At 34.9% G+C, this 57,671-nt stretch carries 43 protein-coding genes, 1 tRNA gene and 10 pseudogenes (2 of these 54 cut by a window edge); 24 read left to right on the top strand and 30 right to left on the bottom strand.

Features of this window, described 5'->3' with window-relative positions:
- Together NBW39_RS07460 and NBW39_RS07455 are read left to right on the top strand one after the other, a co-directional pair.
- Positions 1–54, top strand: partial view of a thioredoxin family protein gene (locus NBW39_RS07460; RefSeq protein WP_250295072.1) — the 3' portion only. 519 nt of this gene lie to the left of the window's left edge; 54 of the gene's 573 nt are visible here — the last part of the coding sequence; the start codon falls outside the window, past its left edge; it ends in the stop codon at positions 52–54.
- Between the two features lie 5 nt (positions 55–59).
- The gene (locus tag NBW39_RS07455; RefSeq protein ID WP_250295071.1) at positions 60–1,778 is read left to right on the top strand and encodes a monovalent cation:proton antiporter-2 (CPA2) family protein; all 1,719 of its coding nucleotides are present in this window, start codon (positions 60–62) and stop codon (positions 1,776–1,778) included.
- Between the two features lie 79 nt (positions 1,779–1,857).
- On the opposite strand, the pseudogene NBW39_RS07450 reads toward NBW39_RS07455, so the two are convergent.
- Both NBW39_RS07450 and pdhA read right to left on the bottom strand, forming a co-directional pair.
- Positions 1,858–2,909 (bottom strand): annotated as a pseudogene (locus NBW39_RS07450) (IS481 family transposase).
- Between the two features lie 52 nt (positions 2,910–2,961).
- On the bottom strand, positions 2,962–3,942 hold the full coding sequence (gene pdhA / locus NBW39_RS07445; RefSeq protein ID WP_250295070.1) for a pyruvate dehydrogenase (acetyl-transferring) E1 component subunit alpha: 981 nt from the start codon (positions 3,940–3,942) through the stop codon (positions 2,962–2,964).
- Positions 3,943–3,997: 55 nt separating this feature from the next.
- Between pdhA and hemJ the strand changes: the two genes are divergently transcribed.
- Positions 3,998–4,426: a protoporphyrinogen oxidase HemJ gene (gene hemJ, locus NBW39_RS07440; protein WP_250295793.1), complete on the top strand. Its 429-nt coding sequence runs from the start codon at positions 3,998–4,000 to the stop codon at positions 4,424–4,426.
- Positions 4,427–4,549: 123 nt separating this feature from the next.
- On the opposite strand, the pseudogene NBW39_RS07435 reads toward hemJ, so the two are convergent.
- Positions 4,550–4,944 (bottom strand): annotated as a pseudogene (locus NBW39_RS07435) (IS66 family transposase); the annotation flags it as partial.
- Positions 4,945–5,028: 84 nt separating this feature from the next.
- On the opposite strand from NBW39_RS07435, the pseudogene NBW39_RS07430 reads away from it, so the two are divergent.
- A pseudogene (locus NBW39_RS07430) lies at positions 5,029–5,822 on the top strand (IS5 family transposase).
- 16 nt (positions 5,823–5,838) lie between these two features.
- On the opposite strand, the pseudogene NBW39_RS07425 reads toward NBW39_RS07430, so the two are convergent.
- A pseudogene (locus tag NBW39_RS07425) lies at positions 5,839–6,216 on the bottom strand (DUF6444 domain-containing protein); the annotation flags it as partial.
- A 73-nt stretch (positions 6,217–6,289) separates the two neighbouring features.
- Between NBW39_RS07425 and NBW39_RS07420 the strand changes: the two are divergent.
- Positions 6,290–6,585, top strand: a pseudogene (locus NBW39_RS07420) (IS66 family transposase); the annotation flags it as partial.
- Between the two features lie 23 nt (positions 6,586–6,608).
- Here NBW39_RS07420 and NBW39_RS07415 read toward each other — a convergent pair.
- The 4 genes and pseudogenes from NBW39_RS07415 to NBW39_RS07400 form a co-directional block, all read right to left on the bottom strand.
- Positions 6,609–6,989 carry a hypothetical protein gene (locus NBW39_RS07415; protein ID WP_250295069.1) on the bottom strand — a complete coding sequence of 127 codons (381 nt, stop codon included), beginning with the start codon at positions 6,987–6,989 and terminating at the stop codon, positions 6,609–6,611.
- 678 nt (positions 6,990–7,667) lie between these two features.
- Positions 7,668–7,844 (bottom strand): annotated as a pseudogene (locus NBW39_RS07410) (IS66 family transposase); the annotation flags it as partial.
- A gap of 102 nt (positions 7,845–7,946) precedes the next feature.
- Entirely contained in the window at positions 7,947–8,699 is a 753-nt protein-coding gene (gene surE, locus NBW39_RS07405) for a 5'/3'-nucleotidase SurE (protein ID WP_250295792.1), read from the bottom strand.
- 500 nt (positions 8,700–9,199) lie between these two features.
- Positions 9,200–9,992 (bottom strand): IS5 family transposase gene (locus tag NBW39_RS07400; RefSeq protein WP_250294670.1). Its coding sequence is split into 2 segments (ribosomal slippage): positions 9,200–9,727 and positions 9,729–9,992, totalling 792 coding nucleotides; the frame shifts between segments, so codons are not numbered across the junction.
- Between the two features lie 445 nt (positions 9,993–10,437).
- Here NBW39_RS07400 and NBW39_RS07395 point away from each other — a divergent pair.
- From NBW39_RS07395 to NBW39_RS07385, 3 genes and pseudogenes are all read left to right on the top strand, one after another.
- Positions 10,438–11,660, top strand: a pseudogene (locus NBW39_RS07395) (IS4 family transposase).
- 74 nt (positions 11,661–11,734) lie between these two features.
- Positions 11,735–12,527, top strand: a protein-coding gene (locus tag NBW39_RS07390; RefSeq protein WP_250294670.1) for an IS5 family transposase whose coding sequence is annotated in 2 segments (ribosomal slippage) — positions 11,735–11,998 and positions 12,000–12,527 — 792 coding nt in all. Because the reading frame shifts where the segments join, the coding sequence is not laid out codon by codon here.
- A 74-nt stretch (positions 12,528–12,601) separates the two neighbouring features.
- Positions 12,602–13,391, top strand: a protein-coding gene (locus NBW39_RS07385; protein WP_250294658.1) for an IS5 family transposase whose coding sequence is annotated in 2 segments (ribosomal slippage) — positions 12,602–12,862 and positions 12,864–13,391 — 789 coding nt in all. Because the reading frame shifts where the segments join, the coding sequence is not laid out codon by codon here.
- Positions 13,392–13,523: 132 nt separating this feature from the next.
- Here the strand turns inward: NBW39_RS07385 and NBW39_RS07380 are convergent.
- Positions 13,524–13,949 (bottom strand): annotated as a pseudogene (locus NBW39_RS07380) (transposase); the annotation flags it as partial.
- A 102-nt stretch (positions 13,950–14,051) separates the two neighbouring features.
- Between NBW39_RS07380 and NBW39_RS07375 the strand changes: the two are divergent.
- On the top strand, positions 14,052–14,924 hold the full coding sequence (locus tag NBW39_RS07375; protein ID WP_250294632.1) for an IS982 family transposase: 873 nt from the start codon (positions 14,052–14,054) through the stop codon (positions 14,922–14,924).
- 33 nt (positions 14,925–14,957) lie between these two features.
- On the opposite strand, the pseudogene NBW39_RS07370 reads toward NBW39_RS07375, so the two are convergent.
- The 7 genes and pseudogenes from NBW39_RS07370 to NBW39_RS07340 all read right to left on the bottom strand — a co-directional run.
- Positions 14,958–15,388 (bottom strand): annotated as a pseudogene (locus NBW39_RS07370) (transposase); the annotation flags it as partial.
- A 202-nt stretch (positions 15,389–15,590) separates the two neighbouring features.
- Positions 15,591–16,463 carry an IS982 family transposase gene (locus NBW39_RS07365; protein ID WP_250294632.1) on the bottom strand — a complete coding sequence of 291 codons (873 nt, stop codon included), beginning with the start codon at positions 16,461–16,463 and terminating at the stop codon, positions 15,591–15,593.
- Between the two features lie 616 nt (positions 16,464–17,079).
- Positions 17,080–17,937 (bottom strand): 4-hydroxybenzoate octaprenyltransferase, encoded by an 858-nt coding sequence (gene ubiA, locus NBW39_RS07360; RefSeq protein WP_250295067.1) that lies wholly within the window; start codon positions 17,935–17,937, stop codon positions 17,080–17,082.
- A 3-nt stretch (positions 17,938–17,940) separates the two neighbouring features.
- Positions 17,941–18,339, bottom strand: a complete 399-nt coding sequence (locus NBW39_RS07355) for a ribosome-binding factor A (protein ID WP_250295066.1) — start codon at positions 18,337–18,339, stop codon at positions 17,941–17,943.
- Positions 18,340–18,348: 9 nt separating this feature from the next.
- Positions 18,349–20,673 (bottom strand): translation initiation factor IF-2, encoded by a 2,325-nt coding sequence (infB, locus tag NBW39_RS07350; protein WP_250295065.1) that lies wholly within the window; start codon positions 20,671–20,673, stop codon positions 18,349–18,351.
- A gap of 9 nt (positions 20,674–20,682) precedes the next feature.
- The gene (gene nusA / locus NBW39_RS07345) at positions 20,683–22,245 is read right to left on the bottom strand and encodes a transcription termination factor NusA (RefSeq protein ID WP_250295791.1); all 1,563 of its coding nucleotides are present in this window, start codon (positions 22,243–22,245) and stop codon (positions 20,683–20,685) included.
- Between the two features lie 86 nt (positions 22,246–22,331).
- Positions 22,332–25,406 (bottom strand): efflux RND transporter permease subunit, encoded by a 3,075-nt coding sequence (locus tag NBW39_RS07340; RefSeq protein WP_250295064.1) that lies wholly within the window; start codon positions 25,404–25,406, stop codon positions 22,332–22,334.
- Between the two features lie 175 nt (positions 25,407–25,581).
- On the opposite strand from NBW39_RS07340, the gene NBW39_RS07335 reads away from it, so the two are divergent.
- A complete protein-coding gene (locus NBW39_RS07335; RefSeq protein WP_250295063.1) occupies positions 25,582–26,160 on the top strand; it encodes a hypothetical protein in 579 nt (192 codons plus the stop codon).
- 3 nt (positions 26,161–26,163) lie between these two features.
- On the opposite strand, the gene NBW39_RS07330 is transcribed toward NBW39_RS07335, so the two are convergent.
- Entirely contained in the window at positions 26,164–26,901 is a 738-nt protein-coding gene (locus NBW39_RS07330; protein WP_250295062.1) for a type I glutamate--ammonia ligase, read from the bottom strand.
- Positions 26,902–27,227: 326 nt separating this feature from the next.
- Between NBW39_RS07330 and dnaA the strand changes: the two genes are divergently transcribed.
- A complete protein-coding gene (gene dnaA / locus NBW39_RS07325) occupies positions 27,228–28,610 on the top strand; it encodes a chromosomal replication initiator protein DnaA (protein WP_250295790.1) in 1,383 nt (460 codons plus the stop codon).
- Between the two features lie 28 nt (positions 28,611–28,638).
- Here dnaA and NBW39_RS07320 read toward each other — a convergent pair whose 3' ends face one another.
- Positions 28,639–29,895: a metallophosphoesterase family protein gene (locus NBW39_RS07320; RefSeq protein ID WP_250295061.1), complete on the bottom strand. Its 1,257-nt coding sequence runs from the start codon at positions 29,893–29,895 to the stop codon at positions 28,639–28,641.
- Positions 29,896–30,085: 190 nt separating this feature from the next.
- Between NBW39_RS07320 and NBW39_RS07315 the strand changes: the two genes are divergently transcribed.
- The 8 genes from NBW39_RS07315 to NBW39_RS07280 all read left to right on the top strand — a co-directional run bounded on the left by NBW39_RS07315 (position 30,086) and on the right by NBW39_RS07280 (position 38,362).
- Positions 30,086–30,173 (top strand) — tRNA-Leu (locus tag NBW39_RS07315).
- A 29-nt stretch (positions 30,174–30,202) separates the two neighbouring features.
- Positions 30,203–31,285 carry a GTP cyclohydrolase II gene (locus NBW39_RS07310; protein ID WP_250295060.1) on the top strand — a complete coding sequence of 361 codons (1,083 nt, stop codon included), beginning with the start codon at positions 30,203–30,205 and terminating at the stop codon, positions 31,283–31,285.
- 72 nt (positions 31,286–31,357) lie between these two features.
- On the top strand, positions 31,358–32,038 hold the full coding sequence (locus NBW39_RS07305; protein ID WP_250295059.1) for a VirB8 family type IV secretion system protein: 681 nt from the start codon (positions 31,358–31,360) through the stop codon (positions 32,036–32,038).
- The gene (virB9, locus tag NBW39_RS07300) at positions 32,025–32,825 is read left to right on the top strand and encodes a P-type conjugative transfer protein VirB9 (protein ID WP_250295789.1); all 801 of its coding nucleotides are present in this window, start codon (positions 32,025–32,027) and stop codon (positions 32,823–32,825) included. The genes NBW39_RS07305 and virB9 overlap by 14 nt, the downstream gene beginning before the upstream one ends.
- Positions 32,826–32,841: 16 nt before the next feature.
- Complete coding sequence (locus NBW39_RS07295) at positions 32,842–34,299, top strand: TraB/TrbI/VirB10 family type IV secretion system protein (protein ID WP_250295058.1); 1,458 nt, start codon at positions 32,842–32,844, stop codon at positions 34,297–34,299.
- 1 nt (position 34,300) lies between these two features.
- Positions 34,301–35,293, top strand: coding sequence for a P-type DNA transfer ATPase VirB11 (gene virB11, locus NBW39_RS07290; protein ID WP_250295057.1), 993 nt, complete (start codon positions 34,301–34,303; stop codon positions 35,291–35,293).
- Between the two features lie 30 nt (positions 35,294–35,323).
- A complete protein-coding gene (locus NBW39_RS07285) occupies positions 35,324–37,357 on the top strand; it encodes a type IV secretory system conjugative DNA transfer family protein (RefSeq protein ID WP_250295056.1) in 2,034 nt (677 codons plus the stop codon).
- Positions 37,358–37,480: 123 nt separating this feature from the next.
- Positions 37,481–38,362, top strand: a complete 882-nt coding sequence (locus NBW39_RS07280) for a P44/Msp2 family outer membrane protein (protein WP_250295055.1) — start codon at positions 37,481–37,483, stop codon at positions 38,360–38,362.
- A gap of 84 nt (positions 38,363–38,446) precedes the next feature.
- Here NBW39_RS07280 and prmC read toward each other — a convergent pair whose 3' ends face one another.
- From prmC to NBW39_RS07250, 6 genes are all read right to left on the bottom strand, one after another.
- On the bottom strand, positions 38,447–39,286 hold the full coding sequence (gene prmC, locus NBW39_RS07275; protein WP_250295054.1) for a peptide chain release factor N(5)-glutamine methyltransferase: 840 nt from the start codon (positions 39,284–39,286) through the stop codon (positions 38,447–38,449).
- 152 nt (positions 39,287–39,438) lie between these two features.
- A complete protein-coding gene (locus NBW39_RS07270) occupies positions 39,439–39,924 on the bottom strand; it encodes a hypothetical protein (protein ID WP_250295053.1) in 486 nt (161 codons plus the stop codon).
- A 134-nt stretch (positions 39,925–40,058) separates the two neighbouring features.
- Positions 40,059–40,463 (bottom strand): hypothetical protein, encoded by a 405-nt coding sequence (locus NBW39_RS07265; protein ID WP_250295052.1) that lies wholly within the window; start codon positions 40,461–40,463, stop codon positions 40,059–40,061.
- Positions 40,447–41,004, bottom strand: a complete 558-nt coding sequence (locus tag NBW39_RS07260; RefSeq protein ID WP_250295051.1) for a recombinase family protein — start codon at positions 41,002–41,004, stop codon at positions 40,447–40,449. Before NBW39_RS07260 ends, NBW39_RS07265 begins: the two co-directional genes overlap by 17 nt.
- On the bottom strand, positions 40,979–41,470 hold the full coding sequence (locus tag NBW39_RS07255) for a recombinase family protein (protein ID WP_250295050.1): 492 nt from the start codon (positions 41,468–41,470) through the stop codon (positions 40,979–40,981). Before NBW39_RS07255 ends, NBW39_RS07260 begins: the two co-directional genes overlap by 26 nt.
- A 172-nt stretch (positions 41,471–41,642) precedes the next feature.
- Positions 41,643–42,502, bottom strand: a protein-coding gene (locus tag NBW39_RS07250) for an IS630 family transposase (protein WP_250294642.1) whose coding sequence is annotated in 2 segments (ribosomal slippage) — positions 41,643–42,178 and positions 42,178–42,502 — 861 coding nt in all. Because the reading frame shifts where the segments join, the coding sequence is not laid out codon by codon here.
- 38 nt (positions 42,503–42,540) lie between these two features.
- Here NBW39_RS07250 and NBW39_RS07245 point away from each other — a divergent pair.
- The gene (locus NBW39_RS07245) at positions 42,541–43,038 is read left to right on the top strand and encodes a hypothetical protein (protein WP_250295049.1); all 498 of its coding nucleotides are present in this window, start codon (positions 42,541–42,543) and stop codon (positions 43,036–43,038) included.
- 197 nt (positions 43,039–43,235) lie between these two features.
- Here the strand turns inward: NBW39_RS07245 and NBW39_RS07240 are convergent, their stop codons facing one another.
- The 3 genes from NBW39_RS07240 to NBW39_RS07230 form a co-directional block, all read right to left on the bottom strand.
- Positions 43,236–46,664: a hypothetical protein gene (locus NBW39_RS07240; RefSeq protein ID WP_250295048.1), complete on the bottom strand. Its 3,429-nt coding sequence runs from the start codon at positions 46,662–46,664 to the stop codon at positions 43,236–43,238.
- A 33-nt stretch (positions 46,665–46,697) separates the two neighbouring features.
- The gene (locus NBW39_RS07235) at positions 46,698–46,892 is read right to left on the bottom strand and encodes a hypothetical protein (protein WP_250295047.1); all 195 of its coding nucleotides are present in this window, start codon (positions 46,890–46,892) and stop codon (positions 46,698–46,700) included.
- Positions 46,893–47,180: 288 nt separating this feature from the next.
- Positions 47,181–48,716, bottom strand: coding sequence for a hypothetical protein (locus tag NBW39_RS07230; protein WP_250295046.1), 1,536 nt, complete (start codon positions 48,714–48,716; stop codon positions 47,181–47,183).
- Positions 48,717–49,422: 706 nt separating this feature from the next.
- Here NBW39_RS07230 and NBW39_RS07225 point away from each other — a divergent pair.
- Together NBW39_RS07225 and NBW39_RS07220 are read left to right on the top strand one after the other, a co-directional pair.
- Positions 49,423–52,407, top strand: a complete 2,985-nt coding sequence (locus tag NBW39_RS07225; protein ID WP_250295045.1) for a hypothetical protein — start codon at positions 49,423–49,425, stop codon at positions 52,405–52,407.
- 242 nt (positions 52,408–52,649) lie between these two features.
- Positions 52,650–53,888 carry an IS256 family transposase gene (locus tag NBW39_RS07220; RefSeq protein ID WP_250295731.1) on the top strand — a complete coding sequence of 413 codons (1,239 nt, stop codon included), beginning with the start codon at positions 52,650–52,652 and terminating at the stop codon, positions 53,886–53,888.
- A 170-nt stretch (positions 53,889–54,058) separates the two neighbouring features.
- On the opposite strand, the gene NBW39_RS07215 is transcribed toward NBW39_RS07220, so the two are convergent.
- From NBW39_RS07215 to NBW39_RS07205, 3 genes are all read right to left on the bottom strand, one after another.
- The gene (locus tag NBW39_RS07215; RefSeq protein WP_250295044.1) at positions 54,059–54,571 is read right to left on the bottom strand and encodes a pyrimidine dimer DNA glycosylase/endonuclease V; all 513 of its coding nucleotides are present in this window, start codon (positions 54,569–54,571) and stop codon (positions 54,059–54,061) included.
- Between the two features lie 20 nt (positions 54,572–54,591).
- Positions 54,592–55,488 (bottom strand): Rpn family recombination-promoting nuclease/putative transposase, encoded by an 897-nt coding sequence (locus tag NBW39_RS07210; protein WP_250295043.1) that lies wholly within the window; start codon positions 55,486–55,488, stop codon positions 54,592–54,594.
- Between the two features lie 314 nt (positions 55,489–55,802).
- Positions 55,803–56,591 (bottom strand): BRCT domain-containing protein, encoded by a 789-nt coding sequence (locus NBW39_RS07205; RefSeq protein ID WP_250295042.1) that lies wholly within the window; start codon positions 56,589–56,591, stop codon positions 55,803–55,805.
- Positions 56,592–56,670: 79 nt separating this feature from the next.
- Between NBW39_RS07205 and NBW39_RS07200 the strand changes: the two genes are divergently transcribed.
- Both NBW39_RS07200 and NBW39_RS07195 read left to right on the top strand, forming a co-directional pair.
- Positions 56,671–57,463 (top strand): IS5 family transposase gene (locus NBW39_RS07200; RefSeq protein WP_250294670.1). Its coding sequence is split into 2 segments (ribosomal slippage): positions 56,671–56,934 and positions 56,936–57,463, totalling 792 coding nucleotides; the frame shifts between segments, so codons are not numbered across the junction.
- 4 nt (positions 57,464–57,467) lie between these two features.
- A pseudogene (locus NBW39_RS07195) lies at positions 57,468–57,671 on the top strand (phage portal protein); its annotated part runs 700 nt beyond the window's last position; the annotation flags it as partial.

Genomic DNA, 57,671 nt, shown 5'->3' with positions numbered 1-57,671 from the left:
GACCAAAAATCAAGTATTGGCTGCTCAATTAAATGGTCTAATTCTACAGGTTAAATATCATGCACAGTGGCTCTCAGCATTTGTTTGATATTATAATTTTACTTTCTGCTGCTGTGTTTATAGTCATAGCGTTCTGGAAAATGAATATTAGTCCAGTGCTCGGTTACTTCGTTGCAGGTGCAGTTATTGGTTCTCATGGATTTAATCTGATACACTCAGCTGAAGCAATGGATAATCTTGCAGAATTTGGTGTAGTTTTCCTATTATTCATTATAGGCCTTGAATTGACATTTGAACGCCTGATCGCTATGCGTATTCATGTATTTGGGTTCGGTTCTCTTCAAGTTATAGTTACCATGGTAGCAATATGGTGCATCGCTCTTGCTTTCGGAGTGAATACGAATATAGCAACAGTTATTGGTGGTGGGCTTGCGCTATCCTCAACAGCAATAGTGTTGCAGGTTCTGCAAGAAAAAGGTTCTCAAGCAACTCAGGTTGGTAGGTTGTCAATAGCAGTACTATTAATGCAAGATTTTGCAGTGGTACCATTAATAGTATTGGTACCTTTACTTGCTGGTAATTCTGAGCACAGCCTGATAAGCTCATTGGCAGGTTCATTGGTGCAAGCAGCTATTGCATTAGTGCTGATATTTATAACTGGTAGATTATTGCTTAGACCTTTATTTTCGGTTATTGCTAAAATGGAAAGTAATGAGATCTTTATATCAACAACGCTTTTAATAGTATTAGGAGCAGCATTTATTACTGAGCAATTTCATTTATCGTTGGCGTTAGGTGCATTTGTTGCTGGATTGTTAGTTGCAGAAACAGAATATAGACACTCAGTAGAACACGCAGTATTGCCATTTAAAGATTTGTTTCTTGGCTTATTTTTCATGACTGTTGGTATGTCTATCAATACCGAACTTTTACTCAATAAGTTACCACTAATTACTTTATTATCGATTATCCTTATCGTTTTAAAAACATCTATCATATATATATTGTGTAGATTTTTTGGGTTTAAGAGTGCACCTGCTATACAAGCTGGGTTACTGCTTTCACAAGGCGGTGAATTTGCGTTTATTTTATTTCGCTTAGCAGATGAGCTAAATGTGCTACCAAGTGAAATCGCTCAAGTGCTTATGATGGTAACTACAGTAACCATGGCTTTCACTCCTCTTTTATCAGGGCTTGGAGATTGGATAGCAAACTCATTTAGCACTGAGAAAACAATATTAGATGATGAAGCTGTTGAAACAGATACACAAGATCTTTATAACCATGTAATAGTTGCTGGATTTGGTAGAGTGGGATATATGGTAACAAAAATGCTTACTGCAGAGCATTTAAGTTACGTTGTTGTAGATATTCAATCAAAAATAGTCAAAGAAGGAAAAAGTGATAGTTTTCCTATATATCTTGGAGATGTTACAAGATGTGAAATTTTAAAATCGGTAGGAATAGAAAGAGCTCAAGCTCTCGTTATTTCAATAAAGAATGAAGTTACTATAAAAAAAATTGTTTCTTTAGTTGCCGCAAATTTTCCGCATGTAAATATTGTAATACGCTTACCAGATCTGAGTAATGTGGAGGTTTATAGAGATCTAGGAGCTAGTAAAATTATTCCTGAAACATCTGAGATAGGATTGCAGTTAGGTGGAGCTGCACTGAGCCTCAGTGGTATTAGCGAAAGTGGAATTACGTCTTTAAAAAGTAGATTTAGAAAAGGCAATTATAGTATGTTAAAAGACCTTGGTAGTGATAAAGATGAATGACGTATCTGTTCAGGCAATGGCGTCAACTTAAGAGCATACATTAGATGTAATAGTTTAGACTTGATCTGACAGGCGTGAATTAACTGACAGAAGAATTGACAAAGTCAAAACCAAAATCAGCATCCTGTTTAATGCTATCAATATTTTTCTGATAAGCAATATGCATACTATCAAAAAAGGTTTGCATAGGATAGCAATATTTACCTGAATGCGGTCTAGATCTATTGTAAGAATGCACCCAATGGTCTACATCTAACTGAAGTTCTGCCAAAGAGGTGTAAATTTTCTTTCTAAAGATAATATTGATCTTGCATAGTTCTGTGGAACCTTTCACATATGCCATTAGTCTGTGGAGAACGAGCTTTGGTTCGAGAATGATCAATATTTTCTACCCCCAAATACAGCTGGTAAGCGTGATTTTCCGGTCTGCCACAATACTCTGTACCACGATCCGTCAAAACGCGTAGTAATGATACTTTCTGTTCATCAAAAAACGGTATTACCCTATCATTAAGAAGATCTGCACCTGTGATAGCAGTCCTTTCTGTGTAAAGCTTAGCAAAAGCAACTCTAGAATAGGTATCAACAAAGGTTTGCTGGTAAATTCTTCCAATACCTTTGATATTACCCACATAATAACTGTCTTGGCTACCCAAGTATCCTGGATGCTCTGTTTCAATTTCTCCATGGGCCTCTTTTTCTTCCTTAGCCTTCTCTAGAGCTGTTATCTGCTCTTCTGTTAAAATGCTGAGCTACTTTTGCTTCTAATGCCTTTAACCTCTTTTTGAAATTTTCAAGATTGTTTCTTTGCCACACTGATCTTATTCCACTTGCAGAGATGAGAATTCCTCTCTTCGTTTGCTGCTCTTTCTTGTCCATATGCTGGAAATTCTATTGCTATTTCAATTACTGCTTTTTCTATATCCTCCGATACTCTATTTGCATATAATGGCTTGCTTTTCGCTCTTCTCCTCCTGTTTCATACAGTTCTTTGAAGCGGTAAAATGTATCCCTTGAATATCCCATTACCTTACACGCCTGTGATACATTTCCTAATTGCTTTGCAAGTTCTAGCAATCCCAACTTTGGTTTTAGTATTTTTTCTTGTGTTGCCTGACACTCCTTTAAAATTTGTTCATATTTTTATCTTACTTTGTTTGCCTGTCAGATCAAGTCTAAACTATTACAGCACAAATTTATAAACATCAGTATACAGCTCATCAATGCTTGGTTCTTTACTATTTTTGGCAAAATCCTCTGATTTTTTCACTAAGTCACGTATTTCCTTATCAATTACTTTGCATTCTTCTTCTGAAGCAATTTTGTTATCTATCATGTATTTCTTTAAAGTGCTTATAGGGTCATGATTTTGCTTCATATCTTCAACTTCTTCTTTTAAGCGATAAGTAGCAGGATCTGACATCGAATGGCCGCGATATCGATATGTCTTCATTTCAAGCAGGATAGGCCCTTTTCCGCTGCGTGTGTGTTCCGCTGCTTCGCCTGTAGCCGCATAAACAGAGAAAAAATCCATTCCATCAACTTGTTTTCCAGAAATACCAAAACTTTCTCCTCTTTTGTATAACTCTGTTACTAAAGTTGATCTTTGCACGGAGGTTCCCATTGCATATTCGTTATTTTCTATGATGTAAACCACAGGTAATTTCCATAAAGATGCCATATTAAATGATTCATATACTTGTCCTTGATTTGCAGCACCGTCACCAAAATACGTGAATACCACGTTATCTCTTTTCTTATATTTATTAGCAAATGCTATTCCTGTGCCAATTGGAACTTGCGCTCCTACTATTCCATGTCCGCCGAAGAATTTTTTTTCAACGTCAAATACATGCATAGAACCACCTTTGCCTTTCGAGCATCCAGTTTCTTTGCCGGTAAGCTCTGCCATTACAACATTTGGATCAGAATCACATGCGAGCATTAAGCCATGGTCTCTATAACTTGTGATAAAAGCGTCACCTAATTTTGATGCAGCTTGAGTTCCAACTGCAACTGCTTCTTGCCCTATTGATAGGTGACAGAATCCGCCTATTAATCCCATTCCATATAATTGTCCTGCTTTTTCTTCAAATCTGCGTATGAGTAGCATTTTCCTGTAGAATCCAATTATCTGTTCTTTAGTGAAATTTTCTGCTTTCATATCGATTTCTTTTTCATTAAACTAACACAATACCAGGAATTTTAAATTTTTGCTAATGAACTATTACCACTGGCTTGAGGCTTTTCACGTTATCTCTGTTATCATGTGGATGGCAGGTATGCTTTATTTACCCAGGCTTTATGTCTACCACGCAACTGTAAAACCGGGATCGGAAAATGATAGCTTGCTTCAAACAATGGAAAAGAGGCTACTTAGATATATCATAAACCCTGCAATGCTTTTCTCACTTGGTCTTGGAATCACATTAATGGTTATTAGGGAAGCATATCGTGAAGGATGGTTCCATGTAAAAGCACTAGCATTACTCTTTATGTTTGCTATTCATGGGCTACTTGCAATGCATAGGAAAAATTTTGTAATGGGTTCGAATAAGAAGTCACATATTTATTTTCGCGTTTTAAATGAGGCAGTTACAGTATTGATAATAATCATAGTTATTATGGCTGTTGTGAAACCGTTTTAAACTTTGTAAACTCAAACTAAAATGAAGTTTTCAATTTCGTCAACCGTAAGACCTGTAGTTTGAGAGATGATATAAATTGATACACCTGCTTTAAGTAGGTTTGTATCCGTTCAGCAGAGTGGTTTAAGAAACAATAGATAGGAGATTTTGGAAAGCCCCTTTGTTTCCATGTTAAGTATAATGAAATTATCCGTTCGAGGAATGTGTTTCCTCGCTGTGATTGTGTAAAATATGAGTTTTTACGGTAAATGACATAGTGTCGTATCTGTTGTTCAGCGTGTCAATGGAATGTTTTCTGAATCATTCAAAAAATTCCACATCATTCTTTCAGATTTCAAAATATTTTTGGCAACTCGAGAAGCTCCTATTGCTTCAGGTAGGTAAAATATCTCCTTCAAGTAATACCTTGTACGTTTTCGCAATTTTCTGGCACATCTGGCAAATCTAAAAACATCTATCTCATTTTTTAACAGAGCTTTTTTCAGTGCAAACAACTCAGCAGCAACATTTCTTAACCAGAACTTTAACTTCAATAGACCTCTTTCGAAACTAGCATAAAGCCAAAGAAGATATACAATGGTAATTTAGTGTGAAGGAGATAGATGAAATACAAAACAGCAAAAGAGTTAGAAGATGAGAAATTTCGCAGATTAACAGGGCTAAAAAGAGCAACGTTTGATAAGATAGTGGAAATTCTAAGGAAAGCAAATAAAAAGAAGAAAGCTAGAGGAGGAAGAGCTAAGTGAGGAAAACATGCTCCTAATGGTATTAGAGTATCTCCGCGAATATCGGACATATTTTCATATCGGACAAAGTTATGGCATGAGTGAAAGTAACTGTTTTAAAATAATAAGATGGGTAGAAGGCACATTAATCAGATTTTGCATTACCAGGAAAAAAAGAGCTATTAAATGGTAATGTAGAATATGAAATTTTGGTAATAGATGGACCAGTAGAAAGGCCAAAAAAAAGCAGAAAAGATTTTATTCAGGAAAGAAAAAGAAGCATACGGTAAAGACACAAGTCGTTATAGCAAAAAAAAGCAAAAAAGTTATATGTACTTCCTTTGCTAACGGTAAACAACACGACTTTAGAGTTTTTAAAGAGTCAAAAGTTCGCATGTTATCGACCACTAAAGTTTTAGCAGATGCTAGTTATAGGGGTATGCACAAATTTCATAAAAATGTTCAACTTCCCCATAGAAGATCAAAAAAGTTTCCTTTACCAAAAGACAAAAAATCGGAGAATAGGACTCTTTCTAGCCAAAGGGTGATAGTTGAAAACGTAATTGAAGAGGTTTAAAATCATCTCGGATAGGTATCGAAACAGACGAAAACGTTTTGCTTTAAGATTTAATTTAATTGCTGCTATTCATAACTTTGAGCTCCTTATATGAATTTTGAAAGAAGTCTAATGTAAGGTTTTCCACATATTGCAATCTCTCCTCCGCACTCGCAAGTAGATGACAACTTTACTTTTATCACCTCATCTGCATCCATTTTGGCGCGAAAACTTCCTTCATGCCCAATCTGTGCCCCTATTTTCCTGTCACTTTTTTTCTTTTTCTTCTTTAGCTTGTATAACTCTTTTGAGCTCGGTATCGATGAATTTTGTGAATTCAGACCTAGTCTTTCTTTCAATTCAGCATTTTCAATTCTTAGCGCCTTATTCTCAGATCTAAAATTTTCGTTTTCTATCTCTAACCTCTTTATCTCTGCTTTTAGTTGCTCTATCTCTATTTTAAAGCTTTCACAGAGCTTGAGAAGACTAGCTAGTAGATCAGACCACACATACTACTTGCGATATTATGTTTTTAGCACTCCTTGTCTACTTTTTATTTTACCGCTCCGCTGAACGGATACGCGAAAACGTACAAGGTATTACTTGAAGGAGATATTTTACCTACCTGAAGCAATAGGAGCTTCTCGAGTTGCAAAAAATATTTTGAAATCTGAAAGAATGATGTGGAATTTTTTGAATGATTCAGAAAACATTCCATTGACATGCTGAACAACAGATACGACACTATGTCGTTTACCGTAAAAACTCATATTTTACACAATCACAGCAAGGAAACACATTCCTTGAGCGGATAATTTCATTATACTTAACATGGAAACAAAGTGGCTTTCCAAAATCTCCTATCTATTGTTTCTTAAACCACTCTGCTGAACGGATACCTCTAGTAGAAACTAAAGTGCGAAGTGCATGGCGCATATTTATTCTTAAAAGCAACCAATATATCATGATTATTACCTTTTAGTTTCTTCAATTCCTTTAAATGGTTATTGTTAATAATACCATCTATTAGAATACTCAATAAATGGAAATCCATGCTGTTAAGGTTTGCTATTATTTCTTCATCACTAAAGAACGATTTAAATTCGTTGTGATTTGATATAATACTTCTGTCTAGTAAAAATTCTAGTAAAGTAAGATTAATACTGTTAAACAGGTGTATTTTTTCTTGAGTGTCAAATAAATCAAAATAGATTGTATTATTTTGCTTTAGTTTTTTTGTTGGTAAAAACTTATAACTTAGAACCGACGATCCTCCAATCATTGTATTTTCATCAATTAGGATTTTGTAATCGATTAACAAACGAAGTAAATCTTGGTTAATGCTGTTCAATCTATTAACTTGTTCTTGATTAGTAAATATTCTGTCAACCTCGTTAATATCTACACCTGCAATCACTAAGTTTTGTAGTAAAGCTTTATTAGTAGTGTTATAATATGACCGGGGTAGTAAATGTACAATATCCCAGTAAAAATTAAGAGTAACAACAAGAATCTTTACTAAATCCAGTAATCAAATTACTGTAAAGATAGTCCCTATCCTTAAACATATAATCACGCAATTCACTATCATAATTGTCCCAGATCCGCTTCAAGGTAAAAGGATTAAATAAAGATAACATTTTAATTTGCCTCATTTTAAATTACTAACTTAGTATATCATGTTCAATCAACAAAAATCAAGTACCATATTTTATACGTTAGCAGTCAAAATTAGAGACTTATTTTGTAATGGGTAAGGTCAATCACGCCAATCATATAAATTTGTTGATGGTATTTTATATTCACTACATATCTCTGCTGTGCTCTTTTGATTTTTTATTGCTTCCAAAGCTATCTTTGCTTTTAACTCTGCTTTTTTGTTCTCATACTACACTCCATTCTTTTCCCTTTTTACTCGGATTAACCAATTTTTTTTGGTCTAATTTATGGGGTGCATTATAATTGATGAGTTTTTTGAATTTAAACCAAGCCTTTCCTTTAATTCAGCGTTCTCTATCTTTAAAGCCTTATTCTCTGCTTTTAAACTTTCATTCTCTTTTTCCAATCTTTCTATTTTTGCTTCTAACTTTTCTATTTTTTGCTGTAAATTTTTGCAAAGTTCTAAAAGGTTTACCATATTATCTCACTTTTGCTCTATGATTATCTTTTTAGATCACCTTGTCTACCTTATTCTGTCACTCCGCTGAACGGATACACGGATACCATGCAAATGTCTTTTTCAGTCAGCTATAGAAGAAAATTCGTCTGCGCAAGAATTTTTCATAGCATTAAATGTATCATAATCTGTAAAATCTAATTTTACTGGTGTGATAGTAATAAATCCTTCTTTTATTTTATTTACACTACCACTGCCTGAGTGCTCTCGAGACCAATTTAAGCTAAAAGAGCCATTCGAATTTTCAGTAAAAGTTAAATCCCCATCAATGTTATATTCACCTTGTTCAGCAAATTCTACTCCTTTTACTTTTTCCGTAGCAGGAAAATTTACACTCATCACTATGTTTTTAGGCCAACCAACCTTAACTAGCTTGGCAATAACCTTTGGTGCAAAAACCTTTGTATTGTGCCAGTTTATTTTGTCATGATAAACTTGGCTTAGCGCAATAGAAGGTATAGACCTTGCAGCACCTTCCATTGCAGCACCTATTGTTCCTGAATAACAAATATCGTCCCCGACATTTGATCCAATATTTACTCCGGACAATATTAAGTCTGGTTTTTTATTCATAACTTTATTTAGCGCAATAATGACACAATCTGCAGGAGTACCAGACACACTAAATTCCCTTTCACTATGTTGTTTTATTCCAATAGATTGTTTCACTGGATAATCAAGAGATCTTGCAGCCCCGCTCCTATCAGTATCTGGTGCCACTACCCATATTTCCGATGCAAAATTTCGTGCAACCTCTTTGAGCAATTTTATTCCTTCACTTCCAAAACCATCATCATTTGTTATCAATATTATCATATACAATAATTTTTTACTTAGCTGTATAGTTCCAAAGTATGACAAATAATTCTGGTCACTAGTTGCAAATAAATTCATATAGCTTTATTAATAAGCTATAACAAAGAACCCGCTGTAAATCAATAAGAAAAAATTAGGAGTACAGTCAGGTTCTCTAATTGCATGAAAGTCAATAATAATTTTTTGTATCATGAAAAATATTTTTTGATGTAAAATTCAGCTCTAATACAATCTTTTATTTACTATCGTATTATCTTATTCAATCAAAAGGGGTTTTATTGGCAATTAAAACACTAGCACTAAATTTCTATTTAATCCCTTTTAAATTAATGTAGCCAATGAATATGTGAATAAGTACGCTACACACACTTAAAGTACTTATTCACATATTCATTAGGCTTATAAAAACTAAAGTGTCATATTTTCCCCATCACCCTAATGATTTTACATAAGTTAAAGTAGTATGCTTCCATGGTTCTCTCCGCGGTCTAAGAACCTGTTCATAATCTTTTAAGGAGTAAAGAAGTGAAAGCAAGAACGACCATTTGTAAGCTAGTGTTGAGTTTCCGCTCGCAATTTTTCCACAAACGCCTACATTTTTCCAACCAAGCAAAAGAGCGCTCAACAACCCATCTCTTTGGCAGTACAACAAAGGTGTGTAATTCACTTCGCTTTATTACTTCGACCGTCGAACCAATAGTTGCTTTTATTTGTGTTGCAAAATTTTCTCCAGTGTAGCCTGCATCAACAAGTATATTTTTAACTTCAGAGAGTTTTTCTTTAGCATTTTCGACCATTTTCATGGCACTGCTGCGGTCGGTTGCTTCTGCCGTTGTTACATAAATCGCGTGTGGTAAACCTTGTGTATCTACTGCAATATGGCGCTTTATTCCTGAAATTTTTTTACCTGCATCGTAGCCCTTATTTTCAGCAGTATCTGCATTTTTTACGCTCTGAGCATCAATTATACAAAAACTAGTTCTTTCTTTCCGACCATTGCTGATACGTGTCTCTCCAACTAATTTTTTTTAATACACGCTCCAAAGTACTTTCTGTATCTTCGCTTGGTTTTTCACTCCATTTTTTAAAATATTCGTAACAACTTCGCCATTTTGGAAAATCTTTTGGCAGCATTCTCCACTGACAGGCACTTTTTAGGACGTACAGCACTGCACAAAATACATCATACAAATCAAGTTTTCTTGGTTTTGTTTTCTTCCTACTACTCTCCAGAATTGATCTGATTTTTTCAAATTGTTCTCGACTTATGTCACTTGGGTATAAATTTCTCATATATCCTTATTCATATACATCATCTCATAGTTTATCACTTTTTTGAGATTATGAACAGGTTCTAACATGGCTAAAATTTTAATTTGCCAAGCCGCACTATACTTGTTAGGCGGAAGTGGACGGCAACATGTCTTTCACGAAGTCTAAGCTTCAACTTGATCTCTTGCTTATCCCTTCCATCGGCATTACTATCTTTACTTTTAATAAAATTAATTGTTCTATACTCCTTTAGTGTTTATTGATAACAAAATTCTGTTTTGTTAACCAACATCCTAGTATCTGTTCAGACAATGGCGTCAACTTAAGGAAAAATATCGGTGATAGTGTATAAAAATTCTCTCTAAAATTTTTACCATTAAATTACCCAAAAGCTGCAATAAATAGCACTTTTGTTGCTGTTTTATTTCAACAAAGAAGTCTAAAATGTGTCCTTTTTAGGTAAAACATGCAAAAAGGAAAAAATTTTATTCTACAAATTAAAAATATAATATACTCGAAAGCTTTTCAGAGAATCCATTGTGTTGGAAAGAACAGTTTCACGCGAACAAGAAAACTCCCTTTTACGACAGTATTTTCTATGATTTTAAAGTTAGTTAAAAAAAGTTTGGGAATAGAATGTGAACTTATGGAGCCATTGACATGTACCCTCAAAGCAAGCTTTTTCTAAAGCAAGGTATAAATACAGGTTTTAAAGAGTTATTGGAGCTAAGCATCCAAACAGCTTATCAAGATGAATCTGAGCTGGAGAGGCTATAGACTTATTGCAGCAGATGGTTCTGGTATGAGATTACCCAGCTCTGAGGAAATTGTATCCGAGTTTGGCCGCTTTAAACCAAATGGAACAACAGGCACAATGCCACCATTGGCAAGAGTTTCTTTGTTTGTTGATTTATGTACTTCACTGATTTGCAGTGCTCGCCTTGCGGCTTGGGAACAAACGTTGGCGGAAGAGCAATTACCCGAAGTTATCACTCAAATGCGTTCATTAAATCAAAAGAAATTATTATTTATCTATGATCGTGGTTATCCTTCAGTAAAATTCATTCAGCAGCATGATGATTTGGAAGTAGATTTTATTTTTCGCTTGCAAAAAAGAAATTATAGCAAGCTATGGGAACGAATTGCATCTGGCGAATCAGATTTTGATTTTATATTAGAAAATGAAAAGCTAAAAAATAAAATGAAAGGACAGAAAGTAAGAGCTGACATTAGCTAACGGAGAAACAGAGGTATTAGTTACTTCACTTTTTGATCGAGAAAAATTTACTTTGGAAGATATCAGTAAAGCTTATGTATTAAGGTGGCACATAGAAGAGTGCTACAAACGACTCAAAGTAGGAGCAGAGTTAGAGAATTTTTCTGGGGTAAATTTAGAGGCTGTATTACAAGAATTTTGGGCAAACTTGGTCATGTGCAATATATTATCGCTTCATATGTGTGATGCACAAGGGCCTTGGAACCCAGATCAAATTGCCGAGTACCGTTTAAATTTTTCAGTTTTATTTGGTGTGATGAGACAGAAACTTTATCAAGTGCTCGTTGCGCCAAAAGATTTTCAAGCCCTTTTTAAGTATACGCGCCAAAGTTAAGATCCGACCGGGAAGATTGTATAGCCGCAATAAAGTAGATAAGCCCAAACGCCATCATGTCTTTAGGAGAGTTTGCTAATGTATGCTCTTAGAACCTGTTCATAATCTCAAAAAAGTGATAAACTATGAGATGATGTATATGAATAAGGATATATGAGAAATTTATACCCAAGTGACATAAGTCGAGAACAATTTGAAAAAATCAGATCAATTCTGGAGAGTAGTAGGAAGAAAACAAAACCAAGAAAACTTGATTTGTATGATGTATTTTGTGCAGTGCTGTACGTCCTAAAAAGTGCCTGTCAGTGGAGAATGCTGCCAAAAGATTTTCCAAAATGGCGAAGTTGTTACGAATATTTTAAAAAATGGAGTGAAAAACCAAGCGAAGATACAGAAAGTACTTTGGAGCGTGTATTAAAAAAAATTAGTTGGAGAGACACGTATCAGCAATGGTCGGAAAGAAAGAACTAGTTTTTGTATAATTGATGCTCAGAGCGTAAAAAATGCAGATACTGCTGAAAATAAGGGCTACGATGCAGGTAAAAAAATTTCAGGAATAAAGCGCCATATTGCAGTAGATACACAAGGTTTACCACACGCGATTTATGTAACAACGGCAGAAGCAACCGACCGCAGCAGTGCCATGAAAATGGTCGAAAATGCTAAAGAAAAACTCTCTGAAGTTAAAAATATACTTGTTGATGCAGGCTACACTGGAGAAAATTTTGCAACACAAATAAAAGCAACTATTGGTTCGACGGTCGAAGTAATAAAGCGAAGTGAATTACACACCTTTGTTGTACTGCCAAAGAGATGGGTTGTTGAGCGCTCTTTTGCTTGGTTGGAAAAATGTAGGCGTTTGTGGAAAAATTGCGAGCGGAAACTCAACACTAGCTTACAAATGGTCGTTCTTGCTTTCACTTCTTTACTCCTTAAAAGATTATGAACAGGTTCTTAGAACCTGTTAAGGATCTCGAAAATATGAGGTAAAGTAGGCATAGTTAAGAAAGAGGTATATCTATGCAAAAAAGCTATCCAAGCGATATAAGTCAAGAACAATTTGAAAAAATCAGACCAATACTGGAGAGTAGCAGAAAGAAAACAAAACCAAGGAAACTTGATTTGTATGATGTATTTTGTGCAGTGCTATATATCCTAAAAAGCGCCTGCCAGTGGAGAATGCTGCCAAAAGATTTTCCAAGGTGGGAGAACGTGTATTACTATTTTCAAATGTGGAATAAAAAGAATGGAGCAGAACCAAGCTTGCTGGAAGTAGTCTTAAAAAAAATTAGTTGGAGAGGTTCGTATCAGCAATGGTCGGAAAGAGAAAACCAGTTTCTGTATAATTGATGCACAAAGTGTTAAAAACACAGATACTGCTGAAAAAAAGGGCTATGATGCAGGTAAAAAGATTTCAGGCATAAAGCGTCATATTGCAGTTGATACGCAAGGCTTGCCACATGCAATTCATATAACAACGGCAGAAGTAACTGATCGTAGCAGTGCTGTGGAAATGGTGGAAAAGGCTGAAGAAAACCTCTCTGAAGTTAAAAATATACTGGTTGATGCTGGCTATACAGGAGAAAATTTTGCAACTCAAATAAAAGCTACTATTGGTGCAACTGTTGAGGTAATAAAGCGAAGTGAATTACACTCTTTCGTTGTATTGCCAAAGAGATGGGTTGTTGAGCGTTCTTTTGCTTGGTTGGAAAAATGTAGGCGTTTGTGGAAAAATTGCGAGCGGAAACTCAACACTAGCTTACAGATGGTTGTTCTCTCCTTCATTTCTCTCTTATTACGAAGATTTTAAACAGGTTCTTAAGTTGACGCCATTGTCTGTTCAGATGCATGGCTAATGCTGAAACAAAAATTCCAGTGCTCCCTTTCTTGTCATCCCAGTCTGGCATGGCTTTGTTGCATCGCACCTTATACTGGTAGTAATTTACGATAAATTCATGTAGCCATTTCGCATACCAATGTCAGTGAATTTATTGAGCAAATAACACTTGAGTCGCAGTTCCTTCTCACGATTAACCTCAGATTTGTTCCGAAAACTAAACCAGAATGTTTGTTTCAGTCGCGAGAAAAAACCTTCTACATAAGATCTTTTCCCATAATTTACTTTCTTTTTCCATTCTTTCACGCCATCTTCACCGTATAATTTTATTAATCTAATAGCAGCATTTCTGTCAGACATATAATCTATTTCTGGATGTTCTGCCGCATTGTTTATTGGTGGAATTTTTGCCTTTATATCATATTCGTTACACAATTTATAAAACTTGTGCCTATCATATGCCCTATCTGCATATAGTGCTTTTATGGCATGAACTTCTTTAAGCAAATCACAAGCTCCATAGTGATCAGACCGTTACTACCTCAGTTATGGATTAGAAAATAGATAAAAGTATAACTAAGAAGAGGGAAACAGGGTAAACTCGAGTATTTTAGTAATAATAAGAGGTTACCCATGAAGAAAGATATTACAGAACTGTACTGTTGCGTCGAGGATTTTTGTCGTGCGGTAGATGATAATTTTGCAAATAGGTTCTTATCAAACGGCAAAAAACCAACCAGAGTACCAGAAATAGCGCACTCAGAAATTCTAACCATAATCCTATTATACCATAAATCACCATGTAAAAACTTCAAGGCTTTTTATCTTTGTTATCTTCAGTTATTCTATAGATCAGAGTTTTCAAAGCTGCCTTCATATCACAGATTTATTGCCTTAAAGCCGCGAGTTTTGTGGTATTTAGCATTACTTTTGCAATGGTTTTGTGAACAAGCAAAAATGACCGGGATTTCCTACATAGATTCTACTTCAATAGCAGTATGCCATCGAAAAAGAATCTCAAGAAATAAGGTTTTCAAAGGATTAGCAGAGTTAGGAAAGAATACTTACGGCTGGTTTTTTGGTTTTAAATTACATGTAGTAATCAATGAAATAGGTGAAATTCAAGGTGTTACGCTAACCAGAGGTAACGTCGATGACAGAAAACCTGTACCAACTCTAACCAAAAAACTAACTGGACTTTTGTTTGGAGATAAGGGCTATATAAAGAAAGAGCTCTTTGAGAAACTATTCGATAGAGGTCTAAAACTCGTCACTAAAGTGAAAAAAGGTATGAAAAATGCACTGATTTCGCTGAAAGAGAAGATTTTACTAGGGAAAAGATCGATTGTTGAAACGGTTTTTGGCTGCCTAAAAAACAAATTTGAACTTGAGCACACTCGGCATAGATCCACAGTAAATTTCTTGGTACATATTTTTTCTACCCTCATTTCTTATTCAATGCAATCGAAAAAGCCCTGTATTTCTCAGCTTTACTTCGTTGGTTAATCCATAACTGGGGTTTACTGTATTTTACAGCTATATATTCAACATTACATGCAATTTTCTATAGCTGCGATACTTTCTATCTTTGCTATTTTCCTTCAGGAGTGTTGTTGTATATCTGTACTGTCTATAGCAATTTCGATATCTTCCATGTTATTTTCTGCAATCATTTATCTTAATATTAAGTTTCTTTTGATGCTTGTGAATAGCTGCAAATCTCTTCCTATTTGTTGCAAATATCCTTTTATAAACCCTACCGTTTGTCTTAAACCAATTCTAAAAAGATTGACGATTATATGCACCAAAATTACAACTTTATCACTATAAATATAGTTGCCGCCTTGCATTTTTGGACTATTTTCATACCAATTTTCGATAGCTTCATCGATGTAACGAAAAATATTTCCTCTTTCCTGGAGAAATTTGTTATATTCGTTTTGGTTACTGACTCTCATTTTTTGTGGCATATTTTTTCTTCAAAGGTTAAATGGCTATTTTATAATGAATTTTGTCAGTAACTGCCAGATTTTTTCGGTTGCTATGCAACAAAGCCCACTGGGATCCAGGAAAGTTTGCTTGTAAACTAGCACAGAAAAACGTTTTCAATGAGATTATATGGAAAACTGGATTCCAGCGTCACGCGCTGACCTCTCTTACCCCAGTTATGGATTAACCAACGAAGTAAAGCTGAGAAATACAGGGCTTTTTCGATTGCATTGAATAAGAAATGAGGGTAGAAAAAATATGTACCAAGAAATTTACTGTGGATCTATGCCGAGTGTGCTCAAGTTCAAATTTGTTTTTTAGGCAGCCAAAAACCGTTTCAACAATCGATCTTTTCCCTAGTAAAATCTTCTCTTTCAGCGAAATCAGTGCATTTTTCATACCTTTTTTCACTTTAGTGACGAGTTTTAGACCTCTATCGAATAGTTTCTCAAAGAGCTCTTTCTTTATATAGCCCTTATCTCCAAACAAAAGTCCAGTTAGTTTTTTGGTTAGAGTTGGTACAGGTTTTCTGTCATCGACGTTACCTCTGGTTAGCGTAACACCTTGAATTTCACCTATTTCATTGATTACTACATGTAATTTAAAACCAAAAAACCAGCCGTAAGTATTCTTTCCTAACTCTGCTAATCCTTTGAAAACCTTATTTCTTGAGATTCTTTTTCGATGGCATACTGCTATTGAAGTAGAATCTATGTAGGAAATCCCGGTCATTTTTGCTTGTTCACAAAACCATTGCAAAAGTAATGCTAAATACCACAAAACTCGCGGCTTTAAGGCAATAAATCTGTGATATGAAGGCAGCTTTGAAAACTCTGATCTATAGAATAACTGAAGATAACAAAGATAAAAAGCCTTGAAGTTTTTACATGGTGATTTATGGTATAATAGGATTATGGTTAGAATTTCTGAGTGCGCTATTTCTGGTACTCTGGTTGGTTTTTTGCCGTTTGATAAGAACCTATTTGCAAAATTATCATCTACCGCACGACAAAAATCCTCGACGCAACAGTACAGTTCTGTAATATCTTTCTTCATGGGTAACCTCTTATTATTACTAAAATACTCGAGTTTACCCTGTTTCCCTCTTCTTAGTTATACTTTTATCTATTTTCTAATCCATAACTGAGGTCTCTTGGGCTCTTTTAGTCATAAATATTAAGAAATTTACCAAACGAAAAAAAAGGCAAAAGAAGCCCCGTGGTTAACTAGTTATTTATATGTACTTCAAAATATTGGCGTTTTTTATTCTAAACGCTACGATTCAGCCGCTTTTAAATACAACTAACCTAAATTATAAACGTTAAGAAATTTACTAAGCAGAAAAAAAGGCAAAGAAAACCTAGGGTAGCTAGTATTCAAATTCTCCCTTGTTCTATTTGACGTCTTTTGATGTCTTAAACGCTTTATAAGCGCGTTTCGGCTTGTATAGGTAGAAACCCAGAAGTTTTATAAAGACATGAGGTGCACATAGTGCAAAAAATTAAGCATGATTTACGCCAAATACAAAGTTCCCTTTGTCGTTTTAATCTGCAGATTGCGAAGGTAAATAAATAGCTTCAGTTTCATGATAAGGGGACTGGCGGAGTTTGTCAAGGAAGTTTTTTTGTTTCTGCGGGCTACCTGAGTTTATTAGAGCCAAAACTCTTGAGACCTAGGTGATAATTCTATCTAAAAGGATGCCAAAAAAGAGAAGCAGCCCTACGTAGGAATTATTTTTAAATATGGACATGCATTGACTTGGATCGTCAGGATTGAAATTTTTGTATTGGCGGTGAAATATGAACCCTACAGCAAGTAGAGCAATATAAAAAATGTTATTTAATGATGATAAGATACCAGCATATAGCCACGCCATAAGAGATATTAAATAAAATCTTTTCAACCAAGATTTTGTTGTATCACCAAAATATAATGCGGTAGATTTCATTCCGAGTTTTTCATCATCTTTTTTATCTTGATGAGCATATATGGTGTCATAGCTAAGTGTCCAAAAGACGCATCCTATATAAAACAGCAAGGATTCTATACTGATCTGGTTTATTATTGCTGCTGAGCCCATGAGCGATCCCATATTGAAGGTAAACCCTAAGAACAATTGTGGCCACCAAACATACCGCTTTAATAAAGGGTAAGTAGCTATCATACACATTGAGATTATTCCAAGTATAAGTGTAGTTTTATTAGTTAATAATAAGATTATCAGGGCAATAGACAGTAACAGTGAAAGTAAAGCCAAAGCCTGCTTTATGTTCAATGCACCACTTGCAAGTGGCCTATATTTTGTTCGTTCAACGTGCGCATCTATTTCTCTATCGAAAATATCATTGATTATGCACCCTGCAGGTCTCATTAAAAATGCGCCTATAGTAAACAAAACAAGGAGAAAAAGAGCCTGATACGATAGAGAAGTTGAGGCTAAAAGAATACCGCTCAAACTAGGAAATAGCACAAGCCACAAACCTGTTAAACTATGCAATCTCATTAATGAAAAGTAATGGTTGAAATACATTAATTAAGTGTGATTATGTAATATTTTGCTTACATTAACAAAATTATCAAACGCTAAATCAGGCTTGAAAACTAACTCAGGTATAAACCGCAAATCAACATAACACAATATAGATTTACGTATTGACCATGCAGACTGGTTCATTTCATTAACAACAGTGTTAATATCACAGTTATTCTCAGAAGGATCTCCAGTGTGTCTTTTTTCTGAATCTGAGTAGTCAGCTACTTGAATATTCAATGAAGATAACACAATATATACATCTGCTTTTTTCAAATCTTTACTTAATTTTACGTCAGATACCGCTACATTTTTATTGAACACCTTACCTTCCATTAGGACTCTTGATATTGCTCTATGCAATACCGATGCTATTTTTAGGTTTCTAATTTCCTTTTTCATATCCAGCTACTATAACACCCTTTCTTCTTGCACTAATTGATAAGCTTCCAAAATATCTCCAACTTTAATATCGATATTACCCTCTAGTGATACTCCGCATTCAAAGTTTACACCTACTTCTTTAACATCATCTTTAAATCTACGTAGTGCTTTTAACTTTCCTTCATGCACCAATTTGCCACCACGCACTACCTTAATTAAAGAATCTTTTCTTATGACTCCATCACTTACGTAACATCCAATGATATTACCAGCTTTAGATACATTAAATATTTGTCTCACAGATGCAAAGCCAACACGAACCTCTCGTGTAACAGGCTTTAACATTTTAGTTAAATACATTCTCATGTCGTCAATGAGCTCGTATATTATGTTATAAGTATGTATTTCTACACCTTTTTGTTTTGCCAAGTCCCTTATTTTTGAGTCCACTTTTACATTAAAAGCTAAAATTACTGCACTTGATGCTTCTGCAAGCAGCACATCTGAATCTGTTATCCCTCCTACTGCTTTGTGTAGGATATTTAGTTTCACTTGGTCTTTACCGAGTTTATCAATTGAACTTGATATTGCTTCAATAGAACCAGTTACATCGCACTTTAAAACTACAGATAGTTCTTCTGTTTCACTGTTATTACGACTGAATATATCTAAATTATTGTCATCTGAATCTTCTTTCTTTTTCTTGATCAACTCTAGCCTGTATTCAACAATTTCACGCGCCTGCTTTTCGGAATTTACAACAACAAATTTATCTCCAGCATTTGGCACACCATTTAAACCAGTAATTTCAATTGGAGCGGAGGGTAGTGCTGCTTTTTCTCTTTGACCAAGGTGATTAACCATACTACGTACTTTGCTGTATGTTGTACCAACTACCAATATATCACCAACCTTTAACGTTCCTTCCTCAACTATCAATGTAGCTGATATTCCTTTCGCTTTATCTATTTTGGATTCTATTACCCATCCAAGTGCTCGACAATCTTCTATTGCTTCTAGCTTCATTAATTCAGCGATTAACAAAATCGCCTCTTCTAGTTTATCTAAATTAGTTTTCTTTTTTGCTGATACTGGCACAATCATAACATCACCACCAAGCTTTTCAGGAATGAGATCATATTGAGGCAAACTATTAATTATTTTTTCTACATCACCAGGCTCAGATTTATCAATTTTATTAATAGCAACTATAATAGAAACATTTGCTGCTTTTGCATGATTTATTGCTTCAACTGTTTGTTTCATGATTCCATCATCAGCTGCAACTACTATTACAACTATATTAGTAATATTGGCACCACGTGCACGCATCGCAGTGAACGCTTCATGTCCTGGTGTATCAATAAAAGTAATTTTTTGCTTATCTTTTGTCGTTATTTGATAAGCACCTATGTGTTGAGTTATCCCACCTGACTCTCTTTCTGCAACATTAGATTCACGAAATGCATCGAGCAATGAGGTTTTACCATGATCGACGTGTCCCATAAAAGTGACGACTGGTGGTTTAGGTTTTTTAGGCAGGCTTTCTCTGTCTTCTATAAAAAATAAATCCTTTTCTTTGTCGTCATCACTCACTCGCTTAGCCGTATGATTAAATTTTTCCACTATTTCACATGCTATATCTGGATCCACCAGATCATCTACTCTATAACTCTCACCAACTTCTTCTTTGAACATTTTTAGCACACTCTTGCTGTCTTCTGCCATACGAATAGATAACTCCCTGATAGTTATTTTGTCTGGTATAATAACTTCTCTTGATATATTTTTACCCTTGGTAAACTTTGACTTTCTACTTCTTATACCAAATCTTTGCTTAAATACAGGGGGTTGTTCAGTTTTTTCATCTATTGCCTGTGCAATTACCAGTTTAGAATGCTTAGAATATATATCTTTGTTGACTTTAGAAGACTTTTTATCGTCGCCCTCATAGTCAATACTATCTTCTTTTGGTTCAACTAAGTGGGTATTACTTAAAACTTGCTTATTTATTTCCTTAGATAAAGTGTCCGCTTCATTTTTCTCGTCAATCTGTTTATTGCTGTCTTCTTTTGCTGTTTTCTCTTTTTCTTCTCTCTGATTTCTTTCTTTCAGCAAAGCAGCATTCTGCACAGCATTAATGCGGAAAATTTGTTCTTTCTCTGTTAAAGAACCTAATTTACTCCCGTCAAATAAATTATGTTCCTCTGCATCATGAGATTTTTTTCTTCTTTTTTTTACTATTGTAGCTCCAGTACTTGGGCTAGCTGAAGAATTTAAATTGAGGTCTAATTTAAGCTTGCTTAAGCCTTGGAGCGTTAATTTTTTATTACTGATATCTTCATTATTCATATTATTTTATTATATTAACCCAAGCTTTTTACGTGCTTCTATGATTATTGAGTCTACTGTATCTTTTAGATTTTCTTTACTATCAGCTGAGGAAGAGAGTATGCTGCAAAACTCATAACTTGATAAATCTGCTATGTCCTCTAAAGTCTTAATATCATGTTTACTAAGAGCAATTTTATTGTCTATTGATAAAGTTAAATTGATTACATCATCTTCCATACCTAGACTTTTTAGCTCTTCTATTTTTCTATCATTTTCTGCTTTCAGGTACTTATTTGCTCTATTATGAAGTTCGTTTGCAATATCCTCATTAAAGCCCTCTATTGAAGCAAGCTCTTTAATTGAAGCGCTGGATATATCTTCTACGCTTGAAAAACCTTCTGTTACCAATAGCTGACCCATAATCTCTTCTAAGTTTAAAGCTTCAGCAAATAAAGCTGAACATTGACTCAGTTCTTTACTTCGCCTTTCTGATTCTTGCTGAGTGCTTAATATCTCAATTTTCCATCCAACAAGCTCTGAAGCTAATCTTACATTCTGGCCCTTTTTTCCTATGGCTAAACTCAATTGATCTTCAGCAACTATTAATTCTATGCAATTTTCATTTTCATCAATAATAACCTTCGATACTTCTGCAGGAGTAATGGCTTTAATAACAAATTGACCCAAATCTGAGGAGTAATTTATAACGTCAATTTTTTCACCATTTAATTCGTGTATAATAGTTTTTATTCTATCTCCCTTAACTCCAACACAAGCACCTACTGGATCAATGTTCTTGTCAGGAGAGAAAACAGCAACCTTAGACCTTGAGCCGGCGTCTCTAGCTATACCTTTAATTGTTACTAACCCATCAGCAATTTCTGGTATTTCTTGATTTAATAATGCCTCTAAAAAGCCTTCATGAGTCCTAGAAAGAATAATTTGACGTCCATCATCAGAGCGCTTAACAGTCTGTATGTAAGCTTTAACCTTATCGCCTTCACGAAATGATTCACCACCGGTCAAATTTCGCAAAGGAAGGTATGCCCTAGTGCCATTTATGTCTATAATAAGATCTGAATATTCTACTTGTTTAACAATACCATACCTTATTTCTCCCGCCTTATCTTTAAATTCCTCATATTGCTTTTTTGACTCTTCATCTTTAATTATTTGAGCAATCTTTTGCTGGGCAATTCTTGCTGAAGCAAGATCAGTGTTAAGAGAGAGCAATTCACTAACAATATCTCCAACTTTTGCATCTCCTTTTATTAATTTAGCTTGTGTCAGCGTAATTGATTCACACTCAGTATTCTCTTTTTCATTTGATTCATCATCAATAACTTTTAGTTTTCTATATGAAGTAACTTTGCCTGTGTTTCTATCTATATTAACTACAATTTTACTTTTGCTACCATATTTTTGATAAGCCACTGCTTCTATAGCACTTTCCAGTGCCTTTATTACAACATTAAAATCTAAACCTTTTTGAAGTGAAAGCTCTCCTGCTGTTTTTATTACATCAAGGCTTCCAACTATGTTATTCTTGTTACTTTTCTGCTTAACACTGCTTTTACGATTAGCAATCATAATAAATAAATCCAATGTAATTAGTTATAATTATAGCTTCAACGGGCAAAGCGCTATCTTAAATGTTAAATGATTGCTAATTTAAGTCAAGTTTTTTCATGTCTTTGTATGACAAGCAACGCCGGAGTAAAGAATAAAGTTAAAACCGTTGCAGCCAATATTCCACTTGCTATGGTTGTTGAAATGTCAACCCACCACTGACTTGATGGAGCATCATATGTGATTTGTAGCGTAAAAAAATTGATATTTAACCTGGTAATCATCGGTATTAAACCAAGAACTGTGGTTGCAACGGTAAGCAATATTGGCCTAACGCGAGAAATTGCAGCGTTTATTACACATCGCTTGATGTCATTTTTGTGTACCTTAATTTGGTGATGAAAGGCATCAAGCAATAGTATGTTATTATTCACTATAATTCCTGCCAAAGCAATTATCCCCACTCCACACATAACAACTACGAAAACTTGTTGGATAAGAAAAAAAACAAAAAACACACATGTTGTGGATAAAAACACTGCTGTCATTACGATAAATGTATAGTATACATTATTAAATTGTGTCACTAATACCAATATCATTAGTGTAATTGCTAATATAAAAGCCTTTAACAAAAATGCTCCTGATTTTTGTTGATCTTCTTTGTCGCCTTTAAAATCAATTTTTACTCCCTTGTCCCAATCCTGGGCAATAGAATTCTGAATGAACTTTACTCTTTCATTAACAAGATAGCCTGTATCCACATCAGCGGAAATTATCACTGTACGTAATCCATCAATCCTATTTAGTTTGTTTACCTTTTTTTCGGGAGCATATTTTACTATGTTGCTCATAGGATGCGGGCCATTAACTGTATTGATAAAAAGATTGTCTATAGTCTTCATGTTGCGGTCCCTTCTGGGGAAACGGAGTACAATATCGATTTCTTCATCCGTGTTATTTGGTCTATATTTTCCAATCAACACTCCATTTGTAACCATCTTTATAAAATCGCCAATGGTTGCAACACTTACTTCAGAACTTGTAGCCTTACTCTTATCAACACTCATATTCCACTCTATTTCAGGTGCTGATCTGCTATCTTGAATATTTATAAACCCGGATGAAGGTTGGTCCATAATTTTTAGAATTTTCTCTGCTGCTAGATTCAGATTGGATGCACTTCCGCTGAGGTTAATTTGTATTGGCTTGTCAACCGACGGTCCTGACTTTTCTTCTTGAACATCAATTATTACTCCCTTCATGTCTTGCACACTGCTCCTTATATCACTTAGTATGTGCTTAGCTTTTCGCCTGAAGCGCCAATCCATAAGTTCTAATTGAATTTTGGCAATGACATTATCTGAAAATACTCCTGATCTAGCATAAGAAACATGAATTTCTTTTTCAATGCTCAAAATACGCTCTTCTACTTCTTTTAGTATCAAATCTCGTTCTTTGGCTGATAAGCTTTCTTTTGCTTTAACACTGATTAAAATATTATCTGAATCCACTTTCGGAAAAAACTTTACTCCAGGACCAAAAGTAAAGTACAGCACACTAAATGAAAACAAAACGAATACAGTAGCACATACGAATTTTTTAGGATGATCCAAAACCTTCTCTAGCATGCGTATGTAAGCTCTTATTATAGGCCCAGCATTTTTTATCTCACCACTTTCTATAGCACTCATTTTTTTTATTTCTTTTTTTGAAGTTATCGAAGGCTTACCAAATATTGCACCAAGTGTTGGTATAAAAACCAAAGCCATAATGAGTGATCCAGTCAAAGTTAGAATTATTGTAATTGGTATGTACTGCATGAATTTACCAACAGTATCAGGCCACAGTAGCAGAGGAAAAAACACTGCCAATTTAGTTAACGTTGATGATAAGACCGGATAAAACATATCACGAACTGAAGTGTGAAAGGCTTCTACTTTGTCCATTCCGCAGATCATCTTTCTATCGGCATATTCGCTGATCACAATTGCATCATCAACCAGCATGCCAACAGCCATGATTAAACTGAAGAGCACAACGATATTTAAAGTTATGCCCATAAAGTAAAGAGCTATTATCCCAATGAGAAAGGAACCTGGTATCGAGAGTGCCACAAGAATAGCAATCCTTGTTCCCATAGAAAGCATCATTATGATCAATATTAACAACACAGCGAATATTATGCCGTTTTCCAAGTCATCAAGCACATCGCGGACGTTTTTTGACTGGTCATTTAAGTACACCACTTTTAAATTTTCAGGTAATTGATCTTTTGCCTTATCCATTAAGTATTTTACTTGATTTACTGTGTCTATTATGTTTTTTCCGTTACGTTTTGAAATTTCTAGCACGACACTAGGTAATCCATTAATGCGAGCAAACCCTTGGTGATCCTCAAACCTAGGGTATACTTTTGCTATATCTTTGATTCTCAAAACTGCATCGCCTTGAGATCTAATAGGAATATTCATAATATCTTCTATATCTTTTAATAACCCTGATATTTTAATCGAATATTTACCGGTATCATTTTCCAGTGACCCAGCTCCCACTAGTCTGTTATTGCTTGATATAGCTTGGAATATTTCGTTTGATTGAATGTTATATTTTGTTAGAACTGTGGGCTCAATTATAACTTCCACTGTTTCTTTACGCATACCCGCTACTTCAACTTTGAGAACATTTGGCAGAGATTCTATTTCTTTCTTTAGCTTGCGTGCTATTTCAGTTAAGGCTCTTTCTGGCAAATTACCAATTAAGCCGACATTTAATATGGGAAATAGACTCAAATTTATTTCATTTATTATTGGAGATTCCGCTTCAATAGGTAACTTCGCTTTTATGTTTGAAAGCTTTGAACGGACATTATCGAGCACTTCTTTATTATCATACTCTGTTCCAAATTCGAGTATCATGTGAGCACCATCATTAGTTGCAAAAGCTCTCAATTCTCTTACACCTTCGATGGATCTTAGTTCGTTTTCTATAGGAAGCACTAATAGCTTTTCACTATCTTGAGCAGAAATCCCAGGAAGTCCAACAAACACGCTGATTATAGGAATCTGTATATCAGGGTTACTTTCCCTTGGCATTTTTACATAAACGTATGAACCGAAGATAAAAATTACTATAAGTAATAATACCACCGCCCTGTTTCGCTCTATGAGTAAGCTCTGCATGTTGAATGTTAACTGAATATGTGCGTTTGTACAATATTATATTCGAGATACATTGCATATTAATTAATCCTTGTATAGCTTTAAAACTTTACGCAAATAATTAAAATTTTCGCAAAGTTGCAAGTATAAGAAAATTTCTGTATAATAATTCTAGAACAGTATTTGAGAGGTTATTATGGTGGCAATTCTAAATGTAACAAAGGGCAAAAATAAAGTTATTGTGTCTGGATTAGCTGGAGCTTTATCAGCTTTAATATTTTTAACAGCAATCCACATTGCCGCAAAGATAGCCATTATCGTTTCTGCCGCTGCAGTTACTTACTTATTACTTTCGCTGATTCATAAAATAAGAACTAAAAAAGAACAGCCTGCTGAAATTACTGGTGTTTCAGAAGATGAAGGGTATAGCAGTGTTGATGAAGGTGAAGAAAAAGATACCGTAGAAGAATCAGAAAAAACTGAAGCTGAGTTAGAAGAAGAAATAATAAGGAAAAGAGCAGAAGAAAAAATGAAAAATGGACTACCTGAACATATGGACCTTGACGGTAACTCACTTGCTGGGGCTGATGATACAAGTCAGACTAGATACGCAACGAACTATATGGATTTAATGCGATCCCCTCCTATGCATATGAATGGATATTACCAGGAAATCACAAAAGTTGCCAGTGCTCCAAAAACTTTTGTCACTAGTGATTCAATGAGAATGCCAGAGCGGCTAACTATGGAAGATATTGTTAACCAACGTGGTTAGAGTTTATATCAAACTCTCCATCTCATATTGAAAATCAGATGCAATGCCATACACTCTATTTGGCGGAGCAATTTTGTTCTCTATACCAAAAACTATACCTTCAATTATTGCTGTGAGTACTTTTTCAAGGTCACAATCTGCTCCGGGAACGCGGTGCTCCAGGCGGCATCTTTTGGAATCGTTGCCAAAATAGGGAATTCTTATCGCAGCAGTTCTGTTATTTACCCCCCAACTAATCGTAGTTGGAGTATGAATATCCGGGTACTGAAATCTTAAATATGAATCATCATTTGGAGCAAAAAATAACATATGTTTTTTCATCATTGCGCATAATCCACCAATACTATGAATCAAATAATCATTATACTTTTGCTCATTGATATAAAATAAGTTATCGTTATTTGAATTCACAAGATTAACATGCACATTTAATGCACTGCCTGCTCTATCCAAATAGGGCTTTGCTTTAAAAGAAACATTCCCGCCTAGTTTTTGTGCTACTTCAGTAAGTAATTGTTTTGCTAACTCAAAATGCTTGATTAAATTGTCGGAGTTCGTATAACAACCACTTTTTATCTCATATTGATGTGTAGAATTCTCTTTCTCGCAAGAAAATTCAAGAGATGCTATTTTATTTTTGATGCTACTTAGAAATAAATATTCTTTTTCTATTCCTTCAATGTAAAACTCTAGTTCAATACCGAATACAGCATAACAACTCAAATTACTTAATATAATCATAAACTTGCTTCAGTAAATCTATATTAGGTTAGCTATATTTATATGAATACTTTACTTATTTGCCAGTAAATTTAACATCTTATTTATACATAATGTATTACTATTTTTAATAGCATGCTTCTAATCCTCGATACAAGCGACATTTACAAATTTTTCATTTTTTTGAAATAAAAATGATCAATTTTAGTGTTTTTATACCCTTTACAACTCATCAAAAAATCACCATAATTTTTAGTATGTATTAAGTAGTATTAGCTTTTCATTTTGCAGTAAGCTATTGATTATCTTATATTTTTCTAATTGTTGCTTTTTTCTTGGTATGGTATATGAACTTAACTAGCCCTAAGGTTTCTACTATGTTTTTTGATCAGATTATTACAGTAACGGATCACAATGTTACTTGGGAAAAAATCCAAAATTGTCTTTATAATCTTTATGGAGAAGCAACATATAACAGCTGGCTGAGTTCGCTAAAATTTGTCAGTAGCAGAAATGGGGAAGTTCTTTTATCCGTGTCAACAAGGTTTATAAAAGAGTGGATTACAGTTCATTACATGAAAAAAATACTATCATTGTGGCAAAGCGAAGATAAAAGCATACGTTCTATTGATATTCAAGTAATTGAGGAAAGGAATTCAAATTTTAATGTTATACTAAAAAACAGAGAGGAAAGTAATCATAATCTTGGTTCGCCGCTGGATCCAAGGTTCACCTTTGATAATTTTGTAGTGGGGAAGCCAAATGAATTAGCATTTACGGCGGCAAAGCGTGTGGCAGAATCTATAGATCCAATATCAGGCAGCAATCCTTTGTTTCTATATGGTGGAGTGGGACTTGGTAAAACACATCTAATGCATGCTATAGCTTGGCACATAGTCAATTCCCCATCAGCAAAAAGAAAAGTGGTATATCTATCAGCAGAGAAATTCATGTACCAATATATTACAGCGCTGCGAAGCAAAGATATTATGTTATTTAAAGAGCAATTTAGATCAGTAGATGTATTGATGGTAGATGATGTGCAATTTATCAGTGGTAAAGATAGTACACAAGAAGAATTTTTTCACACTTTCAATGCATTGATAGACCAAAATAAGCAATTGGTTATATCAGCTGATAGGTCTCCTAGTGATCTTGATGGAGTGGAAGAAAGAATAAAATCACGACTTGGTTGGGGATTGGTAGCAGATATTAATGAAACAACTTTTGAATTAAGGCTTGGTATATTGCAGGCAAAAGTGGAGCAGATGAATATGTATGTTCCGAAAGATGTCCTAGAGTTTTTAGCAAGGAACATAAAATCTAATATAAGAGAATTAGAAGGAGCATTAAATAAGATTACCCATACCTCATTAATTGGAAGAAGTATGACGGTAGAATCAGCTAGTGAAACCCTAATCGATCTTCTTAGGTCAAATCATAGGTCAGTCACGATAGAAGAAATACAAAAGAAAGTAGCTGAATTTTTCAATATAAAGGTTGCAGATATGCAATCCAATAGAAGGCTTCGCAGTCTTGCAAGGCCAAGACAAATAGCTATGTATTTTGCCAAAAAATTTACGCAAAAAAGCCTACCAGATATTGGGAGAAACTTTGGTGGCAGAGACCATGCTACTGTTATACATGCAGTAAAACAAGTAGAAAATTTTATAAAGACCGACTCAAAATTTGCTGATGAAATCAATCGATTAAAAAAAATGTTTAAGTAGCGTTTTTAAAATAGCTAATAACAAACTCCTAAAATGAATTGACTATAGCTTTAATCCGTTTAAGTTTAAAATCTTCTGTTAGCTTCGCAGAATACATTTCCTTATTGTGTTGATTATAGAAGGTAAATTTGTAATCATCTAAATTTAGTATTGCAAAGCCAAAGCCAAAAAAGTTTCTAACCTCGTGTGCTAAGTAGTTTCTACCATTTGAATAGTCAAATTCTACATTTTGATAAACAGGCTCTTGATCTTGAGCGTGTAATGATGCACCGCCATTTCCAACTATAATCTGGTCTGGAACATTATCCATTAATAAAATCTGGGCTATATGAATGTGGCCAGAAACTATGGTAGTAACATTGCTTGGAAATTTATCTCCAAAAGCTTCAATTTGTGTAAGATTACCATGGCTTTTTAATGTCAAAAATTCTTTTTTTGGAGATCTCCAAAGCGGTTTATGAGTTAAAAACCACGTGGGCTTATCTTGTATCAATTTATCAAATTGCCTCTCAAAAGCATCAATTGTGCTTTGGGTTGTAAAAATATCCTCACCGGATGAAGAGTCGAAGATAAAAAATTTCATCGGTCCAGCATCTAAGGACCAACTAGAAACAAAGTTTCCACATTTTTCAGACGAAAAGGGGTATGAATCTAGATACCTGAACCATCCTTCATAAGCTCTATCACAACTCTCATGGTTTCCACGAACAAAAAGGAAAGGGGATTGTGATAAGATATCCTTTGCAGGCTCAAACCAATCAGCGTACCAAGCTTCTTTATTATATCCATAAATATCTCCACACTTTTTTGTATTTCTACATTTTGTTTGTCTGTAATGATAATCACCAACATGGATAATTAAATCTGGTTTATGAAGGGCGATTGAATCTAAATTTTTTTTTAAAGGCCAGCTATCTACCGAATTACATTCCTGCTGAAATAACATATTTATTCTACAGCCCGTGTCACCAATAAAAGCAATTTTGTTCACCTTTTCTGGTAATATGGGAATCTGTATATTATCAATCCTAATGTTTCTAGCACTTGTTTGTACTATGAGTTCACAAACTGTTTCGGCATTGTTAATTGAGCTGCGATTCAGCATTTCTGTTTCCTCGCCATCGACATAAACAATGGGACACATGTCATTGTCTGTAATTGCACGTATGCTTAATTTATTTTCTGGGATAACTTGAGACCATGTGTATAATATCTGTGCATGGACGAAATGAAAGCTAGTTATAAGAGAGAGAGCTAAAAAAATAAAGATATTAGCTACATTCATTTGTATAAAAACCTAAGTTAAAAATTAGTAGTAAGGTTATCTTAAATGATTAAAATTTATAATCACAAAATTCATAATTAAATTATACAAACAATTTTTAAATTATTCTAGTATCAGATTGACACTCTAGATGAAAAATTCTAAAATGATTAAGTAATTTAAAATAATTATATAAAAACTAGAATATAGTGCGGCCGTGGTGGAATTGGTAGACACGCAGCGTTGAGGTCGCTGTGGCTCATAAGGCCTTGGAAGTTCAAGTCTTCTCGGCCGCACCAGTTTTTATCGCTGTTTAATATGGGTAAAAATGTTTGTAGGAAATCAGAGTAGCAATAAGGTAGAAAGAGCTATCAGCGAAATCAGGCGCGGCCGGCCAATTGTAATATATGATGAAAGTAATTACCTATTGCTTGCTGCTGCTGAGGCTTTAGAAAGAGATTTATTTAATCAATACAAGCTTATATCAAGTAATGTATATATTACTTTAACTTCAAGTAAGGTAAAATACATATCTCAGAATAAAGAACATAACAGCAAACGTCTGTTGGTGAATAATTTTGATGAACTGCTCCATTTAATAAACTGTTCAAAGGAAGATAGCATAAAAGAGTTGCAATGCTCAAAGACAATAGATGAGTATGCTATTGCCTTGCTTAAGTTCTCAGAATTATTGCCATACGCGTTAGTGGCTGATATGGCTTTTGAGAATAACCATGAAATGCGAAATTGGTGCGAGAAAAATGACGTTATTGCACTGGACACGTCATTCATAAATAATTTTCAAGAAAATCAGGATGTATATGAAGTGTGCAAAACATCATTATTTTTAAAACAGACTCAAGAAGTAAATATCATATCTTATAGAACCGAAAGTGGTGGAAGAGAACATCATGCAATTATCATTGGCAATCCAGATAAAGATGGCGAACCATTAGTAAGAATTCATTCTTCGTGCTATACGGGTGACTTGTTAGATAGCTTATCATGCGATTGCAGAAGTCAGTTACATCAAGCAATTCAGATGATAGCTGACTCTGGAGGTGGTATTATATTGTATTTGATGCAAGATGGAAGAGGCATTGGTTTAACTAATAAGTTAAGGGCGTACAGTATGCAAAGAGGACATAATCTTGATACTATTGATGCAAACAGAATATTGGGTTTTGAAGATGATGAAAGGAGTTTTGCTGTTGCAGCCAAAATGCTTAAGAAATTGAACATTAACAAAATCCAATTACTTACAAACAATGATAGGAAATTGTCAGAATTGGAAAATAGTGGTATAGGAGTTACAAAGTGTCTACCACTTATTGTGGAACGTAATAAATATAACGATTCATATATGGAGACAAAGTTTGGTAAATTAGGCCATAGATTAAGAGTTTTTTAGCTTTTTTGCTGTAACTACTTTGTTAATTTGCTATGTTTATTAACATAAGTTAAGATTTTTAGGAATACTAAAATGCTAAGATTTTTTAAGCGAGAAAAAAATACTGAATCCTTAGATAAGGATATAGATTGGAATTCAAACCGCTACAGCACAGTTATTGCTCAAAGGAATATTCTACTTTTGTTTGCGTTAATATTATTAGCAGCGATTTCTATCAGTATATTAGTCATATTTAAAATTAGCACAAGTAGCACTATTGAGCCATTTGTTATAGAAATTGACAAGAAATCAGGAATAGTGCAATTGGTTGATCCTGTCACAGTAAAACAATATTCTGCAAATGAAGCGCTAAACGATCATTTTATTTCAGAGTATATAAAAGCAAGGGAGGTTTTTGATCCATATCATTATAATTATAACTATTATACAAAGGTGAGGTTATTTTCCTCACCTAATGTGTATAATGAATTTAGAAATTATGTAGGATCGCAGAATATGGATGATCTTTTTAATTTATACTCAGATACTAAAAGTGAATTTAAAATTCGCTCAATTCAAAAATTGGGTAACGATGCTCTTCAGGTGAGGTTTTTTGTGGAATTTATACGGAAAGATGGAAGTTCCACAAGAAAAAATAAGATAGTTATTATGTCATATAGATATGCATCGCTTGAAATGGATGACCAGCAAAGATATATTAACCCATTAGGATTTCAAGTTATTTCATATAGAGTAGATGATGAATATGTATAGGATATTATTAGTTTTAGCTTTACTTGTAAGTGGCAATTTAAACGCATCCATTAATTATAATGAGCCTATTTCTGTAGATAGTAGAATAAAGACTTTTGTGTATAGCCCTAATGAAGTATTTACGGTGGTTTTTAGTCAGGGTTACTATTCTTATATTGAATTTGCGGAAGGAGAAAAAGTTAAAAATATCGCTGTTGGTGATGCATCAAGTTGGAAAATTAATCCTTATGACAATAAATTGCTTATCATGCCATTTGAAGTTAGTAGTCGCACTAACATGATTATTACAACAACTAAAAAAAGAAATTACATTTTTGATTTAATCTCAAGGCCAAACTACGATAAATACCCAGATACTGATGCTAAGAAAGTGGGTCACGATTATTCTGCTGAAAAGGATATATCTTACGTAGTACGTTTTTATTATCCTCAAGAAGAAGGTGAATTTGATGTTGATTTAGATGAGGTTTCTTTACCTACTCAAATGCAATATACTACAGACAAGCCAGAAAAAATAATACAAGAAAATGATACGAAGTACAATTATACATATATTGATGAAGGTGGTAATGCGGATATAGTTCCGATTGAGCTATTTGATGATGGTTATTTAACCTATTTAAAATTTAGAAATAATAATAAAATACCTCAGATTTTTGTAGAAGAGGAGGATAAACCTTGTAAAAGGCTGTTATTTGATGATTATGTTATAATAAAAGGAGTACATAAAAAGCTATTTATGCGTTATGAAGATGGTGAAGTTGAAATTATAAATAGGTCACTTTAGCTGTGGTATATGCAATATGAATAAAGAAAGGCGTAACAATTCAGAAGATGAATCAGAAATAGAGAACAAGGTAGTAACAGTTGGCTCTAATCCAGGTCATAGGGCATTGATGGTCATTATTTTAGTGCTTCTGGTTGGTGGAGTGTATTATCTCTATTTTAGTCCTTCTCATAAAGAGGGTTCAGAAGTTATTAAAAAAGAGGAAACAAAGCAAAATGTTCAAGAATTGAAGGGAAAGTTGGAACAAGTTCCAGATAATGTAATGGTTCCTGAAAGAATAATAACTGATCCCTTACCACCCTTACCTCCTCTTCCTACACCACCAATCATACCAGAAATAAAACAAATTAGAAAAGAAGAAGAGAAACCAAAAGAAACTCCTGTGTCAAATATACCTATTTTGCCAAAGCAAAATTTTCCTTCTAGTAATGTTATGGGCAATTTACCTACCTCGTTTCCTACAATAGGGGGTAGCGGTTATCCTAGAGACAGACGTAGTGCACAAATGTTAACAATTTCAAGTGATGGTGGAGAGAATAAGGCTGCTGATGCTATTTTATCTGACACTTCAGCACAATCGAGCAAAGCTACCAGAGTAGGAAAGCTTGGTTTAATGGTTACTCAAGGTAAAATTATTGATGCTGTTCTTGAAACTGCAATAAACTCTGATCTGCAAGGAATGCTGCGTGCTATGGTGAGTAGAGATGTTTATGCAGAAACTGGTGATACAGTTTTAATACCTAAAGGCTCAAGATTGATAGGCAGTTATTCATTTGACTCGAATGTCGCAAGAGCTCGTGTAAATATAAACTGGAGTAGGGTCATTCTTCCTCATGGAATAGATATTGCTATCTCATCACTTAGTACTGACGAGCTTGGTAGAGCAGGGATAGCAGGAATAGTTGATAATAAAATAGTAAGTGCATTATTCTCTTCAGTGGCACTTGCTGGTGTTTCAATTGGTTCAGCTGTTGTAGGACAAAAGGCTTCCAATCTTATTGATACGCTAACTGCCACGGATGCGGTGAAGTCTATCACTGCAACTGAGATAGATATCTCTTCTCTCAAAGGGGCTATTGACCCAGAAGGTAAAATATCTGGTGACAAATGGAAATTGGGTCTTGGAGCTATTGGTAGAATTAAGAATGCTAAAAATGAGCAAGATTTGTTAAAAATAATGAAGGATGAAATAGCAAAGGCACTAAATACACAAGACAACCCAATTACTGATGCGGATATCCCAATTACTCTGGAAAACATGAGTCAACTGCTACAACAATTTCAAAGAAAAAGCAAGTCTGTTTATGATGAAGCAATCGGGAAATCAATCAATGATTTTTCTAAAGACATGCGAGATATAGTAGGCAGATACACAGATAAAAAACCAACTATTTATGTTGATCAAGGCACCGCGTTGAAAGTATTTGTTAACCAAGATATAGTATTTCCTCCACAGGCAATATTAAATCAATGAAATGAACTATGCTGCGCTTGATACATATTTGGAGCCATTACAAGGCATATTTCAAGAAGAAGGCGTAAATGAAATATCAATAAATAAGCCAAAGGAAGTATGGATTGAAAATCGCGGTGAAATAAGGTGTGAAAAATTAGAAGTATTCGATCTTAACCATTTGAAATCTCTTGGCAGACTGATTGCTCAAGCTACAGAACAAAAACTTAGCGAAGAAGCACCGTTACTTTCGGCAACATTACCAAATGGTTATCGTATACAGATAGTATTTCCACCAGCATGTGAACCTGATAAAGTAGTCATGTCGATTCGTAAGCCTTCTAGCATGCAATTAGCACTCGATGATTACGAAAAAATGGGAGCTTTTTCTGAAACTGTTACAGAAGCGGCTGATAATCCAGTGGACCGTCATTTGGATTTACTGTTAAAACAAAAAAAAATAAAAGAGTTTTTAGAATACGCTGTAATAAGTAAGAAAAATATTATAATTAGCGGTGGAACTTCCACTGGTAAGACTACTTTTACTAATGCTACTTTGCGTGCTATTCCAGCTGAGGAAAGAATTATTACTGTTGAGGATGCAAGGGAAATCGTTTTGAGCGAACATCCCAATAAAGTCCATCTAATTGCCTCTAAAGGAGGGCAAGGCAGAGCAAAAGTGACCACTCAAGATTTGATAGAAGCGTGCTTACGTTTAAGACCAGATAGAATAATAGTTGGTGAACTTCGCGGGGCGGAAGCTTTTAGTTTTCTTAGGGCGATAAATACTGGTCACCCTGGATCAATATCAACCCTTCATGCGGATAGTCCAACAATGGCCCTTGAGCAAATAAAATTGATGGTTATGCAGGCAAATCTTGGCATTCCTCCAGACCAAATTATACCATACATTAGAAATGTGATTGATATTGTTATTCAGCTAAAAAGAACCGGTGGGGGAAAAAGAAGCATTTCTGAGATATTATTTACTAGATCTGCAAGCGAAAATGCTTAAATTTATACATAAGTTAAGGAAGAGTAGTTTATGAGTAATGGAAATCACCTACGTAATATTCTCATAGGAGGTGTAGTAGCTTTTAGCGTACTTGAGTTTTGCTTCTATCTATCTGGTATATTGTTCTTTCTATTAGTTGACGGTCCAGATGGTGTGGATTTTAAAGCAATTAATCCTAGTTTGACACCTTTCCCTCAAGCTCTTTGGCCAACGATTTTTGATCATATACAATATTGTTGGCACCACCCAGAGTTATATAGCCTTGAGCTCAAATTTAAATTAATTCTATCTTCTACAATGCCTATTGTTATTTTAATGATTATCTTATGGAATTTAAGAGAAAGGATAATTGAGTGGCGACCATTTAAAAAGAAAGAATCACTTCATGGAGACTCGCAGTGGGCATCAGAGAAAGACATACGAAAAGCAGGATTAAGAAGCAAAAAGGGATTATTGCTTGGTAAAGATAAAAGAGGATACTTCATTTCTGATGGGTTTCAGCATGCATTGTTATTTGCACCTACAGGTTCTGGTAAGGGTGTTGGCTTTGTAATTCCTAATTTATTATTTTGGACTGACTCGGTAATTGTACACGACATAAAATTAGAAAACTATGAAATAACAAGTGGTTGGCGAGAACGACAAGGACAAAAAGTATACGTATGGAATCCAGCACAGCCAGATGGAATAAGTCACTGTTACAATCCATTACAATGGATTAGTGAAAAACCTGGGCAGATGGTTGACGATGTGCAGAAAATAGCTAACCTAATCATGCCTGAACAAGACTTTTGGCAGAATGAAGCAAGAAGCTTATTTGTTGGAGTGGTATTATACTTACTTGCTGCACCAGAGAAAGTTAAATCTTTTGGTGAAGTTGTGCGTACGATGCGTAGTGATGACGTGGTTTATAATCTTGCTGTTGCTCTTGATACAATGGGTAAAATACTACACCCTGTAGCATATATGAATATTGCAGCTTTTTTACAAAAAGCTGATAAAGAAAGGTCAGGTGTTGTATCAACCATGAACTCATCACTTGAATTGTGGGCAAACCCATTGATTGATACTGCAACTGCGTCAAGTGATTTTAATATTCTAGATTTTAAAAAGAAGAAAATTACAGTTTATGTTGGTTTAACTCCTGACAACTTGACTAGGCTCAGGCCTTTAATGCAGGTTTTTTACCAACAGGCAACTGAGTTTTTATGTAGAAAATTGCCATCGGATGACGAGCCTTATGGCGTATTGTTTTTAATGGATGAGTTTCCTACACTTGGAAAAATGGAGCAATTTCAAACAGGTATTGCATATTTTCGTGGTTATCGAGTTAGGTTATTCTTAATTGTTCAAGATACTGAGCAGCTCAAAGGAATATACGAAGAAGCGGGGATGAACTCCTTTTTGTCAAACTCGACTTACAGAATAACTTTTGCAGCCAATAATATTGAAACAGCTAATTTAATATCGCAACTTATAGGAAACAAAACTGTACAACAAGAATCGTTGAATAAGCCTAAATTTTTAGATTTAAATCCTGCTTCAAGGTCATTACATATCTCTGAAATACAGAGAGCATTGCTATTGCCTCAAGAAGTTATTATGTTGCCACGCGACGATCAGATAATTTTAATAGAGTCGACTTACCCAATTAAATCAAAGAAAATTTTGTACTATAGTGATAGCACCTTCACAAAAAGACTGCTCAAGCAAACTCGTGTGCCTACACAAGAACCATATGACCCAAACAAAGTTCTTTCTGCCGCTGCGAGCAAAGATAAGGTTAATAATGAGGGGAATAATGCTCTTGAGGGGCCTAATTCAGTTGATTATCCTGCTGAAACTAAAACAGAAGATGCAGTATATGATGAATCAGATGAATTTGCAGACGAAGATATTGATGATGAAGATATCGACGATAAGTTTGAAGAAGATGATGATGGGTTTAATGACGAGAGGAGCGATGATGGGTTTGATGACGAAGAAGAGGAGGATGAATTTGATGACGAAGACGAGGAGGATGAATTTGAAGATGAGGATAAATTAAAAAATGATCAAAAATAAAGGTTGATTTTGCCTATTTTTTAGCTTAGAAAAGTGCAAGTTATGCAAATAATTAGGTTTTTCATATTAAACCATTTTTAATTAATTAGTATTAGATTAGCTATTTTAACTAGGGGAGTAGTAATGATTAGTAAAAAAACATTAGCGGTTACAGCGCTTGCTTTGCTGTTGTCACAACAATCTTTTGCAAGTGAAACAGAAGGGTTTTACTTTGGCAGTGGGTATTATGGTCAATTTTTTAATAGTATGAGTGAACTAAAAACAAGCACTACAGGTATCAAAAATTTGTCTATAAATGACAGGAGTGCTCAGAATACAGAAGGTCAATCACTAAGTAAGTATAAAGGAGATTATAATCCACCTTTTGCTGCAAATGTAACATTTGGTTACACAGGAGAATTGGGTAACAACAGCTATAGGGCTGAATTGGAAGGGATGTATTCTTCTGTAAAAGTGGATAATATTGGTTTAACAAGCAATCAAATGATTGTATCGTACACAAAGGAAAAAGTTAAGAAGAACGCAGGCAACACTGATACAGAATATTTGTATCTTGCTATAGTCAATCACGACCAAATTGAGAACATATCTGTGATGGCAAATGTTTATCATCATTGGAAGGGTGACCGTTTCTCTTTTTCTCCTTACATTGGTATTGGAGTCGGTGGAACAAGAATGACGATGTTTGGAAAAGCATTAATAAGACCTGCAGGTCAATTAAAAGCTGGCCTTGATTATCGCATAAATGAAGATGTAAATATGCATATCGGATATAGGGGTTTTGCTGTTGGTGGTGTTATTGATAGCAATTTTACGCTTGAAGCAGAAGCGTTCAGGGAAGTGGTAGACGATGATGCCAGCAGAACAAGGCAGTATAATAAACTCGTTGACAATAATAAACCGATAGAGGCTGCGAAAACAGATAAAATAAATATAGGTAATCGACTATTTCACACACACGGCATAGAAGCTGGCCTTACTTTCCACTTTGCCAGCAAAGCTTAAACATGTTGCCCTTTAAAAAATGCATAAAACCGTTCCTGTCATCCTATGGCTTGACCATAGGATGACAGGACAAGAAAATATTAGCTATGTTCTTTTCACAACGATGCATCTCTTCATTCCTGCTAAATCATGTACGTACTCCTGAAAAGCTAGTTCATACGAGGGTATTATTTTGTCAATATCATTTTGATCTTCACCTATCTCCAGTATTGCAAACCCATTTTTTTTAAGGCACTTTTCCAATATTGGAAAAATACTCAAATAACAGCTCAAACCATCAATGCCACCATCAAGGGCAATTCTTGGTTCCTTTTGCACTTCGGCTTGTAAGTCTTTCAATTTGCTTCTTTTAATATATGGAGGATTGCTAATTATCAGATCAAATGAGCCTCTGCATTCTGTCCATGAATTTGGAAATATTTTAGCTCTGCTGAGTAGGTTATGGTTTTTTATATTCTGGTGGGCAACTCTATATGCTTTTAAACTCTTTTCAAAACCGATACCAACGGCATATTCATACTCACTAAGTACGGATATCAATAAACAACCTGTACCTGTACCAAAATCTGCAATTTTTAGTCTCTGCTTTTTATTTGGGTAATATTTTAACACTGTTGAGATTAATGTTTCACTATCTGGTCTTGGATCCAAAACATGCTGGTTAACTATAAAATTTTTACTCCAGAATTCACGATTACCTATTATTTGCGATATTGGATATCTTTCCGCTCTTTTTTTTGTTAATTTCCAAAATAAAAGTTCTTTCTCCATCGGCACTTGATCAGCATGGTTCATAATTATAAATGATCTTTCCACTCCAAGTACGTGCTGCATGATGATTTCACAATCCAAATGTGGTGATTCAACTTTGTGTGACAATAGTAGCTTCGATCCTTCTTGAATTAAAGTGCTGATTGTTTTCATTATTCCAAAAATATGTTCCTTTCAGCCAAGAATAGCAATTCCAGTTTAGGGTAGCTGCACTAAATCCCAGTGTCAAGCACACATTTGTACGGATATTGCAATTTGCAGGTTCAAGTAGCTGACACTGGTTCACCTTATGCATATTGATACTCCTATAAAAAATTTGGGTTGTTGAGTTTACCGTTTTTAAAATCCACTAGAATTCTAACAGTTTCTGGTTTATCTTCAAATAAGTATTTGCCTCTGGTTTTACTATCATCTTTTTGTATTGTAATTTGACCATTATTGATTCTATCGTAAAGCCAATGAGTAGTAACTTTGAGGATTTTTGCAATTTGTGGAACAGTAAGGTAGCCAGGCACTTTAAGGGGATGTGATTGATGCTTTGCTCGCATAATATTATTTTTTAATCGAATAGTTTTTACTGTGCTTTCTAATACGGTATTTTTCATGGGAGAGCGATGCCCCTGCTTTTCTAAGTACTTAGCAATTTCTGTATCTGTTTTGCCTTCTTTACTTAACTTTATTATAGATTGCTCCATTTCTGTTGCTGTGGTCAATTCATAAAAGGAGTTTACTGGAATAGAAACATTAGAAGTAGTAGTTTCACCACCATGCCATATAATACGTACTTGCAAGCAATCGCGTCTGATCCGGTGTGTTACAACTTTATCAATTAGACAACGGAGAAAGGATTTTTGTTGCTGACGTGAAAGAACTGACTTATGCCAAATCTCAGGTAGTTTCTTACCTACATCTAAAAATATTGTTTTCAGTTCCTCAGATAATTGAGGAGTCGGTTTACTTGGATACTGACGGTAATTTCTGCTCGCTTGAGTTCATTCAATGCTTGTTCCCAACGTCGTTCAAGTTCTGCAGCTACAAGACGATTATCAGGATCAACTTGATTAAATTGTCGTTCCGCTAATCTCACTTGGTATTTTAGGCGTTCTAATTGTTGCAAATGAGCTTTATTAATTGCTTGTTCAGATTGTAGCTGCAAATTAATAGCCTTAGTATAAGCATCTAGCTCGATTTGACTAAGTGCTGCAAAAAATTTAGGAACTACTTCATTATCAATAATATCAGCTGGTAAAAACTGACATACAGGTGAAAGATACTGTTGACGTAGGTAATTGCATAAATAATGGTTTCCTCCTTTATACTGTACTACCATTTTGTGTCCACATTCTCCACAATAGATTATTCCATGTAATACCTGGTCTAGCTATCCCACGTGTTTTATTGCGATCGTACTCTGCATGATTATCTTTAAGCATCATCTGAATCTTTGTAAAAGTTTCCCAATCTATATAAGCTGAGTATTTATCTTTGATCAGAACTTTCCATTCTTCCATTGGTAATTTTTTTGTTGTTTTGTCGACAGAAGATAGTTTGTGATGCGTAGTACGAGAACGACCATAAACAAATGCTCCACCATAAGCTGGATTTTTGAGTATTGAGGTAATTGCCGCAACCGTCGGTTTTTTCCACTGCAGTTCTTTAAAATTGTCATACCTAGAAATGGTAAGTTGGTTATTGTTAAAATGTCTTAGAACTTTTGCTGCTGTTCGTTTTTCTAAAAAAGTTTCAAAAACAAGCTTAATAAGATGTTGAACTTCAAGGTTAGGATCCTTATGCACAGAACCATCGATATTACGAACAAGACCAACTGGAAGGGATAATGCTAAATCACCTCGTGCCGCTTTGTTCAGCATTTAGTCGAGCTCTTATAGTAAATAATTCCATTTCAGCAAGTTGTCCTTTCAGACCAAGTAACAACCGACCATTAATAGTACCAGGATCATAAATACCATCCCGATCAGCTATTAAACACTGTTTATAGCCACATATATCTAGTAATGGATACCAGTCTGAACAATTACGCGACAAGCGTGTTACATCATAAGAAAGAATAATCCCTACCTTTGCTAAGGTAACTTTAGTGACAATTTCCTTAAATCCTTCACGCTTTTCGGCACTAGCACCAGTCAAACCAAGGTCACTATCAATGACTACAATATTATCAGCTTTCCAGCCAAGGTCAATTGCTCTTTGTTTCAGTGCATACTGCAGCTCCAGACTCTCTTGATTGCTCAATGCTTGGTGAGGTGTTGATTGTCTGATGTAAATTATTGCTTCGCGTGCTAAGTGTTGTGCTGTGATCAACTCTGATGTGCTCATCGATAACCTCCTTAGATATTATTTTCTAAAACTTCTGATTTAAAACGCTGAGACATTCGCTGCCACAGTTAATATGGTTTGCATGGCATAATAATTTGTACTCCTTTGCTAAAGAAACAAATTCGTATAATGACGCTCGTGTTATAGCACTTCTCATAATAATCCGAACAGATCATAGAAAGGCAGAATCAACAGCATGACGAAAAGACTTGAATAGAGGAATGTTTTTCCTGACTCTGTTTTTTATAGCAAACCAATGATGTTCAATTTTGTTAAAATCTGGAGAATACGGTGGCAGATACAAAATTTCTGCACCAATCCCTTTAGCAAGCTTAATGATCTTATCAGACTTATGAAAAGTAGCATTGTCAAGAATGACAGTTTGTCCAGGTTCCAAGGTCGGTATCAAAAATTGCTCAAACCATCCATTAAAAATATCCATATTACAGTGGCCTTCAAAGGTTAATGGAGCAACTATTTTTCTTTCACTTAAAGCTGCAATCATACTGATTCGTTGAGTTTTCTTCCCAGATTTTAGGGCATAAAACCGCTGTCCCTTCTGACAATATCCATAGGGGTAGTCTTCAGTGTTGTCAATGCCAGACTCATCTATATACACTAAGTTTTTAGGTTCTTTTGTTGCTATAATTTTCAAGAATTTAGCACGTTTTTCTTCGCTTCTTTCCTTGTACCCATAGGTCTTTTTTTGCGTGTAAATCCAATTTTTTTCAGGGCTCGGTGGATAGTTTGGATACTAACGTTGCTCCAAAGTTTAGCCATTTCCAATAGAGTCTTTCCTCCGTTTTCTCTGGCAAATTTAGCAAAGGCATCCCAGTCGGTAATTTTGTGATTGTAACCTCCATTTCCAAGTTTTTTTGATTGAAAGTCACCTGTTTCTTTTCTTCTTTGCTGCCACTCCCACAAAGTAGTTCGTCCAATTTTAAATCTTGCTGCCACTGTTTCTCTGCTTTCTCCCTCGTCTAGAGCTTCCATTGCTTTTTTCCTTAAGTCATAACTATATGCTGCTGGCATACCTACCTTCACTACTACAAATCCTTATTTTACCTTATTTGGACTATTATGAAAAGTACTATAGTATTATTGAACCTGCAAAAATCTTAAACAATGAAAAAGCTAAAGAGTTAAATTTAAAAGTCGGCACACTTAAAATTGGGGAGAGTAAAGTAAGAGTTGAAAGCATAGACGGAAAGAGAAATTATACAGATATCTTAGGTAGCATTAAAATGTCTTTTACCACTGAGGCAGGAGAGATTAGTATTTACCTACATCCTAGTGAGAAAGATAGTAATAAAATAGAGGTAGAGATTGATAAAGAGAGCGAAGCAAGGCTTAACAAGTTAAAGGCTGAGAAGAAAAGTTTAGGAGAAAACTGTCTTTTGGGAAGAAAAAGTGTTCTGAAAGCTATAGAAGATAAAGGTTTTGAGAAAAATGGTAGTGTGTCTACAAAGACTACTAAGAATGATCCATTTACTGATCTTACGCAAGTTTGTTTGCAGCAGAATAGAGAAGTAGCTTTAGGGGATTCAGGTAAGATTTTAAGAAATTAGTTATAGCGATATGGCTCAATGATTTTGAGTATGAGATTTTAATGTTTCCGGAAGCCCGTTATGATGATCAGGTGGACAGTACGGTACAATATTTACAATGGATGAGAAAAATTAACACCAGTGCTTTCAGGGTCAGAGACTTTGGCCCCAACCCTAATAAAACGCTTAGATGGCTGAGAGCAGCGAAATTAATAAACCTAATACTTACCTGTTTGATGAGAGAAATTACTCAAACTTAACGACTCCAGCCTTGAACATGGTGAAGAATCTCTTCTCAGAGATTTTTCTGGACTACCTTCAAGGGGCTCTTCAGGCTTACGTTTTGGCAATCCTTCTCTAGTATTCTCACAATCCATAGACTCATAACCACTACTTGTTGTTGCCTCAGCTTTGGAGCTTACGTTTTCAGCATCAGTTACGAACCCGGAAGAGTAACCGCTGCTGCTGTCATCCTTTTTACTCTCCTCTATCTTTTTAAAGGTAGTAGTAGTATTTTTAGTACTTTTAGCAGGCAATCGCTCTTTCAAAAGCAACTGTGTTTCGCAATCGTCATAAGTACGGTCAAGGCAATATCCAGCTTCGTATTTCCTAATTGGTATACATTCTAATGCGCTTTCATCGGGATAAGAGGCTGTAACTGCTTCCCTACGGTATATCCTCTGGTAATATCCTGCTTCTCTTTCTATTCCCTTCTCCTTGAGCTCTACCAATCCGAGCTTTTTAGATTTCACTGTCTTTTCGACGATGTTAATGTCGATATCTTCTATTTTTACTCCTTTCTTATGCTCCTGAATAAAAAGTTTTTTTAAGTTAAATAAGGCACCACGACTTATATTAGCAACAACTGTTGTTTTTTGGTTTTTCTCACAATTAGAAAGAAATTCAAATGGAAAATCAGTGAAATCATAGTCTTCTTTTTTATCTTTATAATACTTTTTTTCCGTCTTACCTCTTACCTTCTGTAAATATTCTTTTACATTAACACTATCATCAATTAAACTAGTAATCTTCCCATTTTTTACAGTAAAGTTAGTATCAGGGCAGTCGAGGTTATGATTACTGTAGTTAAACGCATAAAGCAATGCTTTAAACAACTTTTTTTCTTCCTCGGTAAGATCGGACTCCCCCTTTCCAGCTACTAATGTACCTTCAGCACGCTGTAATTGCTCTTTATACAATAACCGTACTTCAGAAATGTCACTGTTACGGTCAAGCACGTATTCACCTTCTTGTTCGTTAAATACAATTGAAATTACTTTTATTACACTTTTATCAGGAAGACAACTAATACATGCATCTTTTAAAGTACAGTCCTCAGATAACTGGCGATCTACCCATTCGTTCTTTTCATGTTTCTCTACCTCTTTGACCCAATCAATGTCGATAGCATCTACGGTTTTCCCAGACTTCCGACTAAAAAGGATTTTTAAGTTAGATAAAGCACCACGACTTATATTAGCAACAACTGTTTTTTCTTGTTTTTCTTCATAATTAAGTTTAAATGGAAACTCATCTAGATCACAGACTTTGCTTGCTTCTTCCTCATCTTCACAATACTCTTCTATTATATAATCTCTTACCTCCTGTAAATATTCCTCTCTATCAACAGTATCATGGAGTAAACTAACAATTTTCCCATCTTTTGCAAAAAAGTTAGTATAAACACCATCAAGAGTATAATTCATTAAGTTCAATGTATAAAGCAATGCTTCAATCAACTCTTTTTCTTTATTATTAAGTTTATTCGAGGGTGGAAGCTCATTACTAATTTTACATCCAGATGACGAAGATTCATTAACCATAAAAGAACTCACCTGTGAAGGTTTTTGCCAAAATGAACAACTAGGTCCTGGTTCAGTAAGTTGCTGTGACTGCATCCACTGATTTCCTGACGTGCTTTGTGATGACCAATAGCCTATTGGCTGACTAGTCCATGCTGATCCACTTTCATTAGCACCTTTCCATGATGAAGGTCCACTCTGTGGCAATGACCATAATCCTGCACTTGGAGCCGGTGATGGCCAATTATTTTCGTGCGCGGGAGGCGGTGATGACCAATAGCCTATTGGCTGATCCCAAGCACTAGTCCCTGCTTGCACATTTTGAGCAGCATTTACAGATTGAGATGAAGATGGCTCTGGAACAACCAACTTAATTGTAGCAGAACTTGTATATGTCCGTGGCGGGAATTCTCCACTCGTTCCAGGAACATCTACCTGCCTGAACGAAGGCAAGCCGTCAGACAATTGCATAGACCCTTGCCTGGGAGGCTTTTCTATTTTACCCTGACTTTTTCCCGTGGGAAACCCCTGTACCTGTGATTTCTCAAGGAGTGATCCTGGTTCCTTGTCAGAGCTTGGATGTCTACTATGCAACCCTGGAATACTGCCATTTGGAAGATGTGTGGGAGTACTCGCTTCTGAGGAGGATCGACTCGAGCCACGTCTCTTAAAATTTCCAAGATCAGCTGCAAATTCAAAACGTTCGTTTATTTGATTATATGCAATTGGAGACCGCATAATCATAGGAAGTAAAAGAGCAATCTGCTTATTAGAGAAAGCATAAACTGGCTTTTTACAATTAACAAATTGTGGATTTGCAGTTTTGCCTCTAATATCACTTATAATATCATAATTTTTAGGAACAAAACCATTAAGCACTACTTTATTAATTTCTTTATTAAATATTCTATCAATGTTCCTTGCATCATCAGAACTTAAAGATTTCAACTGATCATTCACTTTTATAAAAGGTATAAGGGCAAAACTACTACCATTCCTTATTTTCTTTTCGTCTGTAAAGATATCATAATCGTAACCATAAATTGATTTTCCTGTCGATTGATAAATTAGTTCACTCAAAACATTTTTACAATTTTCGACTTTAGACTCTACGCTGCCTGGAGTTCTAAAATCAAGCGCTACTTCTTTTTTAACATATCTTGCTACACTCTTAACTACCTTATCACTCACATCTTTAATATATAACATATCATCTTTATATTCGTAAAAGTCCGAGCTCTTAAGACCACACACCTCTAATCTTGAGTTAAACTCCCGAATATACATCTCTTTCAACATTTCAAAAGTCTCTGAAGGATCTTCATCACACTCCCTCTCCCACTCAAAGTACTCGTCGTTAAAGGCTATATAGTATAAATAAGGCATACCTATTGCTCTTGTTCCAACAGTTTTTTCTATCCATTCATATGCTTCTTCCTTCGTTACCCCTAATTTTTGTAGACGTGCAACCACTTTGGATCCCACAGCTCTCTTAAACTCATTAGCAAAATGAATCTTCAAGTTATGAATTACTGCAGGATTCGTAGAATCTGCAAGCTTCACTTTCACTATGCCATTATCTAAATACTCTTTATCAAGATTAGTACCTAGAACAAATGGGAAACAGTTTGAGTTATAATATTTATGTGCTACCTCACTTCCACCAATGTAGTGCCGCTTTATTATCTCCTCTCCTATTCTTCGCAGATATTCTCCTATATTAGTACCGCTAGCGAATAAACCAACAATCTCTTTACCTTCTACAGTAAAATTAGTATCGATCTTATCACAAGCATAATTATTTAAGTTAAACGCATTAACCAGCTCTTTTGTAGAATTACCCATAACTCCCCCCATTAAAATTGTGATGAAACAGCATTATTTACTTTTACCTTTACTACTGCCAGCACTAGTAGAGCTACTACTCTCCATTTGCGAGCCAGGCTTGCTACTTTTACCTTCCTGCCTTGCAAATTCCTCGAGCATTCCCTTATGAGAACCAGTATATTTCTCAAACCTGCTGCTTGGAGTAAACCCTTTATCGCTATCTTTTTTATCATTACCACTATGCATATTAACCCCTAAGTAAAAATATTATGTAACTAATATACTAAAAATAAAATTAAGTGCAAGCACTTTTTTATATTTTTTTCAAAAAATTTTATTCACTCTTGTTTATAAAACTCAACTTTCTAGATTCCAGCGTCACGCGCTACCCTTTTTTGTCATCCAAGTAGCTAACACTGGTTCTTTGCAATTTCATCAAAAACACTCCCTTTTAACATAAAGCCCTACACTTATCAAACTCAATGCGCACTGTATTCCAGTACTGGAATGACAAGAAAAAAGCACTAACTATTTTCATGATGGTGTCTTTCCTACTGATTGACCTTCTACAAGATTATTAGCTTTTGGACCAGTAAGTTCTGATGAAACTTTTGCTTGAGCATTACTTGCAGGACTTTGCTGAGCAGCACAAGCATTAGACTTTCCATTACCAGTAGTTCCTGATGGAGCTTGCCAAGTATCAATTGGATAATCGTGTTTAATGGCAGATTCTTTTCTTCGAGCGTTCCTTTCAGCAATTTTTTTTGCAAACTTAGCGTCAAGATCATCTTGCTCATTAGTAGATTTCTTGTTAACACTACCATTCAGACGACTTTCTGCACAACTAGCAGACTCGTTTTTCTTTTCATTATTAAGCTTGTTTCCTTGTCCATTAGTGGGCAACGTGGTTCTTTTTTCATTAACACCAGTATTTAAACGCCTTCCTTCGAAACCAATATCCTTTGCTGGACCAAAATCAAGTTTCATCCTATTCGTTGCAGGCTGCTCCGCAGGTTTCGGTGGACACACCTCTTTCTTTGGTTCTTCCTGCTTCCTTTCTTCCATTTTTGGTTTTTGTACCTTACTATCCTCATTATTTATAGCTTGTTTATGTGAAAGGTCCATCGGAATTTTTAGAGGTTCCGGTAAAAGATCAAGCTCTGGTTTGTTCAGAACAACCGGCCTTACAAACCCGGGTGAAACTTCAATAAAAAGGGAAACTGGCACAGCGGGCTTTTCTCTTTCATCTACCTTTATTTCTACGTTTTTACGAACTTCTTTATTTTCTTCCTTTAATGATGTTTTTTCTGCTTTTTTATCTTCTGCTTTAGCTGTTTCTTCTGTAGATGCCTCTACTATAGCTGCTAGCTCAACTCCAAACATCTCTGCAAACATTGTAATAATCCATCCGGTAACGGCCATCTGTAATCTCAATTTAAGATCCGTCAATGTTTGTAGATGTTCGAACACCCTTGCAAACTCCTCTTCTGATAACTCACCACTGCCTAATTTTTCCTGCAATTCTTTTATCTCTTTGTCCAACCTCTGATCGAAACTTAAATCGCGTGCAAAAATCTTCTTAATTAACTCCTTAAGCTTATCACGCAAAAACTTAATTATCGCAGCAATCAGGTTTTTTTCTTTCTTCTCCTTGAGCATTTGGTAGATTTTCGGATCATCTACATCTACTTCAAAGAGGTTGAAGAGAGATTCAAAGAAATTCCAGAAATCTCCTAGTACTCTTTCTCTTTCACCATTGAAGTAATCCTCATCATCTCCTTCTCCGATATGTAGCTCTGCTTGAGATGATATTTCATCGACACAACTAGAGGCCTGACGCTCACACTCGAGCCTTCTGAGCAAATCTTGTCTGTCAAGCTTCTCTATGGCTGCTTTCAGTTCATTTAACTTCTGCTCCGCAGAGAAATCTTGCTCCCTGATTTTTCCTTGGAAGATTGAGCTACCGTTTTCGTTATTATTTAAAAAATTTTCCATCGTTTTTGCCCCCTCAATTAAATTACTGTCTTTGTTGTTGCCTGGAAAGCTTTCTACCATTTTTACTCCACTCATAAAACTTAATAATTTAATTCTACAGTACTAAACATTTAAGAACTATTAATGTAAAGATGTCAATAAGATTACTTAAATTTTTACGCTATATATTATATCACACTCCATTTAACCTTTCAATAATATTCTTGCTGCTTTTTCAAACTCTAGCATCTTCTTATTAGTGTTTAATTTTGCCTCTACCACCACTTTTTCTTATAAAGTATTTGATATAGATTTTATTATACTCTTTGGCATAACATTTGCAATATATTATATTTGGAGTGTAATGATATAAAAATTACCATCAAAGGAGAGAGCACCAGAGGCAGAGCAATACAAATAGTAAAAACTTTCTAAACCTCAAACTTGAAAATGGAGGAAACGCTTACTTACTAAAGGTGCTCAAAAATATCCAAGACCTTAACTCTAGACCTACCCATTCCAAGAAAAATTCTTCTCACGGAGCTACCTTTTGGTTCTAGAAGTAATTGATTATTTAAGTTTTAGTAATATATATTGTTAAATTAATAGCAATTTGTTTGGAATAATTAAAGAAAAATCTTGGTTAATTTATAGAGGAAATAGATCTCTGTACTCAATTTCAAAGTTTTTTCACAACTTTCTCATCCTATAGTGATTTTAAAACACATAAAAGATTTTGCTAATGAAACTAAAAATTAACATTCCAATGTTACACTATTACTATAGGACCGAGGTAAAAGTTATGGAGCTGAAGAAATCTAACAATATTTTTAGCACAAAGAAAACAGATGAAGACTTTTTAGAACAAATTAATAAGTATAAGAAACAAGCCATTGATATTCAAAAACACAGCGACACAATCGCAAGGGCCATTACTGGACAACAGCGTACCTTAGGTGATGTACCAAAAAAACGGCCAACAGCAATTGAAACTTTTATTGAAAAACATGTTGCTGATATTAAAAAATATGATGATGAGATTGAAAACATCCTTGCTAGGCAGAAGTCACGAGACTATATTCCAGAAAGTGTAACGCAAAAACAGTCGATATTAATCAAAAGATTTGAAAATCTTAGCAATGTTGTGGAAACAATGGAGAGGGAGCACACTCAAGATAAATATAGCAGTACAAGCATGGGTGAAATAAAAGAGCAAGTTGATGTTGTTGGAAATGCTTATAAAAATTTAAGTCATAACTTGAAAGAGCTATCCGATTCGGCTTCAAATATTATTAAACTTATACAAGAGCAAAAAGTACTTAAGAAAGAAATATATGAGTTAAGAAAGGAAGAACTAAGGGCGCATTACAGAAGAGAAAAAGCTAGTAATAAAGTTACTGTAACGTCAGATAATAAAAAAAGAGTTGCAGCAATGGAGGAAAAAGTTAATGAGAATGATATTAACATCAAGAGCCTCTGTAACGAAGAAAAGGTTAAAGAATTAAATAAAAATGTAGAAAATAGCCTAACCAAGTTTGACAGAGAGATTGACAAATTAGAAACAAAGGTTAGAAATGCTGGATATGAAACACCAGATAAAAGTTCTAAGGCTGGCAAGCTCACGCTCACGGTTGTAAAAAGAGTAAAAGAATTAATAGAAAATTTGAAAAATACTTTTGTTGAGTTAAGAAATAAAATGTCTGAATTAAGAGAAAAAACTAAACATAGCGGACAAGAAAAGAATCTTGAAGCAGATAAGTATACGTTAAACACACAGATTAGCCAAGGGAAAATTTCTTCGGAAAAAAAACAGGGAATGCCTAACCAAGATAACATTGTAAATGGTACAGAAATTAGGCGCTTAACAAAAAAATCCAAAGAGCTTTTCGCTGTAGCAGAGTTAATAGGGTTAGAGCATGACTCAGGTAAACATAGTAAAATAGGCATTAATGCACTAAAAGAACAGGTTAACGCTGTTCAAAATGTTGGTAAGAGATTAAGACATAACCTGAAAGAGTTGTCTGATTTACCTTCAAATACGGGCAAACTTGTACAAGAGCAAGTCAGTCTTAGAAAAGAACTAAATAAATTAAAGCGAGAAAATCTAACATTAGATAAATTAGAAAAAGGAGAAAAAGTTAGCAAGAGCACTATAGATAAGAAAAAAGAAACTAACAGTAAAAGGATCTCTACCATAGAAGCGAAAGTTAGCGAGAATGACACTAAAATAAAAAGTCTCAGCACTGGGGGAAAAATTAGAGAGCTAAGTGAAAATATACAAAACAGTTTGATTGACTTCAAAAGAGAGGTTGCTAAGTTAGAAACAAAGGTTAAAAGCCTTGAGAAGGGGCAGGCACCAAAGCTACCACATCAAATAGTAAAACCGTCCTTTGGACCATCAGAGACTGTTATCAAATCTTTTGAAGATATAAAAGGATATTTACATACCCTAGCTAAAAATGTTGACAATCATGGGATATATGAAGGTAGCAAAGAATATTTACAGAGAGTAGTAAATTATCTAGATGGCTTTTATATTATGGAGAGCGATAAATTACAGAAGCTAAAAACAAATCTCGATAAGTCAGATTTAACGAAAGAGGAGTTTATTCAAATAACTACATCCTTAGTAAGTACAATAAATAGCTCAAAAATTGGTAAATTTGATAATAGACTATTAGAAAAGGCCACAAACTATATCTACTCTGTTGAAGATTTAGCCAAGGAGGCTGTTGGTAAAATTTCCTCTAGTGACAAAGATTTATATAGAAAAGTTACAAAAAGCGGATCTTTTGATCTTAATAAAGGCTATGAGAGCTCAGAGTTACAAGGTAAATATCGTGTCACTGAAAAGTTGGTAGCAGACTTAGAATCAGAGCAAAAAAAAGCAAAAGCTCTAAAAACGTTGCGTTATGCGGTGAGAGAGTTTGGTAAATCAGTTTTAGGTTCAGAATCTGATCGTAATAAAATACCTAGGGAACAACAAGTTAGTATAGATTTAGGCAATAAACTTTTTTTTGATCATGAAAACAATATGCTTCTTACAATACCTAATCCAAGTATGTATTACTGTGAAGTTGGAACAAAGGATAAAAAAAGCTATGTCACACAAGATGGCACAGAAGTATTGGCAAAACGTTTTTCTCCAGAAGAGCAAGAGAAAAATACAAAAATTATAAAATGCAATGAAAAAGGTGAATATAGATTATTTAACCAAGATGGTACTTTGTATGATACAAGCGGTAAGTCAAGTAAGGGAAAAGCTGGTGAAGTGGCGTATGGTCTAACTCTTGATGGAAGGTTGGTTACTCATGAGCACATAGTTCCCTATGGTAATTCTGATAAAAAAGTTGAATACGGATATTACCATTCTTCTCTGCTTGGCGGGAAACCTGGACAATGTTTTGGTATGATGACTGTAAAAAATGGCCAAATTACTAAAATTGATATTAATAGTGGCCATTATAAGCCAACACAGGAAAATTTATATAATGCAGTTAAGATTTTGCAAAATGTTGTTGCTGATGGTACAGAAATAATATCTCATGATTTTTCATATGATAAAGGTACAGGGCAGGTAAGTAATCCTTTGTATAAGGAAAACAAAGAACAATTCCTTCAAAGAATGGAAACGAAAGGAAAAGATGGTTTAACAATGCCAGAGAGATATTTTGGAGCATTACGTAACTACAATGCAGCATATAAGGAAAAGTTAGATAAATCAAGCCATGCCGAAAAAATTATCAATGAAAGAAAAAATAGTAATGAAAGAATAAACTCACTATAGATGCACAATTGACTTTACCTAGCAAAAGTGGGAATGTTCAAAAAAGCATACACGTCAAGTTAAGGAAAAGTAGCATAAGGAAAAAGAAAAGTGGTAAAAATTATTTTAGATATTAAGCAATAAATCTAGTAATTTATAGATTCTTCTAAAAGAATTATCTGATTTTAGGGGAATGTTCAAAAAAGTGTGTCAAACCGAAAAAAAAGTAATAAATTGATATAAAAAAAATGGAGGTTTCACATATGAATCAAAGAATAGCAAATAAAACTACTGGATTGGTAGATTATAAAGAATTAGAAACAAATATCCTGTCGTCTATACGAGAAGGAAGGCCGCTGACGGGAAGGGACGGAGTATTAACACCATTGATAAAAAAGCTGCTGGAGGCAAGTTTGGAAGGTGAAATAGAAAATCACTTGTTGGCTGAAAGCGAAGAAAATAATCGAAGAAATGGGAGAAATGGAAAGACTTTAAGGACAAGTGCCGGTTCATTTGAACTTTTGACGCCAAGGGATAGAGAAGGAAGTTTTGAGCCGCAAATAGTCAAAAAAAGGCAAACAAACTTACATCCAGAGCTTGAAACGAAGATCTTGAGCACATTTGCCAGTGGTATGAGTTATAGAGATATAGCGTCACACGTTGAGGAAATTTATGATCACAAAATATCGGCGGCAGAGATATCAAGTATTACCGACAAATTGCTACCGGTAATCAACGAATGGCGTAGTCGCCCATTGCAGTCTGTGTACCCAATAGTGTTCATGGATGGCATGTTTTTCAAAGTTAAGGAGGACGGGCATTGCGTAAGTAAATGCATGTATAATATATTAGGCGTAGATCAAAATGGCAGAAAAGAGGTACTAGGCTTTTATTTAGCCGAAAGTGAGGGAGCCAACTTCTGGTTAGGGGTATTAAATGACCTAAAAGAGAGAGGAGTAGAGGATATTCTGATTGCCTGCGTCGATGGTCTAAAAAGTTTTCCTGCAGCAATAAATAGTGTGTTTCCTAAAGCAGAAGTACAGCTATGTATAGTGCATCAGATAAGGAATTCATTGAAATATGTATCCAGCAAAGATGTGAAAGTTTTCATGAACGATTTGAAGAAAATATATCGTGCTTCAAGTAAAGAAATCGCTGAGAATTATTTGCTTGAGCTGGAAGAAAAATGGGGTGAAAAATATCCTTTGGTTATAAAATCGTGGCAAAATAATTGGGAAAATTTATCTGGTTATTTTAAGTATTCTGGGCCAGTTAGAAAGCTGATTTATACCACCAATCCTATTGAGGGGTTGCATAGACAGATTAGAAAATTCACTAAAACTAAGGGCTCATTTACTAGTACAAATGCCTTGTACAAACAGGTATATTGTGCTATAAAAAAGGCAGAGCAAAATTGGATTATGGCTATACCTAATTGGGCTTTAACTATATCTCAACTTGATATTTTCTTTCCTGGTAGATTGAAAATTGAGTTGAATTAAAAATGCGGTTTGACACACTTTTTTGAACATTCCCGATTTTAGATTAAAAATTCTAAAAAAATAAATGTGATAAACAAGATACCCACTTTAAATGGTTGGGTGATATTCCATTAACTTGACGCGTATGTTTTTTTGAATATTTCCATAGAGACACCGCCCTAAGTGAGTTTTTAGCCACTTATCCAATCTGGTGCTTCTCTGCCATTTTCCCACTTAGCGAATCTCATCTTTTCCTGTAGATAATACTTTCTATAGGCTTTTATAGGACTGCTACACTTATACTGATCCGGCAGTGCTTGTATAAAAGCTTGCATATCAGTTGATCGAAAAATGAGTAAATCCTTATTACTATCACACCAATCTATCACTTCTTCGGATTTATGCGTTCTTTTGTATCGTAAGCTATACTCTATGCACAATTCTTTTCCATGCTTTATCAACCAATTAAAGTTTCCTTTTGAGTGTCTAGCCCATAGAGAACAAGGGTGGTTTTTGTGAGTAAGTTTATATGGAACTTCTATATTCTGGTCTGTGATGCTGACTAAAGGATTTGGCGCTTTTAGTGCTATTGAAAAAACACTACTAAGTAATTGAGCAGTTTCTAATGGCATTTTTACTATGTGCTTATCGCACAACATTTGTGCTGCAATTGCTGGGTTTTCATCTAGTACAAAGATGTTCATCTAGGTGTCAAAAGATAAAATCAGATTAAGTCTTTGACTTCGTTAACTGTAAGACCAGTAGTTTGAGCTATAATATCAATAGAAACTCCTGCTTTAAGTAGGTTCTTTGCAACTTCAAATTCCCTTTCTTTTCTGCCTTTTTCATGTCCGATTTGGATGCCTTCTTCTCTGCCTTTTTCTATACCTTCATGAAGTTTTTGTTTAAGGCAAGATACATTATCATCCTCACGTTTCTTAGCTTGATCATATATAGCCCGTTCTTCCCTAGTCCAACTATATTGGTTCAACTCATTATAAGCCCTGCCAATAATCTCATCACTCCCTACTATTTTCTTTAGATCCTCTTCACTAGTCTTATTTGCGTACCGAAAAAAATAACACCATTTTTCGACTATATTTTCTAATTGATCCTCTTTTGTTTTTGGAAATTTCGGTAGCTCTATGAAAATGAACCTAAGATCCTTTAGTTTATGTTTGTGAGTAAATTTATTAAGGATAATATGGTCAGATATGTAGTCTGCTTCATCAGAGAATAGAACAAAGTCAGTGATAGCAATAAAGATAATTTCTTTAAGATCTTCATATTGGTCACCTATGTCAGCTTGATCTGAATAAGCTTTAGCAGCATAGTATTGAGCGCGTTTTTCGAAACCAGTAGTTCTGGCGACTTGCATCTCAATAATTGTTTGAACACCCTTAGAATCTCTACACAACACATCGACAATACTTTCCTTTTTAGCGGCAATTTTAGGGTTTTGAATGGGATTTTGGAACTCAACATCTTTTATTTCAGCTTCACCAGTGAGATCTAAAATATCATTGAGAAAGTGAATAAGAATGTCTTTGTTTTTCTCAGTGCCAAAGATACGCTTGAACGCAAAATTGTTTTTTGGATCGAGAAACTTAGATAAAGCCATAAGAAAGTAAGATAAAAAGCATTAATAATTATACACAATTCTGAAGAAATGTTCAACGTTTTTATATTGAAATCTTGTTTTTTTAAGCTTCGAGAAAAAATGACCTTCAGAGGTGGGCTTAGAATCGCATTCTCTACTTTAGACGCTGTTTTAAATACATCTTTTATCAACCCTTCTATAAAGCATCTTAAAAGGCCAGCAAATGGATGTCATGAATTTAGCAACTATCGAAGATACCCTTCAATAGCGTTTATTTTTCTCTCATATTAAATTCCTCCTCAGTTAAAATTTTAATACCCAGTTCTACAGCTTTTTTATATTTCGACCCAGCCGACAACCAAGAAGTCCGTATTTTTGGACACACTAGAGCTAACTTTTATACCTAAAGATTCTGCCTCTGCTTGCATCTCCTTTCTCTCTCTTGACAGCTTGCCAGTGAAAACCACTATTTTTCCGCTAAGAGGGGGATTTCTAACTACAGGGAGAATAGTTAATTGATTAGCAAGATTACTTACCATTTCAACATTGTCCTCATCAGAGAAAAATTCCTCCAAGGAATATGTAGCCACACCGTTTATGCTCATTAATTTATCGGGAGCTTTGCTGTTATAGGATATAGCCTCATACCAACTCTCATAGGATGTATAGTGTTTGGCTATTATTTTTGCTACACTCGGTCCGACAAACCTGATTGCCAAAGAAGATATAAATTTTTCAAGAGTTATGGTTTTTCTGTTATTGATAGAATCCAGTAAATTGGATATAGATTTTTCATTCCACCCCTTTAGCTCACTTAAGTTAAATTTTTCAAGTTTTTCTTCGAGAGCAAAAATGTCAGATATTTTCCTTATCAAACCAAGGTCATAAAAGAACTCCACTTGTTTACCGCCAAAACCTTTAATGTCAAGAAAATGTTTTAACTTTCCTATTTGTTGTGCTGGGCAAACGTTTCCTCCAGAACATCTAGCTTCAAATTTATCTACTGCACTTCCGCATTCCTGGCAAGTATCGGGAAAAACAAACTTTGGTGTATTACGAGGACGAAACTTTTTGTCCACTTCTACAATCTTTGGAATGACGTCGCCTGCTCGAGCTACTACCACTACGTCTCCTTCCCTTAGAACCTGTTCATAATCTCAAAAAAGTGATAAACTATGAGATGATGTATATGAATAAGGATATATGAGAAATTTATACCCAAGTGACATAAGTCGAGAACAATTTGAAAAAATCAGATCAATTCTGGAGAGTAGTAGGAAGAAAACAAAACCAAGAAAACTTGATTTGTATGATGTATTTTGTGCAGTGCTGTACGTCCTAAAAAGTGCCTGTCAGTGGAGAATGCTGCCAAAAGATTTTCCAAAATGGCGAAGTTGTTACGAATATTTTAAAAAATGGAGTGAAAAACCAAGCGAAGATACAGAAAGTACTTTGGAGCGTGTATTAAAAAAAATTAGTTGGAGAGACACGTATCAGCAATGGTCGGAAAGAAAGAACTAGTTTTTGTATAATTGATGCTCAGAGCGTAAAAAATGCAGATACTGCTGAAAATAAGGGCTACGATGCAGGTAAAAAAATTTCAGGAATAAAGCGCCATATTGCAGTAGATACACAAGGTTTACCACACGCGATTTATGTAACAACGGCAGAAGCAACCGACCGCAGCAGTGCCATGAAAATGGTCGAAAATGCTAAAGAAAAACTCTCTGAAGTTAAAAATATACTTGTTGATGCAGGCTACACTGGAGAAAATTTTGCAACACAAATAAAAGCAACTATTGGTTCGACGGTCGAAGTAATAAAGCGAAGTGAATTACACACCTTTGTTGTACTGCCAAAGAGATGGGTTGTTGAGCGCTCTTTTGCTTGGTTGGAAAAATGTAGGCGTTTGTGGAAAAATTGCGAGCGGAAACTCAACACTAGCTTACAAATGGTCGTTCTTGCTTTCACTTCTTTACTCCTTAAAAGATTATGAACAGGTTCTAAGAAACGGGATCGAGTTTAATAGACTGGGACAAAGAGAAGCGTATTACCTTTTTCGAGAGCACCCTGGTGAAGGCTCGTTTGGCGAATCAGTGAGAGTGCCAGCAAACGATGTTTTACATATTTATAAACCACTTAGACCTGGGCAAATAAGAGGAATACCGTGGCTTTCTACAGTACTGTTAAAGCTCTACGAACTA

The sequence above is a fragment of the Wolbachia endosymbiont of Oedothorax gibbosus genome (assembly GCF_936270435.1).
GTDB lineage: Bacteria > Pseudomonadota > Alphaproteobacteria > Rickettsiales > Anaplasmataceae > Wolbachia.
Note: the sequence above shows the minus strand (reverse complement) of the source record. Positions and strands in the feature narration are given on the sequence as shown.

What these genes read in the sequence shown, in the direction of transcription:
- NBW39_RS07455 (WP_250295071.1), top strand. Translation starts at nt 60, where the DNA reads ATGCACAGTGGCTCTCAGCATTTGTTTGATATTATAATTTTACTTTCT.
- pdhA (WP_250295070.1), bottom strand. Translation starts at nt 3,942, where the DNA reads ATGAAAGCAGAAAATTTCACTAAAGAACAGATAATTGGATTCTACAGG.
- hemJ (WP_250295793.1), top strand. Translation starts at nt 3,998, where the DNA reads ATGAACTATTACCACTGGCTTGAGGCTTTTCACGTTATCTCTGTTATC.
- NBW39_RS07415 (WP_250295069.1), bottom strand. Translation starts at nt 6,989, where the DNA reads ATGATTGGAGGATCGTCGGTTCTAAGTTATAAGTTTTTACCAACAAAA.
- surE (WP_250295792.1), bottom strand. Translation starts at nt 8,699, where the DNA reads ATGATAATATTGATAACAAATGATGATGGTTTTGGAAGTGAAGGAATA.
- NBW39_RS07375 (WP_250294632.1), top strand. Translation starts at nt 14,052, where the DNA reads ATGAAGAAAGATATTACAGAACTGTACTGTTGCGTCGAGGATTTTTGT.
- NBW39_RS07365 (WP_250294632.1), bottom strand. Translation starts at nt 16,463, where the DNA reads ATGAAGAAAGATATTACAGAACTGTACTGTTGCGTCGAGGATTTTTGT.
- ubiA (WP_250295067.1), bottom strand. Translation starts at nt 17,937, where the DNA reads ATGTATTTCAACCATTACTTTTCATTAATGAGATTGCATAGTTTAACA.
- NBW39_RS07355 (WP_250295066.1), bottom strand. Translation starts at nt 18,339, where the DNA reads ATGAAAAAGGAAATTAGAAACCTAAAAATAGCATCGGTATTGCATAGA.
- infB (WP_250295065.1), bottom strand. Translation starts at nt 20,673, where the DNA reads ATGAATAATGAAGATATCAGTAATAAAAAATTAACGCTCCAAGGCTTA.
- nusA (WP_250295791.1), bottom strand. Translation starts at nt 22,245, where the DNA reads ATGATTGCTAATCGTAAAAGCAGTGTTAAGCAGAAAAGTAACAAGAAT.
- NBW39_RS07340 (WP_250295064.1), bottom strand. Translation starts at nt 25,406, where the DNA reads ATGCAGAGCTTACTCATAGAGCGAAACAGGGCGGTGGTATTATTACTT.
- NBW39_RS07335 (WP_250295063.1), top strand. Translation starts at nt 25,582, where the DNA reads ATGGTGGCAATTCTAAATGTAACAAAGGGCAAAAATAAAGTTATTGTG.
- NBW39_RS07330 (WP_250295062.1), bottom strand. Translation starts at nt 26,901, where the DNA reads ATGATTATATTAAGTAATTTGAGTTGTTATGCTGTATTCGGTATTGAA.
- dnaA (WP_250295790.1), top strand. Translation starts at nt 27,228, where the DNA reads ATGAACTTAACTAGCCCTAAGGTTTCTACTATGTTTTTTGATCAGATT.
- NBW39_RS07320 (WP_250295061.1), bottom strand. Translation starts at nt 29,895, where the DNA reads ATGAATGTAGCTAATATCTTTATTTTTTTAGCTCTCTCTCTTATAACT.
- NBW39_RS07310 (WP_250295060.1), top strand. Translation starts at nt 30,203, where the DNA reads ATGTTTGTAGGAAATCAGAGTAGCAATAAGGTAGAAAGAGCTATCAGC.
- NBW39_RS07305 (WP_250295059.1), top strand. Translation starts at nt 31,358, where the DNA reads ATGCTAAGATTTTTTAAGCGAGAAAAAAATACTGAATCCTTAGATAAG.
- virB9 (WP_250295789.1), top strand. Translation starts at nt 32,025, where the DNA reads ATGAATATGTATAGGATATTATTAGTTTTAGCTTTACTTGTAAGTGGC.
- NBW39_RS07295 (WP_250295058.1), top strand. Translation starts at nt 32,842, where the DNA reads ATGAATAAAGAAAGGCGTAACAATTCAGAAGATGAATCAGAAATAGAG.
- virB11 (WP_250295057.1), top strand. Translation starts at nt 34,301, where the DNA reads ATGAACTATGCTGCGCTTGATACATATTTGGAGCCATTACAAGGCATA.
- NBW39_RS07285 (WP_250295056.1), top strand. Translation starts at nt 35,324, where the DNA reads ATGAGTAATGGAAATCACCTACGTAATATTCTCATAGGAGGTGTAGTA.
- NBW39_RS07280 (WP_250295055.1), top strand. Translation starts at nt 37,481, where the DNA reads ATGATTAGTAAAAAAACATTAGCGGTTACAGCGCTTGCTTTGCTGTTG.
- prmC (WP_250295054.1), bottom strand. Translation starts at nt 39,286, where the DNA reads ATGAAAACAATCAGCACTTTAATTCAAGAAGGATCGAAGCTACTATTG.
- NBW39_RS07265 (WP_250295052.1), bottom strand. Translation starts at nt 40,463, where the DNA reads ATGGTAGTACAGTATAAAGGAGGAAACCATTATTTATGCAATTACCTA.
- NBW39_RS07260 (WP_250295051.1), bottom strand. Translation starts at nt 41,004, where the DNA reads ATGCTGAACAAAGCGGCACGAGGTGATTTAGCATTATCCCTTCCAGTT.
- NBW39_RS07255 (WP_250295050.1), bottom strand. Translation starts at nt 41,470, where the DNA reads ATGAGCACATCAGAGTTGATCACAGCACAACACTTAGCACGCGAAGCA.
- NBW39_RS07240 (WP_250295048.1), bottom strand. Translation starts at nt 46,664, where the DNA reads ATGGGTAATTCTACAAAAGAGCTGGTTAATGCGTTTAACTTAAATAAT.
- NBW39_RS07235 (WP_250295047.1), bottom strand. Translation starts at nt 46,892, where the DNA reads ATGCATAGTGGTAATGATAAAAAAGATAGCGATAAAGGGTTTACTCCA.
- NBW39_RS07230 (WP_250295046.1), bottom strand. Translation starts at nt 48,716, where the DNA reads ATGAGTGGAGTAAAAATGGTAGAAAGCTTTCCAGGCAACAACAAAGAC.
- NBW39_RS07225 (WP_250295045.1), top strand. Translation starts at nt 49,423, where the DNA reads ATGGAGCTGAAGAAATCTAACAATATTTTTAGCACAAAGAAAACAGAT.
- NBW39_RS07220 (WP_250295731.1), top strand. Translation starts at nt 52,650, where the DNA reads ATGAATCAAAGAATAGCAAATAAAACTACTGGATTGGTAGATTATAAA.
- NBW39_RS07215 (WP_250295044.1), bottom strand. Translation starts at nt 54,571, where the DNA reads ATGAACATCTTTGTACTAGATGAAAACCCAGCAATTGCAGCACAAATG.
- NBW39_RS07210 (WP_250295043.1), bottom strand. Translation starts at nt 55,488, where the DNA reads ATGGCTTTATCTAAGTTTCTCGATCCAAAAAACAATTTTGCGTTCAAG.